This window comes from Deinococcus aerolatus (assembly GCF_014647055.1).
In the GTDB taxonomy this organism is placed as follows: Bacteria; Deinococcota; Deinococci; order Deinococcales; family Deinococcaceae; genus Deinococcus; species Deinococcus aerolatus.
The window spans coordinates 1-57,671 of record NZ_BMOL01000007.1 but is presented as its reverse complement, the minus strand read 5'-3'; the positions used below and the strand labels follow the sequence as shown (position 1 = coordinate 57,671).

Annotated in this window: 44 protein-coding genes and 1 pseudogene; 19 read left to right on the top strand and 26 right to left on the bottom strand. The window is 66.9% G+C overall.

The window, feature by feature from the left end; all coding sequences use genetic code 11:
• Positions 1–119: 119 nt before the first annotated feature.
• Together IEY31_RS08995 and IEY31_RS08990 are read right to left on the bottom strand one after the other, a co-directional pair.
• Complete coding sequence (locus tag IEY31_RS08995; RefSeq protein WP_188971085.1) at positions 120–1,277, bottom strand: branched-chain amino acid ABC transporter substrate-binding protein; 1,158 nt, start codon at positions 1,275–1,277, stop codon at positions 120–122.
• A 267-nt stretch (positions 1,278–1,544) separates the two neighbouring features.
• Complete coding sequence (locus IEY31_RS08990; RefSeq protein WP_188971083.1) at positions 1,545–2,897, bottom strand: glutamine synthetase family protein; 1,353 nt, start codon at positions 2,895–2,897, stop codon at positions 1,545–1,547.
• A gap of 228 nt (positions 2,898–3,125) precedes the next feature.
• Here IEY31_RS08990 and IEY31_RS08985 point away from each other — a divergent pair, with 228 nt between their 5' ends.
• Both IEY31_RS08985 and IEY31_RS08980 read left to right on the top strand, forming a co-directional pair.
• A complete protein-coding gene (locus tag IEY31_RS08985) occupies positions 3,126–3,422 on the top strand; it encodes a P-loop NTPase family protein (RefSeq protein ID WP_188971081.1) in 297 nt (98 codons plus the stop codon).
• 274 nt (positions 3,423–3,696) lie between these two features.
• Positions 3,697–5,871, top strand: a complete 2,175-nt coding sequence (locus tag IEY31_RS08980; RefSeq protein WP_188971079.1) for a glutamine synthetase III family protein — start codon at positions 3,697–3,699, stop codon at positions 5,869–5,871.
• 96 nt (positions 5,872–5,967) lie between these two features.
• Here the strand turns inward: IEY31_RS08980 and IEY31_RS08975 are convergent, their stop codons facing one another.
• Positions 5,968–7,008, bottom strand: a complete 1,041-nt coding sequence (locus tag IEY31_RS08975; protein ID WP_188971077.1) for an LLM class flavin-dependent oxidoreductase — start codon at positions 7,006–7,008, stop codon at positions 5,968–5,970.
• 216 nt (positions 7,009–7,224) lie between these two features.
• Between IEY31_RS08975 and glcF the strand changes: the two genes are divergently transcribed.
• The 5 genes from glcF (at position 7,225) to cpdB (ending at position 14,022) form a co-directional block, all read left to right on the top strand.
• Positions 7,225–8,502: a glycolate oxidase subunit GlcF gene (glcF, locus tag IEY31_RS08970; protein ID WP_188971075.1), complete on the top strand. Its 1,278-nt coding sequence runs from the start codon at positions 7,225–7,227 to the stop codon at positions 8,500–8,502.
• A 79-nt stretch (positions 8,503–8,581) separates the two neighbouring features.
• A complete protein-coding gene (locus tag IEY31_RS08965; RefSeq protein WP_188971073.1) occupies positions 8,582–10,012 on the top strand; it encodes an FAD-binding oxidoreductase in 1,431 nt (476 codons plus the stop codon).
• A complete protein-coding gene (locus IEY31_RS08960) occupies positions 10,005–10,670 on the top strand; it encodes a DUF5639 domain-containing protein (RefSeq protein WP_188971071.1) in 666 nt (221 codons plus the stop codon). The genes IEY31_RS08965 and IEY31_RS08960 overlap by 8 nt, the downstream gene beginning before the upstream one ends.
• 36 nt (positions 10,671–10,706) lie before the next feature.
• Positions 10,707–11,981 carry an alpha-hydroxy-acid oxidizing protein gene (locus IEY31_RS08955; protein ID WP_188971069.1) on the top strand — a complete coding sequence of 425 codons (1,275 nt, stop codon included), beginning with the start codon at positions 10,707–10,709 and terminating at the stop codon, positions 11,979–11,981.
• Between the two features lie 145 nt (positions 11,982–12,126).
• Positions 12,127–14,022, top strand: coding sequence for a 2',3'-cyclic-nucleotide 2'-phosphodiesterase (gene cpdB, locus IEY31_RS08950; RefSeq protein WP_188971343.1), 1,896 nt, complete (start codon positions 12,127–12,129; stop codon positions 14,020–14,022).
• A 76-nt stretch (positions 14,023–14,098) separates the two neighbouring features.
• Here cpdB and IEY31_RS18925 read toward each other — a convergent pair whose 3' ends face one another.
• The 16 genes from IEY31_RS18925 to IEY31_RS08870 form a co-directional block, all read right to left on the bottom strand.
• The gene (locus IEY31_RS18925) at positions 14,099–19,339 is read right to left on the bottom strand and encodes a beta strand repeat-containing protein (RefSeq protein WP_268238937.1); all 5,241 of its coding nucleotides are present in this window, start codon (positions 19,337–19,339) and stop codon (positions 14,099–14,101) included.
• Positions 19,340–19,990, bottom strand: coding sequence for a hypothetical protein (locus IEY31_RS08940; RefSeq protein ID WP_188971065.1), 651 nt, complete (start codon positions 19,988–19,990; stop codon positions 19,340–19,342).
• Positions 19,991–20,299: 309 nt separating this feature from the next.
• Positions 20,300–21,025, bottom strand: coding sequence for a redox-sensing transcriptional repressor Rex (locus tag IEY31_RS08935; protein WP_188971063.1), 726 nt, complete (start codon positions 21,023–21,025; stop codon positions 20,300–20,302).
• The gene (locus IEY31_RS08930; RefSeq protein ID WP_188971061.1) at positions 21,025–22,128 is read right to left on the bottom strand and encodes an SPOR domain-containing protein; all 1,104 of its coding nucleotides are present in this window, start codon (positions 22,126–22,128) and stop codon (positions 21,025–21,027) included. Before IEY31_RS08930 ends, IEY31_RS08935 begins: the two co-directional genes overlap by 1 nt.
• Positions 22,129–22,530: 402 nt before the next feature.
• Positions 22,531–24,153, bottom strand: coding sequence for a tetratricopeptide repeat protein (locus IEY31_RS08925; protein ID WP_229723443.1), 1,623 nt, complete (start codon positions 24,151–24,153; stop codon positions 22,531–22,533).
• 163 nt (positions 24,154–24,316) lie between these two features.
• On the bottom strand, positions 24,317–25,357 hold the full coding sequence (rlmN, locus tag IEY31_RS08920; protein ID WP_188971057.1) for a 23S rRNA (adenine(2503)-C(2))-methyltransferase RlmN: 1,041 nt from the start codon (positions 25,355–25,357) through the stop codon (positions 24,317–24,319).
• A 49-nt stretch (positions 25,358–25,406) separates the two neighbouring features.
• Positions 25,407–26,222: a PhzF family phenazine biosynthesis protein gene (locus tag IEY31_RS08915; protein ID WP_229723442.1), complete on the bottom strand. Its 816-nt coding sequence runs from the start codon at positions 26,220–26,222 to the stop codon at positions 25,407–25,409.
• A 22-nt stretch (positions 26,223–26,244) separates the two neighbouring features.
• Positions 26,245–27,432, bottom strand: coding sequence for a homocitrate synthase (lysS, locus tag IEY31_RS08910; protein WP_188971055.1), 1,188 nt, complete (start codon positions 27,430–27,432; stop codon positions 26,245–26,247).
• Between the two features lie 267 nt (positions 27,433–27,699).
• A complete protein-coding gene (gene argC, locus IEY31_RS08905) occupies positions 27,700–28,773 on the bottom strand; it encodes an N-acetyl-gamma-glutamyl-phosphate reductase (protein WP_188971053.1) in 1,074 nt (357 codons plus the stop codon).
• Between the two features lie 136 nt (positions 28,774–28,909).
• Positions 28,910–31,222 carry a protein translocase subunit SecD gene (secD, locus tag IEY31_RS08900; RefSeq protein ID WP_188971339.1) on the bottom strand — a complete coding sequence of 771 codons (2,313 nt, stop codon included), beginning with the start codon at positions 31,220–31,222 and terminating at the stop codon, positions 28,910–28,912.
• Between the two features lie 126 nt (positions 31,223–31,348).
• Positions 31,349–31,711, bottom strand: a complete 363-nt coding sequence (locus tag IEY31_RS08895) for a hypothetical protein (protein WP_229723441.1) — start codon at positions 31,709–31,711, stop codon at positions 31,349–31,351.
• 303 nt (positions 31,712–32,014) lie between these two features.
• Positions 32,015–33,883 carry a translation initiation factor IF-2 gene (gene infB / locus IEY31_RS08890; protein WP_188971051.1) on the bottom strand — a complete coding sequence of 623 codons (1,869 nt, stop codon included), beginning with the start codon at positions 33,881–33,883 and terminating at the stop codon, positions 32,015–32,017.
• Positions 33,876–34,199: a YlxR family protein gene (locus IEY31_RS08885; RefSeq protein WP_188971049.1), complete on the bottom strand. Its 324-nt coding sequence runs from the start codon at positions 34,197–34,199 to the stop codon at positions 33,876–33,878. Before IEY31_RS08885 ends, infB begins: the two co-directional genes overlap by 8 nt.
• A 3-nt stretch (positions 34,200–34,202) precedes the next feature.
• Complete coding sequence (gene nusA / locus IEY31_RS08880) at positions 34,203–35,390, bottom strand: transcription termination factor NusA (RefSeq protein ID WP_039684483.1); 1,188 nt, start codon at positions 35,388–35,390, stop codon at positions 34,203–34,205.
• Positions 35,391–35,427: 37 nt separating this feature from the next.
• A complete protein-coding gene (gene rimP / locus IEY31_RS08875) occupies positions 35,428–35,943 on the bottom strand; it encodes a ribosome maturation factor RimP (protein WP_188971047.1) in 516 nt (171 codons plus the stop codon).
• 191 nt (positions 35,944–36,134) lie between these two features.
• Positions 36,135–36,749 carry a septum site-determining protein MinC gene (locus tag IEY31_RS08870; RefSeq protein WP_188971046.1) on the bottom strand — a complete coding sequence of 205 codons (615 nt, stop codon included), beginning with the start codon at positions 36,747–36,749 and terminating at the stop codon, positions 36,135–36,137.
• 90 nt (positions 36,750–36,839) lie between these two features.
• Between IEY31_RS08870 and IEY31_RS08865 the strand changes: the two genes are divergently transcribed.
• The 4 genes from IEY31_RS08865 (at position 36,840) to IEY31_RS08850 (ending at position 40,613) form a co-directional block, all read left to right on the top strand.
• A complete protein-coding gene (locus tag IEY31_RS08865; protein WP_188971045.1) occupies positions 36,840–37,625 on the top strand; it encodes an ABC transporter ATP-binding protein in 786 nt (261 codons plus the stop codon).
• Positions 37,622–39,208: a hypothetical protein gene (locus tag IEY31_RS08860; protein WP_188971044.1), complete on the top strand. Its 1,587-nt coding sequence runs from the start codon at positions 37,622–37,624 to the stop codon at positions 39,206–39,208. Before IEY31_RS08865 ends, IEY31_RS08860 begins: the two co-directional genes overlap by 4 nt.
• A gap of 72 nt (positions 39,209–39,280) precedes the next feature.
• Positions 39,281–40,150, top strand: coding sequence for an HpcH/HpaI aldolase/citrate lyase family protein (locus IEY31_RS08855; RefSeq protein WP_188971043.1), 870 nt, complete (start codon positions 39,281–39,283; stop codon positions 40,148–40,150).
• Positions 40,143–40,613 (top strand): MaoC family dehydratase, encoded by a 471-nt coding sequence (locus IEY31_RS08850; protein ID WP_188971042.1) that lies wholly within the window; start codon positions 40,143–40,145, stop codon positions 40,611–40,613. The genes IEY31_RS08855 and IEY31_RS08850 overlap by 8 nt, the downstream gene beginning before the upstream one ends.
• 80 nt (positions 40,614–40,693) lie before the next feature.
• Here the strand turns inward: IEY31_RS08850 and IEY31_RS08845 are convergent, their stop codons facing one another.
• On the bottom strand, positions 40,694–41,668 hold the full coding sequence (locus IEY31_RS08845; protein ID WP_188971335.1) for an aldo/keto reductase: 975 nt from the start codon (positions 41,666–41,668) through the stop codon (positions 40,694–40,696).
• 129 nt (positions 41,669–41,797) lie between these two features.
• Between IEY31_RS08845 and IEY31_RS08840 the strand changes: the two genes are divergently transcribed.
• Complete coding sequence (locus IEY31_RS08840; protein WP_188971040.1) at positions 41,798–43,207, top strand: MDR family MFS transporter; 1,410 nt, start codon at positions 41,798–41,800, stop codon at positions 43,205–43,207.
• Between the two features lie 366 nt (positions 43,208–43,573).
• Positions 43,574–44,491: an Ig-like domain-containing protein gene (locus tag IEY31_RS08835; RefSeq protein ID WP_188971038.1), complete on the top strand. Its 918-nt coding sequence runs from the start codon at positions 43,574–43,576 to the stop codon at positions 44,489–44,491.
• A gap of 82 nt (positions 44,492–44,573) precedes the next feature.
• Here IEY31_RS08835 and abc-f read toward each other — a convergent pair whose 3' ends face one another.
• On the bottom strand, positions 44,574–46,490 hold the full coding sequence (abc-f, locus tag IEY31_RS08830) for a ribosomal protection-like ABC-F family protein (protein ID WP_188971036.1): 1,917 nt from the start codon (positions 46,488–46,490) through the stop codon (positions 44,574–44,576).
• 63 nt (positions 46,491–46,553) lie between these two features.
• Between abc-f and IEY31_RS08825 the strand changes: the two genes are divergently transcribed.
• The gene (locus IEY31_RS08825; RefSeq protein WP_188971034.1) at positions 46,554–48,155 is read left to right on the top strand and encodes a FecR family protein; all 1,602 of its coding nucleotides are present in this window, start codon (positions 46,554–46,556) and stop codon (positions 48,153–48,155) included.
• Positions 48,139–49,635: a CHASE2 domain-containing protein gene (locus IEY31_RS08820; RefSeq protein WP_188971032.1), complete on the top strand. Its 1,497-nt coding sequence runs from the start codon at positions 48,139–48,141 to the stop codon at positions 49,633–49,635. The genes IEY31_RS08825 and IEY31_RS08820 overlap by 17 nt, the downstream gene beginning before the upstream one ends.
• Positions 49,636–49,661: 26 nt before the next feature.
• On the opposite strand, the gene IEY31_RS08815 is transcribed toward IEY31_RS08820, so the two are convergent.
• The 5 genes from IEY31_RS08815 to IEY31_RS08795 all read right to left on the bottom strand — a co-directional run bounded on the left by IEY31_RS08815 (position 49,662) and on the right by IEY31_RS08795 (position 54,118).
• Positions 49,662–50,648 carry an N-acetyltransferase gene (locus tag IEY31_RS08815; RefSeq protein WP_229723440.1) on the bottom strand — a complete coding sequence of 329 codons (987 nt, stop codon included), beginning with the start codon at positions 50,646–50,648 and terminating at the stop codon, positions 49,662–49,664.
• 111 nt (positions 50,649–50,759) lie between these two features.
• The gene (locus IEY31_RS08810) at positions 50,760–52,295 is read right to left on the bottom strand and encodes a B12-binding domain-containing radical SAM protein (RefSeq protein ID WP_188971030.1); all 1,536 of its coding nucleotides are present in this window, start codon (positions 52,293–52,295) and stop codon (positions 50,760–50,762) included.
• A gap of 179 nt (positions 52,296–52,474) precedes the next feature.
• Positions 52,475–53,173 carry an endonuclease III domain-containing protein gene (locus tag IEY31_RS08805; RefSeq protein WP_188971332.1) on the bottom strand — a complete coding sequence of 233 codons (699 nt, stop codon included), beginning with the start codon at positions 53,171–53,173 and terminating at the stop codon, positions 52,475–52,477.
• Positions 53,174–53,247: 74 nt separating this feature from the next.
• Positions 53,248–53,427: a hypothetical protein gene (locus tag IEY31_RS08800; protein WP_188971028.1), complete on the bottom strand. Its 180-nt coding sequence runs from the start codon at positions 53,425–53,427 to the stop codon at positions 53,248–53,250.
• A 184-nt stretch (positions 53,428–53,611) separates the two neighbouring features.
• Entirely contained in the window at positions 53,612–54,118 is a 507-nt protein-coding gene (locus IEY31_RS08795) for a transcription initiation factor IIE subunit alpha family protein (RefSeq protein ID WP_188971026.1), read from the bottom strand.
• A gap of 485 nt (positions 54,119–54,603) precedes the next feature.
• Here IEY31_RS08795 and IEY31_RS08790 point away from each other — a divergent pair, with 485 nt between their 5' ends.
• The 4 genes and pseudogenes from IEY31_RS08790 (at position 54,604) to IEY31_RS08775 (ending at position 57,577) form a co-directional block, all read left to right on the top strand.
• Positions 54,604–54,966, top strand: a complete 363-nt coding sequence (locus IEY31_RS08790) for a hypothetical protein (RefSeq protein ID WP_188971024.1) — start codon at positions 54,604–54,606, stop codon at positions 54,964–54,966.
• A 4-nt stretch (positions 54,967–54,970) separates the two neighbouring features.
• Positions 54,971–55,168, top strand: a pseudogene (locus IEY31_RS08785) (helix-turn-helix transcriptional regulator); the annotation flags it as partial.
• 407 nt (positions 55,169–55,575) lie between these two features.
• A complete protein-coding gene (locus IEY31_RS08780; RefSeq protein ID WP_188971331.1) occupies positions 55,576–56,310 on the top strand; it encodes an ABC transporter ATP-binding protein in 735 nt (244 codons plus the stop codon).
• 31 nt (positions 56,311–56,341) lie between these two features.
• Entirely contained in the window at positions 56,342–57,577 is a 1,236-nt protein-coding gene (locus IEY31_RS08775; RefSeq protein WP_188971330.1) for an ABC transporter permease, read from the top strand.
• Positions 57,578–57,671: the final 94 nt, after the last annotated feature.

Genomic DNA, 57,671 nt, shown 5'->3' with positions numbered 1-57,671 from the left:
CTCTTGGAATGCGGCGCGGATGACAGGTGGAATCACTTCCAAACCGTCTCCGTGCCCCGGAGTTCTCAAAAAAGGGGCCAGGCACGTGGCCCGGCCCCAAGGTCAATCAAAGGCGAGATTCAGTTCTTGGGGGGCTTGACCGGCAGGCTGGTTTCCAGCACGGCCTTGCCGTCCTTGATGTTCATCACGTACAGGGTGGCGGCCTTGCGGTCACCGACGCTGTTGAAGCTGACTTCACCCGACAGCAGGCCCTTGTAGGTGCCCTTGCGAATGGTGTCCTGCACCATCTTGCGGGTCGGAGCCTTGTTGCCATTGGCGCGGATGGCTTCCAGCAGGCCCTTGAGGGTCACGGTGGCGGCGTCATAGCCGAAGGCCCCAAAGCCCTGGGCAGGGTTGTTGAAGGTCTTCTGGAAGCTGGCCGCGAAGGTCTTGGCGGCAGGCAGGGCTTCCAGCGGGGCAGCCACGGTGGTGTAGTAGATGTTGTTGGCGCCGGCCTTGCCCACGATGGTCGGCAGCTCGCTGCTGTCGAGGCCGTCGCCGCCGACGACAGGGGTGGTGATGCCCGCGCCGCGCAGCTGCTTGATGAACACGCCGATCTGGTTGTAGATGCCGCCGAAGTAGATGGCGTCGGGGCGGGTCAGCTTGATCTTGGCCACGATGCTGGAAAAGTCACTCTTTTCCTCGGTGCCCTCGCTGCCGGAGATGGTCACGCCCTTGGCCTTGAGGGCCTTCTCGACCTCGGCGGCCAGCCCTTCACCGTAGGCGGTCTTGTCGTTCAGGACGTAGACCTTCTTGGCCTTCAGGTTGTCCATGATGAAGTTGGCGCCGGCCGGACCCTGCGAATCATCGCGGGCCACGATGCGGTTCATGTTGGCCAGTCCGCGGTCGGTGACCTGGTTGGCGGTGTTGGCCGGGCTGATCATCACCAGGTTGCTGGGTGCCAGGGCCGCGCTGGCGGGAATGGCCACGCCGCTGTTCAGGGTGCCCACCACAGCCAGGATCTGGTTGTCGGCGGCGATCTTGCGGGCGGCGGCGGTGCCGGTGGCCGGATCGGCCTGGTCGTCGTAGGGAACAAGCTGCAGGTTGAAGCCCAGCTTCTTGAACTGCGGGGCGTACTCGTTGACGGCCAGCTGCGCGCCGTTGCGAATCTGGGTGCCCAGGTTGCTCTGGCCGCCGGACAGCGGGCTGATGGTGGCAATCTTGATGGTGGTCTGGGCGCTGGCGGTGCCGAGGGCCAACGCGGCGAGTACAGAAAGGCTCAGTGCAGTCTTCTTCATAATTCCTCCGGATATAGGTGCGCCGCAGGCCCTTGGGCATGCATTGCGTGTGGTTGCGATAGCGAGATTCTAGAGATGACTTAAGGTGAAGTCAATGCGCCCCTCATCAGACCTTTGGAACTCCGACGTTCAGACTGCGGCATTGCCGAAGAATAGTTGCCGAGAAGTGTCACTTTGGCGCAATATAAATACAGCAAGAAGGCGCTGTGATGTTCTTCATCCGGGGTCTTAATACAGCGAGGGGTATGTGATGGCAGGACTCCGGAGCTACACCAGGTCCAGGTACCGTTCCAGTTCCCAGGCATGCACGGCGGCGCTGTACTCGCGCCACTCGGCGCGCTTGGCCGCCACGAAGTGGTCCATGACGTGTTCGCCCAGGGCGCGGCGCAGCACCTCGTCCTTGCCCAGTTCGTCGAGGGCCTCGCGCAGGTCGGTGGGCAGTTCCTTGACGCGGTGGTGGCGCTTCTCGCGCACGGTCATCCTGAAGATGTTGCGGGCAATGGCGGGTGGCGGCTCCAGGCCCCGCTCGATGCCGTCCAGGCCGGCGGCCAGCATGACCGCCAGCGCCAGATATGGATTGCAACTGGGGTCCGGCATCCGCAGTTCGGCGCGGGTGGAGTTTCCGCGCTTGGCCGGAATGCGGACCAGTGCCGAGCGGTTGCTGGTGCTCCAGGCGATGTTCACCGGGGCCTCAAAGCCCGGCACCAGCCGTTTGTAGCTGTTGACCAGAGGATTGGTGATGGCGGTCATGCCCTCGGCGTGGTCCAGCAGCCCGGCGATGAAATTCTCGGCGGTCCTGGACAGGCCGTATTCGCCGCTCTCGTCGGCAAAGGTGTTCTGACCGTTCCTGAACAGGCTCAGGTGACAGTGCATGCCGCTGCCGCTGACGCCCGCCAGCGGCTTGGGCAGAAAGCTGGCCAGCAGGCCGTACTCCAGCGCCACCCGCTTGACCACGAATTTGAAGGTGGCGATGCGGTCCGCCGTCTCCAGCGCTGGGGCGTAGCGAAAGTCGATCTCGTGCTGGCCGGGGGCCACCTCATGGTGGGAGGCCTCGATCTCGAAGCCCATCTCGACCAGCTTGTTGGCAATCTCGCGCCGGATGCGCTCGCCCTTGTCGATGGGGGCCAGATCAAAGTAGCCGGCCCGGTCATGCGTGACGGTGCTGCCCAGGCCCGCCGGGGTGCGCTCGAACAGGAAGAACTCCGGCTCGGTGCCGACGAACATCTCGTAGCCCAGGCCATGCGCCCGCTCGATCTGGCGTTGCAGCACCCGCCTGGGGTCGCCCTCGAACGGCGTGCCGTCGGGCAGGGTCACGTCGCAGATCAGCCGGGCCACCGCGCCGCGCTCGCCCTCTTCCCGCGAGAACGGCGGGTAGATCAGGAAGGTGCCCAGGTCCGGGCGCAGCAACATGTCGGATTCCTCGACGCGGGTAAAGCCCTCCACGGCGCTGCCGTCAAAGGTCACGTCGCCGCTCAGCGCCTTCTCGAACTGCGAGGGCGGCACCTCCACGTTCTTGGTGGTGCCCAGGATGTCGGTGAATTGCAGGCGCAGAAACTTGATCTGGGCGTCTTGCAGGCGCGAGAGGATCTCGGCCCGCTCGGCTGCGGGGGAAGGGGTCATGTGCGGGTTACCTCCGGGAACGTTCTGAGCCCAGGGTAGCGTCCGGTGGCGCAGGCAAGCGGACACGGCACAGCCGCCCCAGAGGTAAGACGGGATGAAGCTCTGCCGTGCAGGGGTTCTCACATGAATGTCAGGGAGCCTGAAGACCACCGGAGGTTCACAGATGACCCGGCGGCACTTCATCGAGGTATACGGCGCACACGACAACAACCTCAAAGTCGTGTCGTTGTGCATTTCCAAGGGCAGATCACGGTGTTTACCGGCATGGCGGGGTCCGGCAAGTCCTCGCTGGTCTTCGACACCAGCACCGCCGAGGTGCCGCGGCGGCTGGACGAGACTCACGGCTTTCAGGGATTCCTGCCGCATGACGGTCAGCCGGACGTGGACCGCATCGAGCACCTGAACGCGCCGATCAGCATTGACCAGAATCGGATGGGCGGCGGCGCGTGCGGCGAGATGCTGTCTGAGGGGACGCCGCAGGGGCTGAAGGCCTGCGCCCGCAGCCTGACCGGCCAGCCCCTCTAACGGGCAGGAGGAGCCGGAGCGCCGCTGGTGTGCAATCTGTATCCCCACTTCTTAACAGATCGCACCCTTCACCTGAACAGATTGCTCAATCCGCCGTCGCCGTGTCCTATCATGGGGAATTTCCCGGCCACTTGTTCAGAGAAGTGCGTTGACCGCTCCCGACCGGCCCCCTATACTTACCCCCGATGACAGACCAGCGGCGGACGGCTCCGGGGCCAGCAGGCGATCAGCCCCGGCGTCCGCCTATGTGTGGTGTTCTCCAGGGGGAGCGACTATGACTCAGACCGGCAACAACCAGGATTTCGATGTCAACTCGGCGGCCCGCAACTGGCGCGTGGAGGCCACCGCGCAGCCCACGCCCAGCCAGCTGATCACCGAGAAGTTTGCCAGTGACGTGCTGACGGTGGACCAGCTCAAGACACGCATGAGCAAGAGCGCGTTCAAGAGCCTGCAGGCCACCGCCGAGCGCGGCGAGACGCTGGACCCCACCATCGCCGACACGGTGGCGCTGGCCATGAAGACCTGGGCCATGGAAATGGGCGCCACCCACTACACCCACTGGTTTCAGCCGCTGACCGGCGGCACCGCCGAGAAGCACGACTCGTTCCTGAACCCGGCCGGGGACGGCGTGGCAATCATGTCTTTCTCGGGCAAGGAGCTGATCCAGGCCGAACCGGATGCGTCGAGCTTTCCGTCCGGGGGCCTGCGGGCCACCTTCGAGGCGCGCGGCTACACCGCCTGGGACCCCTCGTCGCCGGCCTTTGTGGTCCGGCACGCCAACGGCGCGACGCTGTGCATTCCCAGCGTGTTCGCGTCGTGGCGGGGCGAGGCGCTGGACCTCAAGATTCCGCTGCTGCGTTCCATCGAGGCGCTGAACAAGGCGGTCACGCCGGCCCTCAAGCTGTTCGGCGCGTCCGAGGGCACCCGCGTGACCAGCAGCCTGGGTGCGGAGCAGGAATACTTCCTGATCGCTGAGGAGTACTACTACCGCCGTCCCGATCTGGTGATGACCGGACGTACCCTGTTCGGGGCCAAGCCCCCACGCGGGCAGGAACTGGAGGACCACTACTTCGGCGCAATTCCGGACCGCATCCTGAGCTTCATGACCGACGCCGAGATGCAGCTGTACGCGCTGGGTATTCCGGTCAAGACCCGCCACAACGAGGTGGCCCCCGGTCAGTTCGAGGTGGCCCCGATCTTCGAGAACAGCAACATCGCCGCCGATCACCAGCAGCTGATGATGCAGGTGCTGCGGACCACCGCCCGCAAGTACGGCCTGGTCTGCCTGATGCACGAGAAACCCTTTGCCGGGGTCAACGGCAGCGGCAAGCACTGCAACTGGAGCATGGCCACCGACGCGGGCGAGAACCTGCTGGACCCCGGCGACACCCCCGACGAGAACATGCAGTTCCTGTTCTTTACGTCTGCCGTCCTCAAGGCCGTGGACGAGCACCAGGACCTGCTGCGTGCCTGCGTGGCCAGCGCCAGCAACGATCACCGCCTGGGGGCCGCCGAGGCTCCGCCCGCGATCATCAGCATCTTTCTGGGCAGTGAGCTGAGCGATATTTACGAGCGCCTTGCCAGCGGGCAGGGCGGACGCGGCAAATCGGCAGGGCTGATGGGGCTGGGCAGCCGCGTATTGCCGGAAATCCCGGTGCATGCCGGAGACCGCAACCGCACCAGTCCGTTTGCCTTTACCGGCAACAAGTTCGAGTTCCGTGCGGTGGGCAGTTCCCAGAGCATCTCCTTTCCCATCACCGTCATGAACACCATCGTGGCCGATTCGGTGGGCCAGCTGATCACGGACCTGCAGGCCCGGGTGGACGGCGGCCAGGAACTGGACACGGCGCTGGCCGAGCTGGTGCGCGACACCTACAAAAAACACCAGCGCATCGTCTTTGACGGCGATGGCTACAGCGACGAGTGGCACCAGGAGGCCGAACATCAGCGCGGCCTGCTGAACCTGCGGACTGCCCTAGACGCGGTGGAACATCTGCACAGCCCCAAGAACGTCGAGCTGTTCGGCCGGCTGGAAATCCTGAATGACCGCGAATTGGCGGCCCGACAGGAGATCATGTTCGACATCTATTTCAAGACCGTCAACATCGAGGGCGAGACCACCGAGTACATGGCGCAGCGCCAGATTCTGCCGGCGGCCCTGAGCTACCTGGCGGCGCTGAAGGACGTTCCCGAAGGCAGCCGCGCCGCCGCCGGAGTGAGGCGGGAGGTGGGCGAACTGACCGACAGCCTGTACGACGCCCTGCAGGTCCTGCGCGAGCAGAACGAGGCCCAGGGCGGCGAGGAAGTCCACCAGAAGGCCTACCACATGCGCGACGCGGTGCTGCCTGCCATGCGGGAGGTCCGGACCGTGGCCGACCGACTGGAGAACCTGATCGATTTCAAGCTGTGGCCATTGCCAACGTACCGGCAGATGCTGTTCGTGAAGTAGAACCTCTCAAAGCTGTGGCCTCCGTCCTCTCTGAGACGGGGGTTTTTGCGTCCGGCCCGCCGGGTCAGCCGGGCGACGTTCCTGCAGAAGTTCCGGTCAGAAGGCCGCTACTGCCGCCCCCTCGCGCACTGCCTCCATCACCAGGGTGTAGGAGCGTCGGCGCGCCGCCGGGTCGTGCGTCATGGTGGTCAGGATCAGTTCGTCGGCCCCCACGTCGTGGGCCAGACGCTGCAGGCGGGCCGCCACCGTTGCCGGATCGCCCACGATGGCGCGGGCACGCGACGCCTCGGCCACCGCCTGTTCCTGCGGGGTGTAGGGGTAGTCGCGGGCCTCCTGCACGCTGGGAAACGAGGCCACCTCGCCGCGGGTCAGGCGCAGGAACATCAGGCCCAGCGGCAGGCTCAGTTCCTCGGCCTCGGCGCGGGTGGGGGCGCAAATCACGTTGGCGGCGACGATCACCTGGGGCCTGGGGAACTGCGCCGAGGGTTCGAAGGCGGAGCGGTAAGCCTGGGCCGCCGCTGCCGCCCCCGCCGTGTCGGGGTTGATGTGCCACGCGAAGGCCAGCCCCGCGCCAATGCGGGCGGCCACATGTGCGCCGTAGCCGCTGCTGGACAGCAGCCACAGCGGCGGAAACAGCCCCACGCCTGCCGGAGCCGCCACCGTTCCGGCGAAGGGATGCCCCGCCGGGAACTCGCCGGTGCCGAAGGCGATCAGTTCCGCGAGTTGCCGCTCGAAGGGCTCTTCCATCGGGCCAGCCGCGCCTCTCAAGGCCCGCGCCGTTCGTCCGTCGGTGCCCGGCGCGCGGCCCAGGCCCAGGTCCACCCGGCCCGGGGCCAGCGCCGAGAGCAGGCGGTAGCCCTCGGCCACGGCCAGCGGCGCGTGGTTGGGCAGCATCACGCCGCCGGATCCCAGCCGGATGCGCCGCGTGACCTGCGAGGCCGCCGCCAGCACCGCCAGCGGCACGCTGGACGCCACCGCGCCCATGTTGTGGTGTTCGGCCACCCAGTAGCGCTGGTAGCCCAGGTCCTCGGCGTGTTGCGCCAGCCGCAGGGATTCGCGCAGGGCCGCCGTGGCGTCCGAGCCGGAGGGAATCGGTACCAGATCCAGAACCGAGAGGGGCAGGGGAGAGGAGGTCATGGCCCGAGTGTGCGCCCCTTTCCCGCGTCCTGACGCTGGGCCGCATCACGAAGGGGCCTTAACCTTCATTTGACGACTGTCGGTGGGCACCTTGAGCCGACGCCCGGTAATTGAGGCCCGGCTGTCTTCCACTGCCCCCACCTCTAGCCCAATCCATTCCCGCGTGACCTTCGCCCCGGCCACCGGCGTCTATCCTGTCGGCGTGAAGGTCAACCCGTGAACAACGACATTCCTGTGCAGGCCCTGGGGCCGCAGGGCGAGGTGATGGCGCATGCCGTCGACGCCTGCGTGCACTGCGGCTTCTGCCTGCCCGCCTGCCCCACCTACGCGCTGCTGGGCGACGAGATGGACAGCCCGCGTGGCCGCATCGTGCTGATGAAGGAGGTGCTGGAAGGCGGCCTGGATCTGCTGGACGCCGCGCCGCACCTGGACCGTTGCCTGGGCTGTCAGGCCTGCGTGACCGCCTGTCCCAGCGGCGTGCCCTACGGCGAGCTGATCACCAGTTTTCGTGGCTGGAGCGAGCCGCAGCGGCGGCGCAGCCCACTGGACCGGGCCAAGCGTTACGCCATTCTCAAGGCCTTGCCCGCGCCTAGGCTGTTCAGCGTGGCCGCCCGCGTCGGGCAGTACGCCAAGCCGCTGGCCCCGGCGCTGCCCGCCGCGCTGCGTGGCCCCCTCGACCTGCTGCCCGAACACGTCCCCGCGATGCAGCCCAGCCCGCCGCTCACGCCCGCACGGGGGCAGCGCCGGGGCCGGGTGGCGTTCCTGACCGGATGCGCTCAGCAGGCCCTTGCGCCCAACTTCAACGCCGCCACACTGCGCGTGCTGGCCCGCAACGGCATCGAGGTGGTGGTGCCGGAAGGCCAGGGCTGCTGCGGGGCTGCCGCGCTGCACACCGGGGCGCGGGACGAGGCGCTGCGGCTGGTGCGCGCCAATCTGGACGCCTTCAATCCCGACGACTACGACGCCATCCTGTCCAATGCGGCGGGCTGCGGCGCGGGCCTCAAGGAATACCCGGTGATCCTGCACGGCCTGCACGATGAGGCACGGGCGAAGGCCTTCGCGGCCAAAGTGCAGGACATCAGCGAGTATCTGGCGGGACTGGCGCGGGAGGGTGGGCTGGAACCGTTCATGCCCGCCTCGCGTCCCCTCAAGGTTGCCTACCACGACGCCTGCCATCTGGCCCACGCGCAGGGGGTCCGCGCCGCGCCGCGCGAACTGCTGCGAATGATTCCCGGCGTGAGCATCGTGGAAATTCCGGAGGGTGACCTGTGCTGCGGCTCGGCCGGCACCTACAACCTGGAACAGCCCGAACTGGCCGGGCAACTGGGCGCACGCAAGGCTGGGCATATCCTGTCCACCACGCCGGACCTGATCGCCAGCGGCAACATCGGTTGCCACACCCAGATTCAGAGCCATGTGCGCCGTCAGGGCAGCCCGGTGCCGGTGATGCACACGGTGGAAGTGCTGGACCGGGCGTACCGGGGCGAGTTGTGACCGTGGGTCAAACCGTTCAACCGTCGGGCAGTCATATGACAGGTGTGATCTCCGCAGCCAGGCCCGCTGGAGGCCAGCCATGACCACCGAGAAACTCGCCCTCACCACCACCTCGCCGGCCCGCAAGCCCCGGTCCGGGGGTGGGGGCGACAACGCGCTGGCCGCCGAACTCACGCGCCTGCTGGGGCCGAGGAAGGTGCTGTCCAGTCTGGCCGAGCGGCTGAGCTACCGGTTCGACGCGATTCAGTTCGGGGTCACGCCCTTAGCCGTTGTATTGCCCGAAAGCACCGAAGATGTGATCGCCACCGTCAAGGCGGCGCGGCGGGCAGGCGTGAGCATCGTCGGACGCGGGGCGGCCAGCGGCCTCAGCGGAGGCGCGGCCCCCATGCAGCCGGGCGTGGTGGTCTCGTTTACCCGCATGTCGAAACTGGAGATCTTCCCCGAGCGGCGCGAGGCCGTCGCCCAGCCGGGCGTGATCACCCTGGCCGTGACTGATGCGGCCAGACCCCACGGCCTGATCTACCCGCCGGACCCGGCCAGCCTTCGCACCAGCACCATCGGCGGCAACCTGGGCGAGAACGCGGGCGGCCCGCTGTGTTTCAAGTACGGCGTGACTGGCGATTACGTGACCGCGCTGGACTTTGTTGATGCCGAGGGTGAGTTGCACACCCTGACGCGCGACGCCTACGATCTGGCGGGTCTGCTGATCGGCTCGGAGGGCACGCTGGGTCTGATCACTTCTGCCACGCTGCGTTTGACACCGCCGCCAAAGTTCACCCGCACATTGATGGCCCATTTTGCCGAGGTGGGACAGGCCGCTGAGGCCGTGAGTGCGGCCATTGCCGCCGGGGCCGTGCCGGGCAAGCTGGAGTTCATGGATCAGGCGTGCACCAATGCGGTGGAGGATTACCTGCACCTCGGCCTGCCGCGAGACGCCGGGGCCGTTCTGCTGGTGGACACCGACGGCGACGATCTGGACACCGTCGAGGAGGAACGCGCGCTGGTGGAGGCTGCCTGTCTGGAGGCCGGGGGCGTGGTGCGCCGCGCCGAGGGTGAGGCCGAGGCCGCAGCTCTCTGGCAGGCTCGCCGCAGCGTCTCGCCCGCGCTGGGCCGCATCCGCCCGCAGCGCATGAACGAGGACATCGTGGTGCCGCGCAGTGTACTGCCGGAAGTGGTGCGCCAGATTCGCGCGTTGGGCGACGCCTCGGGCCTCAAGCTGGTGCAGTTCGGCCACATCGGGGACGGCAACCTGCACCCCAACATCCTGTTCGATCCGCGCACCGAGTCCACCGAGGCCGTGCATACACTGGCCCACGAGATCGCCCTGGTGGCCATCCGGCACGGCGGCGTCCTGAGCGGCGAACACGGCATCGGCACCATGAAACGCGACTTCATGCGCGACGCGGTAGATCCCGAGACGATGACGGCCCTGTGGAACGTCAAACGCGCCCTGGACCCGTCGGGTGCCCTGAATCCCGGCAAGATTCTGCCGGAGGAACCCCATGCCTGAGCCCAGAATAGAAGTTTCCCCCGGCGATCAGACCCTGACCGTCTCCGGCGACGTTGGACTGCTGGAGGTCTACGCTGCGCTGCCCCCTGGCCTGTACCCGCCGTTTCCTCCGGTGGCGTTGCCCGGCGGCGTGGGCGGTCTGGTGTCGCGCGGTGGCTTCGGGCAGACTTTCTTCTTTGGGGCAGAGGTGCTGGGCGTGACCTTCCGCGCGCCGTCGGGGCGGGTGGTGCGGGCCGGGGGCCGGACCGTCAAGAACGTGCAGGGCTATGACCTGACCCGCCCCTTCGTGGGCAGTTTCGGCGCGCTGGGCGAGGCGCTGGAGGTCACGCTGCGCCTGCGCCCCGGCCTGAGCGTCCGCCACGTTTCGGCCCCCGGCTCGCTGGATGGGTTGCCCGAGCTGTCGGCCCGCTTCGCCTGGGAGATGGACGGACAGCTTCACCTGATGCACTTCGGGCATGGGCGGCAGGTGGACCGCGCACTGGCGGCGCTGCCCGGGGCAGTGGAGGTCCACGGGCCGCTCGATCTGACTGCCGCATTTCCGGGCGGCATGGGCGTGGGCGCCGGCGGACGCGTGCGGGACCGCCGATTTGGCTGGGTGGACGGCGGGACCGTGCCGCCCATGCCGCCGCTGTTCGCGCGGGTGGCGGCGAGTCTGTAGGCGGCGGGAGGCCCGACTGGCCCTACACTTCTGGACATGTCCTCTTCCAAAGCCGCTGGTCCCGGCCCTGGCCGCAGCCGTCAGACGCAGATTTTCGTGGACGGGCTGGGCGGCACGCGCCCGCTGGTGCCGGTGGCGCCCGAACGGTTGCAGGAGGCCGCGCGGCGCAAGCTGGACGGGGCGGCCTTCGCATATCTGGCGGGTGGCGCGGGCGCGGAGCGCACCATGCGGGCCAATCTGGAGGCGTTTTCGGCCGTCAAATTGCTGCCCCGCCGCCTGCGCGGCTCGGCGGCGCGTGACCTGAGTGTGGATCTGTTCGGTCACACGTCCCCCGCCCCCGTGTTGCTGGCCCCGCTGGGGGTGCTGGAACTGGCCCACCCCGAGGCCGACTTGGCGGTGGGCCGCGCGGCTGCCGCCCTGGGCGTGCCGTTCATCTTCTCCTCGCAGGCGTCCGAGCCGATGGAGCGGGTGGCGGCCGCGATGGACGCGGTGCAGGCGGGGGCGCCGCGCTGGTTTCAGCTGTACTGGGGCACCGACGAGCAGGTCACGCGCTCCTTTGTCCGCCGGGCCGAGGCCATCGGCGCTCAGGCCATTGTCCTGACGCTCGACACCACGCTGCTGGGCTGGCGGCCGCGTGATCTGGACCTGGGCCACTTACCCTTTCTGCGTGGGCAGGGACTGGCGCAGTACCTGACGGACGAGCATTTCCGCGCCGGACTTGCGGGTGTGACGTTGCCTGCCGCCTCGCCCAGACCCTCGCCCGCGCTGCTGCGGACGGCCGCCAGTCTGGCCGCGCACGGCCGCAAGTTCGGGCTCTCGCTGCCGCAGATGCGGGCGGCAGCGGCGCACTTCACGGCCAGCTACACCCGCCCCGACTTGCAGTGGGATGACCTCTCGCGCCTGCGCGAGTGGACCAGCCTGCCCATTGTCCTCAAGGGCATCCTGCATCCCGACGACGCCCGGGAGGCGGCGCGACGCGGCATGGACGGTTTGATCGTCAGCAACCATGGGGGCCGCCAGATTGACGGCGAGGTGGGCAGCCTGACCATGCTGCCGCGCGTGGTGGAGGCGGCGGGAGACCTGCCCGTGCTGCTCGACAGCGGCGTGCGGACCGGCGCCGACGTGGCCAAGGCGCTGACGCTGGGGGCGCGGGCGGTGCTGCTGGGCCGCCCCTATGCCTACGGGCTGGCCCTGGCCGCAGAGGCGGGCGTGACAGAGGTGCTGCGTAACATCGTGGCCGAGTTTGACCTGACGCTGGGGCTGCTCGGAGCCCACTCGGCGCGGGACCTGGGGCCGGACCATCTGGCCTGAAGGCCGCAGGTCCACGCCCCAGCAACGGTTCGGCCCCCCGAGCCCCTGCGATTGGCCTCTACCGGCGCTGATCTTTGTCACCGACACGCCACGGCCCATCGGCGGTATTCTGAACGGCGTGAACAAACACAATTCTCTGACACTGATGGCGGCGCTGTTGCTGGGCGGCCTGGGCACGGCCGGCGCACAGACGGTCAATCTGCGTATCCTGGAGACCACCGATCTGCACACCAACGCGCTGGGCTACGACTACTATCAGGACAAGCCCACCGGCGAGTACGGTTTCGAGTACACCGCCACCCTGATCAAGCAGGCCCGCGAGGAAAAGCGCAACACGGTGCTGTACGACAACGGCGACCTGATTCAGGGCACGCCGCTGGGCGACTACGTGGCCAAGGTCAAACCCCTGGAGGCGGGGCAGGTTCACCCGATGCACGCCGCGATGGGGCTGCTGAAGTACGACGCGGCGAACCTGGGTAACCATGAGTTTAACTACGGCCTGCCGTTCATCAATCAGGTTGTGGGGGCCGCGCCCATGCCGGTGGTCAGCGCCAACGTCTATCTGGAAGACGGGGACGGCAATCCCGCCAACGACAAGAACGCCTTCACGCCCTACGTGATCCAGCGCAAGCTGATGTACGACACCTATGGCCGGCCGTACTACATCAACGTGGGCATGATCGGCCTGCTGCCCCCGCAGATCATGCAGTGGGACAAGGCCAATCTGGCAGGCAAGGTCACCACCCGCGACATCGTGGAAACTGCCCGCAAATTCGTGCCCGAGATGAAGGCGCGCGGCGCGGACGTGATCGTGGCGGTGGCCCACAGCGGCATCACTGCCGACTACCAGCCGGGCCAGGAGAACGTGGCCACCGAGCTGACCAAGGTGGACGGCATTGACGTGGTCCTCAGCGGCCACAGCCATCAGGTGTTTCCGGGGCCAATCTACAAGGACATTCCCGGCGCGAACATCGAGAACGGCACCATCAACGGCAAACCTGTGGTCATGGCCGGCTTCTGGGGCAGTGACCTGGGGATCGTGGACCTGACGCTGGAACGCCGCGGCAACAACTGGAACGTTGTGAGCGGCAAGGCCGCCGTGCGGCCCATCTGGGACAAGGCCGCCAAGAAGAATCTGGTCACGCCGGACCCCGCCATCGCGGCGGCGGTCAAGGCCGCCCACGAGGGCACGCTGGCCTACGTGCGCGGCAAGGTGGCTGACCTGGTGACGCCCATCAATTCCTACTGGGCACTGGTGCAGGACGATCCCAGCGTGCAGCTGGTGAGCAACGCCCAGGTCGCCTACGTCAAGGCCGCGCTGGCCGGAACCCCGTACAAGGACCTGCCGGTGCTGAGCGCCGCCGCACCCTTCAAGGCCGGTGGACGCAACGGGGCCAGCTACTACACCGACATTCCCGCCGGAACCCTGGCGATCAAGAACGTGGCGGACCTGTACGTGTACCCCAACACCGTGCAGGCGGTGGAGGTCACGGGGGCGCAGCTTCAGGAATGGCTGGAACGCAGCGCCGGGCAATTCAACCAGATTGACCCCAAGAAGACCGAGCCGCAGCCCCTGGTCAACGATTCCTTCCCCACCTACAACTTCGATGTGATCGACGGCGTGACCTATGAGATCGATGTGTCCCAGCCCAGCCGCTACGACAAGGACGCCAAGCTGGCCAACCCCGACGCCCACCGCATCAAGAACCTGATGTACGCGGGCAAGCCCATCGATCCCAACCAGAAGTTCGTGGTGGCCACCAACAACTACCGCGCCAGCGGTGGCGGCAAGTTCCCCGGTCTGGACGGCAAGAACATCGTGCTGGAATCGCCCGATGAGACCCGTCAGGCGCTGATCGCCTACTTCACCCAGCAGAAGACGATCAATCCCACCGCCGACGGCAACTGGAAGCTGACGCCCATTCCGGGTGCAACGCTGCTGTACGTCAGCAGCCCCAACGCCCAGAAATTCGCCCCGGCCGGCGCGACGTTGCTCAAGACGCGCGATGATGGTTTTGCGGAGTACACGATTAAGTTCTGAGCGGGTAGAACAGGAGAGCCCCTGCCGGAGTGGCGGGGGCTCTTTGTGTTGAAAGCTCTGCGAATCTGTCGTCAGTTCAGGGCTTAGAAATCTTCACTACGGAAATAACTTCCCCGCTGACCGAGGTAACGATTCCGGTGGTCATGTCCTCAATCAGCCAGACAATCTGGTACGTTCCTGGATCCCCGAACGACACGGTCATGTCCTTGGAGGTAGTGACGCCGCTCTCGAACGTCACGGTCTTCTGGATGTTGTCCTGGTACAGGACGGCGGCAACACGGCTGCTGTTGGTCATCCCCGAGATTCTCCAGGTGCCGGTCGTGTAGTTCAGCTCACCTGGGGTGGTGCTGGGGGGGTTGGGGAGCTTGGTAGTGGAAGCGACGTAAGTAGGACGGGAAGCCTGACTAGCCGCACGGTTCACGGTGACTGGGATGCACTGAATGTTTCGGTTGCCCTCGGTGTCCTGAACGGTCACGCGTAGGTCATAGCGCTCATTGGGATTGTTGTTGGGAATGTATGCCGATCCGTCGATGTCGAGGTTGCGGAGCACCACGTCGCCGTTGGTGATGGGCGAGGCATAGCCGTAGTTCAGCATCAGGACATCTACGGGCGAGCGGCCGGCAACAGGCACGCTGGCGTCGCACTGTGTGGTGCCGTTGAGCGTCAGGGGCTGGGTGCCGTCGAACGGTCCCACAATTCGGGCTTCCACGACGCTTACGCCGGTATTGTCACTCACACTGATCAGGACGCCGGAGCTGCTGTCAAGCTGACTAGGCTTCTGAAGATCAGTGATGGCTGGGAAGCGAATGCTGGCGGCTGGGGGCAGCAGGCTGGCGGTGTTGTGGGTAAAGCGGCTGGTAGTTTCCAACGCCCTGGTGATGTTGACGCCCGAAGGGTCAACCTGGACATTGGCCCGGACACGAATCGAGTAAATGTCGGCAGGCAGGGCGGCGATATCAAAACTGGTGTTGCAAGTCAGCGATTCGGCACTGCCGGTGCAGATGGACGGATTGTTGGTACTCAGGGTCTGACTGCGCACGCTGACGCCGCGGTAGTCGAGAACGTCCACCACAATGTTCGAGCCGGTGACGCTGTAATCCGCGCTTCGCTTGGTCAGGGTGATCTGAACCGGCACGGTTGGCGTGGTGATGATTGCGCCGTCACTGGGTGTGGCCACCTTGAGATCTGGGCTGGTCAGGTTCTGAACCCCTCCTTCAAACACGTCACTGTTGCCGATCAAGCCGCTCTTGGCGATGGCAATCACCTGGAGCTTAAGCAATCCGTTCGCAAATCTGGTGGTATCGACGCTGAAGGTTGCACGTGCCTGCGTGGTGACATAGGTGCTGTTGTCGATGACTCCCTTGGCATCAGTGACCTGCAAAATCATGCGGTCGACCTGGCTGCTGGTGTGAAAGTTGCCCGAGACATTGACGCTGATGTTGCCCGAGAATGGAGCGCTCCCGATCACTTCCAATACAGGTTTCGGGGCCTGCTCTACAGGAGCCGCGGTCACCGAATACTGGAAAGTGCGCTTAATTATGCTGGAAGCATTGCCTGCCGCGTCCCAGGCCGTGTACTCGACCTCATACGTGCCCGATTGGGTGGGGGTGTACACGGCGCTGTAGGTGGGGCCATTCTGTCGTCCGAGCGTCGTGAGGGGCTGCCCCTTCACACCTACCTTCGCTTCCACATAGGCGACGCCACTAAGGTTGTCCGAAGCGCTGGCGCTCAAGGTAATCGGTGCGGAGGCGAACTCCTGATTGTCAGTGGGGCTGGTCGGCACCACCGCTGGCCCTGTCATATCCACAGTGAATGAGATCGCCTTGGTGCTGGTGTTGCCCAAGTTGTCTTTGGCTACCGCCATGATCGTATGCTGGCCTTCTCCAACTGGACCGGTGATGTCAATTCCGTTCTCGTTGAACGTCACCGCTCCAGTGAAGCCCGAAGCGTTATCGCTTGCAGATGCGGAGGGTGCTACTTCCTTGTTGCTCAGGCTGCCGTTAAGAGGAGTGTTCCAGGTGATAACTGGTCCCGTCTTGTCGACAAACACGCTGGTTTTGGTGCTCCCAACGGTGCCAAGCGAGTCAGTAAAGCGGACGCCAACATCGTGCAGGCCCTCGTTCAACGTATCGAAGTCGAAGTTGAAAGTCGGTTTGCTTGGAGTTGTGGTGTTGGTGGCACGCGTTTGACCATCGAGTAACAGGTCGGCCTGGACCATGTTGGGTGCAGTGGTTGTGGCTTCGGCTGCGATATCCAAAGGCCCGCGGACGTACAGGCGGTTAGGAGTGAGAAGCAAAGCACCCTTAGGATTGGCGTCGGGCAGCTTAATAGTAGGTTCGGAGGCCAGGGTAATGCTACTAGCGGTCTGTACTTGCACTTTTTCAATCGTAGTCTCAGCATTATTCCCAGCACGATCAGTGGCAATAGCGACGATCTTGTAAGGGGTGCCGTTGGTCTTGCGGGGGTACCAGGTCACGGTGCCGCTGCCGTTGCTTGTGCCAATCAGTTCATGGGTGCCGTCATCGGCGTAGACCTCGATTTTGGCGATGCCCGTGCCGCTGTCCTGCCCAACCACACCAATGGAAATCGGCGTGGTGGTGAACTTCTGACCGGCGGTGGGGCTGGTGATCTGGACGATGGGGGCGGTGCCGTCATAGGTGAAGGTAGAGGTGGCGCTGCCGGTGTTGCCTGCCTTGTCGGTGGCGCGGACGGTCAGGGTATGGACGCCGTCGGTCTTGGGCAGGGTGGAGGTGTCGCCGAAGGCGCCACCATCGACGCTGTAGGTGAGCGCCACGACGTCGTCGGGGGTGGTGTCGGTGGAGGTGGCCTTGACGGCGAGGTCGCTGGCGGTGCCCAGCAGGGCGCCGTTTTGCGGGTTGGTGATGGTCACCGTGGGCGCGCTGTTGTTGACCTGGATCTTGATTTCCTTGTTGTTAATCAGGCCAATGCCGTTGGTGGCCTGGATGGTTAGAGAGTACTCACCGTCATTGAGGGTTCTGGTGTCCAGGGCCAGCGCGTAGCGAACACTTCCATCCGGCTGTTGACTGAGACTGGCAGGGGCATTCAAGCGCGTCCCTCCGTTGAACAGTGCCACCTGACTGATCCCAGTTTCCGGGTCCTTGACGAGCCCATCAATAATGACGCTGCCTCGTGAGTTCCCATTGGTGGGTGCAGGCTGGATGGTGGGCGACGCGGCGAGGAACTCAGGCCCACTTGTGTCGGCAATAGCCAGCTTCATCTCCACAGTGACTGGCGTTCCAGCAATGCTGCGGTTTCCAGCCTTGTCGGTGGCGATGACGGTCAGCTTATAGATGCCGGTGGAGGGAGCCCAGGTCACCGACCCGCCGGCTCCATTAACAGTGCCGATGCTGGTGCTCCCGGCGAAGACTTCCAGACTCGCCACGCCGCTGCCAGCATCGTTTCCGCTGACGTTCACGGTGACAGGATTGCTGGTCAGGGTGCTGCCGCTCGTGGGACTAATGATCTGCGCGGTGGGGGCTGTGGCGTCGCTGGTCACCGTGATGGTACTGGTGGTGGTATTCCCCGCGTCGTCCTTTGCGGTGGCGGTGATGGTATGAGCGCCGTCATTCTTAAATTCGACCGTGGTCCCAGTAATGGCATCGCCGTCAACGGTGTAGGTCACCTTCCCTTCGTTGGTGGTGGCGTTAAGCGTGACCTTACCCCTCGTCACGGCTCCGCTGGCAGGGCTGATCCAGCTGATGATCGGGGCGGTGTTGTCGACAGTAAGGGTAGCGCCCGCTTCACTGCTCAGACCGGCGTTGTCAAAGGCCACCGCGCGTAAGGCATGGGTGCCGTCGCTCAGCCTGGTGGTATCGAGACTGAAGGTGTATTTGCCGCCCACACCCGCTGTTTTCGATTCAATCAGGGTGCCGCCGTCGTACAGGTCCACCTTGGCTACGCCGCTGGCGTCAACCCCAATATCACTGGCCAAGACAACGATGGTGGTGATTGCGCGTTGGGGTCCGGTCGGAATTGGGCTAAAGGAGACGGTGGGGGGCGTGGCGTCATTGCTGGTCAACTGGACCTTAATTTCGCTCACCGTGGTGCTGCTGGTGCGCCCGGTCTTGTCGGTGGCCGTGGCGCGCAGGGTGTAGGTGCCGTTCATGGGAGCCCAAGTCACGTCGCCGCTGGCCGAAGTGATCACGCCCACCTGAACAAAATCTTTCCCGTTGGCCGAGGCCTCCACCAGAATGCGGTCCAGCCCGCTGACGGCGTCGGTCCCGGTCACGCTGATCTTGATGGGATTCTGAGTAAAGCCCTGACCCTGTTGCGGGCTGGTGATCTGCACCGTGGGATTGCTGGCGTCCACCGTGATGACTTTCGCCGGACTGGAGAAGCTGCGGCCACCGTCGGTGACTGTGGCGGTGACGCTCTGCTTGCTGCCATCGGCGCAGTCGTCCCCAAGGGTCCAGATGTTGCCCACGATGGTGCCGCAGGTGGCCGTGTACGCGATCTGGCTGCTCAGGTCCTGCCCGTTGCGCGTGGCGGTGGCGCGAAGCGTGATGGTCCCGCCGCCCTGGACATAGTCACTGGCCGGGCTGAGCCAGGTGAATGTGGGCGCCGTGATGGTGCTGCTGTTTGCGGCGGCGTTGAAGGTCACGGAGATGGTGCGGCTCGTGACGAAGCCCACGCTGTCTTCAGCCTCGACAGTGAAGGCCACGACACCTGCCGTGCGGTCCTTGTTGCCGGACGCTTTGGTCACGTCGACCGTGGTGCTGGTGCCGCTGACCGACTTGAGCAGTGTGCCGCCCTCCAGAATCCGGATGGTCACGGGGCCTGCCGTGTTCTGGGTATCGCCACGGGTGTCCTGGGCGGACACACTGAGCAGGGCTGCGTCGCCGACCGTCAGGGTGGCGGTGCTGACGGCGGCCTGTCCGTTCAGGGTGATGGTGTCCAGGCTGGGCGCCGCAGCGTCGACCAGGAAGGGAGCCTTGATGGTGGTCACGGCGCCAACGTTGTCGGTGGCCTCAACGGTCACCTCGTGCGCTCCGCCGGACAGGTCCGGAAGCTGCACGGTCATGGCTGCCGAGGCTGCGAGCTCGGTCTGGCTTCCGTTGTCGAGGGAATAAACCACTTTCTTGATGCTGCCGCCCATATCCGGGTCCGAGACGCCCACTTCAAGGCGGCCCCGGCTGGGAAGGTAGGTGCTGGAGGTGATGGCCCGGCCACTGGCCTTGATGCTGACGGCGGGGGCGGTATTGCCTGAAGGAGCGGTACCTGGAGTGCTTCCACCACCGCAGGCCACGAGGATTCCGGTCAGAAGCAGTAGTAAGGGGTTGCGGCGGGCGGTGGACATTTAGCGGACCTCTTCGGTGATGGTGGCGACGAACACACGGACCTGTGCCTGGGGAATGTTGACGGTGCGGGTGCCTCCAAGGCTGTCCCGGCCGGTCAGGGTGACGTTCATGCGGACCTCGGCGCAACCACCTGGGCCTGCGGAGACAGCGCTGGAGCCGCCAATACAGCTGTTGGCGGCGGCAATGGCCGCCTGTTCGCTGAGCAGGTACAGATTTGTTCCCGTTTTCTCAAAGGCCACCGGCACCGCTGTCTTTTCAGTAAACGTGCAGTCCGCCGCGCCTGCTGGGCACGCGTACCCTTCCGGAACCTTGAGGTTCACCGAGGTATTGAAAACGCTGGCGGTTCCGGCAAATGGTGCACCGGAGGAATCCGTGTACAGCACTTTTGCGGCCGTAATGGTCAGGCCCAGGCTCGCAGCCTGAACCTGAATTCCCAGGTTGCCCTGCGCGGGCTGATAGGCTTTGATTTCGCTGCCGAGATAAGCGCCGCGTGTGCCGTCCGAATTCTTGGAGTACACATTGACCACGTCGGCGCCGACCTCGGTGCCGGTCAGGGCCGCCGTCATGCCGAAACTCTGGCCGATGCTCACACCGGTTTGACCACATGCTCCGAGAATGAGGGGAGGGATGAGTAGAGCCAGTTTCTTCATGCGGGGTCCTCCGGGACAGGTGGATCTTTCAAGGTGGGGTTGGGGGATGAATTGCCAGCCGTGTCGTTCTGGCCAGCAAATTGAAGTTCCCGTGGATTACATCACCCCATTCATCACCAATTTCTTGCTAAGACAATCCGCCGATAGAGCGTGCCGCCTGTGGTCTGGGGCCATGACCTGCTGGGGCACACCAAAAGGCACCGCACCCCTGGCCTGTTCCAGGCTCGGTGCGGCGGTGCGGGTGGGATCAGCTGGACGTACCGGAGAGCGAAGGGCGACCGCCTGACGCCTGCGCGGGCTGAAATCGTCCTATGCGGGGTCCTCCGGGACGGGTGAATCTTTCAGGTGGGGATTGAGGGTGTAGAAGGCCAGCCGTTTCATGCCGGCAAGGAAATCGACGTTCTCGACGATGACGCCACGCCAATCATCACCACTGTCTTGCAGAACGTTCCCGTCGGCGGAGCGGCTCTCGCTGCGGCCTTCCAGCGGTCTGGGGCCGATCACCACCGGGGCAAAGTTCAGGATGCCGCGCACCCCGGCGGTCACCATGGCCTGCGCGGCGTCCTGTGCCCGTTCGGGCGGCACGGCCAGAAACCCCATGTCCACCTTGTTCTCCCGGACGAAATCTTTAAGTTCTGCGATGTGACGTACGGTCAGGTCCCGGACCCGCCGCCCGACGAGTTCGGGACTCACGTCGAACAGGCCCACGTACTGGAACTGATAGTCGCTGGCCCCTGGATAGTTGGCAATGGCCTGCCCCAGACGCCCCACCCCGACGATCACCACGTTCCAGGTCTGGTTCAGGCCCAGCACGCGCATCAGTTCACGCTTGAGGATCGCCACGGAATAGCCCAGGCCGCGCGTGCCGAAGCGCCCGAAGTAGGCCAGGTCCTTGCGCACCTGAAAGGCGCTGACCCCGGCCCGTTCGGCCAGATCGGTGCTGCTGGTCCGGACGATCTCCCGCGTCTCCAATTCCTCCAGGATGCGCAGGTACGTGACCAGGCGGCTGATGGCGGCGGTGGGGACCTCGGACATCAGCGGACCCGGAAGTGGTCCAGATTGTTGTCGTCCAGCCGCTGCTCGGTGCGGGTCAGGGCGTCACCGGTGTAGGGGCCAACCGCCACCGTGACCTTGCGGCCCTCGGGGGCATTGACGGTGGGCACGTAGCCCAGATCGCGCAACTGATCAACGAGTTTCTGCGCGCTTTCCACACGGTCGAAGGCCCCCACCTGAAGGTAGATAGGCCCGCTGGGCGCGGCTGGTGCGGCGCTCGTGGCCGGGGCTGGTGTGGCCGCTGCGGGGGAAGAAGCGTTGCCACTACCCTCTGTGTTACTGGACCCGCCGGTGGCCGAGGCGCGCGGTGGGTACAGCAGTGCGCCGGGGTAGGCCCGCTGAATGTCAGCCAGGGCCTGCCGGGCGCTGGCCTCATCGGCAAAGGGGCCAACCTGCGCCACCACCTGACTGCCCAGGTCAATCGGATACACCGTATACCCCAGCGTGCTGACCGGGGCGGTGCGGCTCTGGGCGGTGCCCACGCTGCCAAACGTCCCCAGGCTGATGCGGTAGTCGCTGCGCAGCGGCATGCGGCTCTCGCTGGTGGCGACGGCGCCGCCGCTGCGGGGCGTGACCGTGGTGGCGGCAGGCGTTTCAGTGGGGGTGGCCAGCGTCTCGGAAATCTGGGCCTGCGGGGTTTCCTCAGCAGGCGTCTGGGTTGCCGCCGTCGCGGGCGCGGTGGGTTCGGTGTCGGTGCTGGTGGCCGTGTCCGGGGTCGTCTGCGGCGTGGTGGCAGACGTGTCGGTGGGCGCGGCCGGAATGATCGGGGCCTCGGTCACCGTGTCAGGTGACGCGGTGGCCGTGTCGGTGGACCCTGTATCGGTACCGGTGTCGGCGGGCGGCGCAGGGTCTTCCACGGGGGGCGTGATGACGGTGGCCTCGGCAGGTCCGGTGTCCGTCGCCGCGTCGGTCGTCCCAGGCGCGGCCGGAATGGCCGAGGTGGACGGTGCGGTGGTGGTGGCCGTGGTGGTGGTGGCCGTCTTGCGCTGCCCCAGCAGCAGCGCGGCGAATCCGGCCAGCAGCAGCAGGACCAGAACCCCGATCAGAATGTCGGGCCAGCGGCGGGCGGCGGCGGGTTTGCTCATGGGGTTCTCCCGGCCGTGACCGCCGGCCTGCACAGTTCGGAGCAGTGGTCAAGGTGTGGCGTGGTGTTTCTATCCCGTGGTGGGAGACCGTGTTCTGTCGTGTTTGCCCGCATACAACCCCCTTTGAACTCCCTGGTGCCGGTCAGGCGCATGAGACGCCCCGCACCGATGCCAGCGGCTGTTTCTCCGTTGCCGTGCCTCAGCTTACAAAAAATGGATGTGGACAGGGCGTTTTGCCGCCCTGGAACGCGAGTCTGGTCTGGACAGCTCTTCACCACCGCCTGCGGAGACCGGCGGGGCAACAACAGGAAAGTGGCGAGGCGGAAAGGACCGTTTGTCCTTTCTGCCTCGCCGTGGATGGTGCCTGTGTGGTGGGGGCCGCCGTCTACTGCCGGTGCCTTCCTACTTCAGTGCGTCTCTGGCCTTGCTGCTCCCCAGGTCAGCGGCTGTCCGGAGCGAGACGCGGGCCTGGGCGTCCTGGCGCTGTGAGCGCTGGGCCAGCCCCAGCATGTACCACGCGTCGGCGGCCGCAGGGTTCTCGGTGACCAGACCGCGCAGGACGGCCTCGGCCTCCGGGTAGCGGGCGCTGGCCAGCAGGGCAGAGGCCAGATTCAGCCGCGCCGTGGGCGTGGGGTTCAGGCGTACGCTGTCCGCCAGGGCGTTGGCCGCCGCCGGATAGTCTTTCCGGGCGTAGTGGCTCAGGCCCAGCCACAGCGCAGTGTCGGCGTCGGGGCGGCGCCGGTGGCTTTCCTTGAGGGCCACCACCGCGTCCACCAGCCGGCTCTGACGGTACGCGGCAATGCCGCGCACGTACAGCGCCCGCGCCGAGGTGGCCGTGTCCGGCTTGAGCTTCAGGACCAGCGCCGTATCGGCCTCGGCTTCCTGGAAGCGGCCCAGCGTGAGGCGCACGCCGGCCAGCGCGGTGCGGTAGACAGCGCTGTCGGGGGCCAGCCGCACCGCGCTCAGGTAGGCGGTCAGGGCACCGGACCGGTCATCGCGCAAGGCGCGCAACTCGCCCTCGCGTGCGAAGGCCGCCGCGTTGTACTTGTCCGCTTTGGTGGCCGCGCTGGCCGCCAGCAGGGCCGCGCGCGTGTCGCCTCCGGTCAGCAGGAGATCGGCCTTGCGCAGCAGCAGGGCTGAACGCTCGCTGGCCTTCCTGACCCGCCCCACGGCGGCGTCCAGTTCCCGTACGGCGCGGTCGGGCAACCCCTGGGCCACGTAGATGTCGGCCAGCAGCAGGGCGGCGTCCATACGGGTGCCGTCGGCCTGCAACACCGCGTACAGGCCGGGCAGCGCCTCGGCCCCCTGACCCGCCAGGGTCCGCGCCTGGGCCAGTCGGTAGGCCGCGTCCAGATCGCCAGGGGCCAGCGCCGTGATGCTGGTCAGGGTGGCGCTCAGTGCGGCGAAGTCGGCCATGCGGATCTGCTCGGCGGCCAGGGCCTCCAGAATCTGGCGCTGGGTGGCGGCGGGGGCCTTGTCCGCCATCAGCGTGGCGGCCTGTCCGTACAGTTGCAGCGCCCCTGCGTGGTCCCCGGCCCGGCCCGCGATCACACCCAGGTTGTACGGTCCCTCGTAACGGTCCGGCGCCAGCACCATGAACTGTTTCAGCTCGAAGGCTGCATCCTTGTCATTGCCCAGCGCCAGCAGGGCCAGGGCCAGCCCGAAATGGGGTTCGGGGTTGCCGTAGTTCTGCGCCACCAGCGCCTCAAAGCCGCTGCGGGCCTGGGCGTACTGCTTGGCCGTGTAGGCGGCCTGGGCTTTTGACAGGCCCAGCTGCTGGGCGGGGGTCAGGGGCGTGACCGGCATGGCGGGTGTGGCCGAGGCGGGCGTGACCGGCGTGGCAGCGCTCTGGGAGGTGGGGTTCTGGGCGGAGGCGTTCTGGGCCACGGGCAGCGCCGGAAGCCTGGGAACAGCCGACGACGAATTCAACGTATTCTGAATGCCGACGGACGTGACGGTCTCGAGCATGGTCTGGGCCGAACTGGCGCCTGCCAGCCCCAGCAGGCTGGGCAGCAGTCCCGTCAATGCAGCCCGTCTGGAACGACTGGAACGTGTTTTTTGCTTCACCTGGGAGCCTCCTGAGGTCATGAAAACGCCCTCAGCGTAGCACCCGCCTTTTTCCATAACTCTTACGGCAACAGGGGGTGAGGGGGCACCCGGAGGCGGCCCGCCCCGGCCGCGTGACGGACTACAGGGCCGCGCTGAGTCCGCTCACCGCGCCGGGCCGCTTCAGGGCCAGCTGCCCGCAGGCCGCGCCCGCATCCTTGCCGCGCGAACGCCGCACACTGACGTCCACGCCGCGCGCTTCCAGCGTGTCGTAAAACGCCTGGATATCGGCCTCCGAGGTGCTCTGAAAGCCCGAGCCTTCCCAGGGGTTCATGGGAATCAGGTTGACGTGGCTGACCAGTCCGCGCAGCAGGTCAGCCAGCAATTCAGCCTGCCACACGGCGTCATTGACCCCACGCAGCATGGTGTACTCGAAGGTGATGCGCCGCCCGGTCACGCCCTGGTACTCGCGCGCCGCCGCCATGATCTCGCTGATCGAGTTGGCCGCCCCGGTGGGAATGATGCGCTGGCGGGTTTCCTCGTCGGGGGCGTGCAGGCTGATGGCCAGCTTGAGGCCCAGATCATCCTCGGCGGCCAGCCGGGTGATTCCCTTGGCAATGCCCACCGTGGACAGCGTGATGCGGCGTTTGCTCATGCCCAGCGCCTGCGGGTGCAGCAGAATGCGCGCCGCCGCCATGGTGTGGTCGTAGTTCAGCATCGCCTCGCCCATGCCCATGAACACCAGGTTGCGCAGTTCGCGCGGGGCCAGGCCCTCGCCCCCGGCCACCGCCAGCACCTGCCCTACGATCTCGCCGGGCGTCAGGTTGCGCCCGAAGCCCATGGCGCCAGTCGCGCAGAACGAGCACTTGGCCGGGCAGCCCACCATGGTGGACACGCACACCGTCTTGCGGTCCAGGTACGGCATGTACACTGCTTCCATCTGCCGGCCGTCGTGCAGCGTGAACAGATATTTGACGCTGCCGTCCGCGCTGCGGACCGTCTCGATCTCGCGGAAGGGGTTGAGGTGAAACTGCCCGGCAAGTTCGGCGCGAAGTTCGGCAGGCAGATTGGTCATGTTCTCGAAAGCGCCCACCCCCTGCACGTAGACCCATTCCAGCAACTGCGTCCGCCGGAAGCCCTCTAGGGGGTAGGCGTCGGGGTGAAGGTCGAGAAGGAGCTGCATCGGGGTAGTCTAGGGGTTCAGCGTGCTGCGCAACGTGACGCTGGGCTGTTCAGGCTAAGGGCATGGCGGCCCCGCCCACCCAGACCTCGGTGCCCCCATTCCCCTCGGTTCCTCCGGCCACCTCCGCAAATTGCACGCTCAACCGCGCCGGTTGTCCCGGCATTCGCTGGGCGGCCCGCAGCAGGTTGGTGTCGCGTGGCAGGCGGCCCGACGCTCCCAGGACGCCCACCGTGCAGGCCAGCATGTTGCTGCTGGCGGCGTCCTCCAGAAAGCCCCTGAGCGGCCCGAAGGCCCGGAGGCTCAGATCGGCCCGGCCCGCCCCGCCCCTTGAGAACAGAATCAGACCGGTCGTTCCTGTCGCCCGGTTTACGTTTGAAATCGCCTGTGCATCCGGCATGAAGGCGTCCAGCGCCGCCAGATCGGCCACCTCGGCCACCAGGGTGGGCCGGCCCAGACCCGCCACCCAGACCTGCCCGGCACCCAGGCCGATGGGTGAGAGGTCTGCCCTCTGTTCTGCGACGTCCGGCACGCCCTGGCGCAGCAGCCACTCGCCCCCGCACAGCTGGGCCGGCAGGCTCTCGCCGCCCATGTGGACCTCGGCCACGTCCAGCAGGTCGCCTTGCAGGTGCGTGAGGGCCGCCACCGCCGCGCTGTCGGAACTGCCCTTCTCGCGGTCCGGCGTGAAGACCCGTAGCGCCACGCCCGCCCCACTGGCTGCCTGCACGAACACACTCAGGGGGGTGCCGGCTGCCGCCGCCCTGGCTTGCAGATTGCCCTGCGTCTCTGGAAATACGGCGACAGCCTTGCCGCCCGCGCCCCGCTCGGAAAGCACGCGGTAATGCACTGGGACGTTGAGGTGGGTCACGGCCTTATTGTGCCCGCTCTGCTCAGGCACTGACCCACTCGCGCAGCAGGGCTTCCAGGTGCGCGTCGTCCAGATCACCCTGCTCGGCCAGCGCTTTGATGTGATCAGTCACGCGGCGCAGGGCGTCCTCGCCGTAGTGCAGGCCCAGTTCACGGGCCTTGTAGGCAATCGCGTGCTTGCCCGTGACCTTGCTGGCGGCCTGAATGCGGCGGCCCACGCCGAAGGCGCCGGGGGGAATGGCCTCGTAGGCCCCGGGATTCAGGTAGATGGCCTTGAGGTGCATCCCGGCCTTGTGGTTGTAGGCGAATTCGCCGGTCAGGTAGTTGTTCCAGGGAATTGGCAGGCCCACCATGCGGGCGATCATGTTGTCCAGTTCGGGCAGCAGTTCCAGGTTGTACTTATCCACCAGCCCCTGCGGATCGAAGGTGAACATGCGGGCCAGAAAGCCCCCCAACGGCGTGATGCCGTTACGCTCGCCGATGCCCAGAATCGTGGTGTCGATGTGCGTGGCGCCCGCCTCGACGGCCTCGTAGGCGTTGCTCACCGCGCAGCCGGTGTCGTTGTGACCATGAAACTCGATGCCGCACCCCTCGCGGATCACGTTTCGGACCTCGCGCACCAGGGCGTACACCTGCCGGGGCGTCGCCACACCCACCGTGTCGGCCAGCCCGACGCGGTCGACGCCCAGATCAGACACGGCGCGGTACACCGCCATCAGGTCCGTTTCCTCGCTACGGAAGGTGTCCTCGGCGGAGAAGCGCAGTTCCAGCTGCGGGTGGTGGGTCTTGAGCCAGCCGATCACCGTCTGGGCCGACTCGATGATCTGGCCGATGTTCTTGCCGTGGGAGAACTCGCGCAGGAAGCTGGAGGTGCCGAACAGCAGGTCTAGGCCGTCCACCCCGGTGTCCACCGCACGCTGCACGTCTTCCATGTGGCAGCGCACGTGCGTCAGCAATTTGGCGTTCAGGTTCAGCCCGGCCAGCCTGCGGATGTCGCACGCCGTCTGGGCGCTGACCATCGGCGTGGTCAGCTCGATGTACTCGGCCCCGAAGGCATCCAGGGCGCGTGCCACCTCCACCTTGTCATCGCTTTTAAAGTTGCCGCGCGCAAACTGCTCGCCCTCCCGCAGGGTGGAGTCGATGATTGCCCAGGAACGGGCGGGAATGGGCGGGGTGGTGGACTGGGCGGGCTGGGGGATTTGCTGGGTCATGAAGTCCTCTGCCCGCCATTCTGCCTGTCGCCTTATTGAATGTCAAGAAAATTCGTCTATTACTTTTCATATGAAATATCTGGCGCCCTGTGCGCTATGTGTGTCGGCTGGCTGAGGGTCATCAGGCCGAGACATGAAGAGGTGCTCACTACGGGTGGGCGGTCGGCGTTCTTCTGTCCAGCGCACGTCCGTATGCGGAAACCGTTGTTCAGTGCAACAAATGGGGAGAAGCCCCGCTGCAAAGGGCCTCTCCTGCTGCCTGCTGGCCTATGCCGGGTGCAGGCCCGCGAACTCCAGCCCGGTGGTCTCGGCCCAGCCCTGCGCGATGTTCAATGACTGAATGGCGTGGCCCGCCGTGCCCTTGACCAGATTGTCGATAGCGCTCATCAGCACCACGCGCCCGGTGTCCTGGTCCATCTCGAACCCGATGTCGCAGTAGTTGGTGCCGTCCAGCAGCATGGGATCGGGGTAACGGTGAACGCCCCTGGCCACCTTGACGATGCGGATGAACGGCTCTGCGGCGTAGACCTCGCGGTACGCGCTCCAGACGTCGCGGTCACTGTAGCCGTCGGGAATCCAGGCCTGAACGGTGGTCAGGATGCCGCGGACCCTGGGCGTGCTGATGGCGGTCAGGTGCAGCGGAAAGTGGCCTGGCAGTTCCTGCTGCGCCTCGGCGGTGTGGCGGTGGCCCACCGGCTTGTACACCCGCAGGCTGCCCGCCCGCTCCGGGTGGTGCGACGAGTCAGTGGCACTTGCGCCCGCCGCGCTGCTGCCCACCAGTCCAGTGGCAATGATGTCCCTGGGCAGCAGCACCCCCAGCTTCAGGAGGGGGTACAGCGCCAGGATCACGCTGGTGGCAAAGCAGCCCGCGCAGGCGATGCGGGTGGCGCCGACAAGGTCTTCGCGGTGCAGTTCGGGGTTGCCGTAGACCCACTCCGCCAGTTTCTCGGGTGCGGGGTGCGCCTCGCCGTAGACCTTCGCGTACACTTCCGGGTCTTTCAGGCGAAAGTCGGCGGACAGGTCGATCAGGATGCGCCCCTTGCCCTCGAACTCGGCCAGCCGTTTGGCCGCCGAGTTGTGCGGCAGGGCCAGCACGATCACGTCCGCTTCCTCCAACTCGGCCAGCTTGCGGAATTTAAGACTGGTGCGTCCGCGCAGGTTGGGGTGGACCAGGCTGACCGGCGTCCCGGCGCTGCGTTCGCTGGTGACCTGTGTGACGTTCAGGTGCGGATGCCCCAGCGCCAGCCGGAGAAATTCCCCGCCTGCGTACCCGCTTCCGCCCACGATGGCGACGGTCAGCCGTTCTGAATCTGGCCGTTGTTCCGAAAATTGCGCGCTCATACGCGCTCCACTCTGCCCGAAAATGCGGGCGACGGGGCGGGGGTGGCTAGGGGAGACCCGGCGGGACGCGGTTCGCCCGTCACAAAAAAGCCCCGCCGCCTCCACAGCGGAGGGGCGGGGCCGACAGCGGGAGCGCTCAGGCCTTGATGGCCTTGCCCTCGCTGTGACGCTTCTTGTTCCATTCCTCGACGTACACCACCAGCGGCGCCACGATGTAGATGCTGCTGTAGGTGCCGATGAGGATGCCCACCAGAAGCGCCAGGCTGAAGTCGCGCAGCACCGGGCCGCCGAAGATCAGCAGGCTGATCAGGGGCAGCATGGTGCTGACCGAGGTCATGATGGTGCGCGAGAGCGTCTGGTTGATGCTGGTGTTCACGATCTGGCGGAAGCTCTGGCCGCGTATCTCGCGGATGTTCTCGCGGATGCGGTCCGAGACGATGATCGAGTCGTTGAGCGAGTAGCCGATCAGCGTCAGCAGCGCGGCCACGCTGGCGATGCCGAACTCCAGCCCCAGCAGCGAGTACAGGCCCATCACGATGGCCACGTCATGCAGCACGGCCACAATGCTGCCCAGGCCCATGATGAAGTCGAAGCGGAAGCCCACGTACACCAGAATCAGGCCCAGGCCCAGCAGCACCGCGTAGATGGTCTTCTGGGTCAGCTCCTTGCCGACGGCGGGACCGACGGTCTCGGTGGCCTGCACCTCGCCGCCGGGCAGTTTGCTCAGGGCCGCGCCCAGCGTCTGCGCCTCGGCGGAGGTCAGTTCCGGCACCTTGATGCTGTACTGCGCCCCCTGCTGCGCGGGGTTAATGTCACGCTGGATGGCGGCGTTCTGCGCGTTGACCTTCTCCAGGCCTGCGCCGGCCGCCGCCACACGCACCTGCTCGGTGTTGGTGGTGGCATCGGTCCGCAGGGTCAGGGTGGTGCCGGAAGTGAAGTCCACCCCGTAGTTCAGGCCCTTGGTGGCCAGCACGCCGCCGCCGATCACGGCCAGCAGCAGGCTGGCGCTGGTGATGTACGGCGCGGCCTTGATGAAGTCGATGCGGGTGTTCTTGATCCACTGCGGCGCAGTGACATTCGGATGGCGCTGGGCGATCCACTTGATGAACCACTTGGCAAACACGAGATTGGAGAACGTCGCGGCCACCACGCCGATCATCAGGGTGACGGCAAAGCCCTTGACCGGTCCGGTGGAGTAGTTGTACAGCGCGATGGCAGACAGCAGGTGCGAGGCGTTGACGTCCAGAATCGCGGCGGTGGAGTGCTTGTACCCGGCGTCGATGGCATTCTTGATGCCCTTGCCCCGGAACAGCTCCTCCTTGATGCGCTCGAAGGAGATCACGTTGCCGTCCACGGCGGCCCCGATGGTCAGCACCAGACCCGCGATGCCCGGCAGCGTCAGGGTGGCCCCGAAGCCTGCCAGCATCCCCAGAATCAGGATGCTGGAAAACAGCAGACCCAGCGCGCCCACCAGCCCGAACCACAGGCCGTAATACGCGAACAGCATCACGAACACCAGCGCAATGCCCACCACGGCGGCAATCGCGCCGCTGCGAATGGCGTCCGCCCCCAGTGTCGGCCCGATGGCGCGTTCAGCCTCGGTCTTGATCTTGATGGGCAGCGCCCCGGACTTCAGCACCAGCGCAAGCTGATTGGCCTCTTCGGGCGTGAAGGAACCGCTGATCTGGATGTCGCGGAACAGGCGCTGGTTGATGGTCGCCACGCTCTGGATCTGGTCGTCCAGAACCACGGCCATCAGCTTGTTCACGTTCTTGCCGGTGAAGTCGCCAAAGGTCTGTGCGCCCTTGTCGGTGGTCTGAAAATTCACCACCCACTGTCCGGTCTGCGGGTTCGTGCCGGAGGTGGCGTTTTCCACCACTTCCCCGGTGGCCTCCACCGGGCCGAGCTGCGCCAGCGTGTAGCCGCCGGAGCCGGGTTTCTCGGCCCTGAGTGCCGGATCAGGCTGCTCGCCGTTCTTGACGATTCTGAATTCCAGCTTGGCCGTCTGCTGAATGATCTCGCGGGCGCGTTGCTGCACGGCAGGCGTCGCGCCGGGAATCTCCACCACGACGCGCTTGCCGCCGGCCACCGTCACGGTGGGTTCGGCCACGCCCAGGGCGTTGACGCGGTTCTCGATCACGGTTTTGACGCGGTCCAGCTCGTCCTTGGTGGCGGTGCCGGATTCGGGGGCCAACTCGATCCGCAGGCCGCCCTTGAGGTCCAGGCCCAAGGTGATGAACTGGAACTTGTCGTTCCAGATGCTGCCCAGGTTGTTGGGGTGCTCCCAGGGCCGCCAGATGTAGGCCAGGCTGGCAAGCAGGGTGAGCAGCAGCAGCACGCCGGTCCAGGGATTGGACCGGGCAGCGCTGGGGGTGGGCTTGCGCTGGGGGGGCGGCGGACGGCGGTCGTTGCCCCCCTTGTTCTTGTTGCGGTTGTTGCCGTAGGTCACGGTGAAGCTCCTGTCGGGGGGAACGCTGGCCTGCGGCCACATTCCGGCCCTCTCTGTGCAAAAAGACGTGCAGAAGAGAGGAAGAAAAGATTCGGGGCTGGGTGGTGCTTCTGGACGGCTCTTGCCCTAGCCGCCGTCCGTCTGGCGCCGTCCCAGCACATTCAGGTCACTGAGGGGAGCGGGCTGCTGCCAGCTCCAGCGCACGGCCAGACTGCCGGCCGGCTCCCGGATCACCCCGACCGCTTCGGCGGGGGGCGGCGGCGTCAGCACCGTCACGCCCGGTCCCGGCTGCGGCGCGGCGCGGACCTCGGGCAGGGCGGGGGCCACGTTGCTGGCGCTCAGGCGCTGGCCCACCTCCGGCGGACGCACCGGGGTTCCCAGCGCCACCGCCAGCACCGACAGCAGCGTCAGTACACCCGGCCAGGCGCGCAGCCGGGAAAGCCAGGGCCGCGTCAGCCAGGTGGGGGCAGGGGTGGGAGAGGGGTGCAAAGCGCCACAGCATACCAAGCCTGGACTGACGGGGAGACAACCGCCTACACCTTCTGCGCCGTTCTCGCCATTTCTTCGCGGCCTATGGCGAGGTCGGGCGCAGGGCCGGAAGCCGTTTCTGACACGTGAGACGCAAGGAAGCTGGCTCAAGATCGCTGGCACCCGGAACCCCTGGCACAACGGAGCACGCACGGCCTCCATCGCACAATCGACCCGCTAGATCACCGCTGGGACGTATAAGAAAGAGGGCCGCCCCCCTTCAGGAACGGCCCCTTCGTTTAACAATGCTTTGATGGCCCAGGCTTAGGCCTGTTCGACTTCCACCATCTCGCTGGCCTCGATGATGTCGCCGATTTCCGCGCCGTCCCAGTCCAGGTTGATCCCGCACTCGTAGCCGGTCTGCACCTCGCGCACGTCGTCCTTGAGGCGCTTGAGGCCCACCAGCGTGCCCTCGTAGACGGTCTCCTTGCCGCGCGTGACCTTCGCTTTCGCGTTGCGCTTAAGGCTGCCGTCGGTGACGTAGGACCCGGCAATGTTGCCGAAGCGCGGGTGCTTGATCACCATGCGGACCTCGGCGCGGCCCAGGTACTTCTCCTCGAACACGGGCTCGATGTTGCCCTTCATCAGACGGTCGACCTCGTCGATCAGTTCGTAGATGATGCGGAAGGACTTGATGTCCACGCCCTTGTTCTCGGCGATCTTGTTGACGCTGCCGGGGGCCGTGACGCTGAAGCACAGGATGGTGGCCTCGGCGGTGCCGGCCAGCAGCACGTCGCCCTCGGTGGGCGCGCCGATGCCGGCCAGCATCACGTTGATCTTGATGTCCTCGGACTCCTTGCGGGCCAGGATGCCCTGAATGGCCTCCACGCTGCCCTGGGTGTCGGCACGCAGAATCAGGTTGACGGTCCGCACGGTGCTCAGCGGCCCCATCATCTCCTCCAGGGTCAACTTGCGCTGCACCTGGGCGTTCTCGGTGTCGCGGCGGTCGCTTGCGCGGGTGGCAATCAGGTCACGCGCGGCGTGTTCGTTCTTGGCGCTGCTGACCTTCTCGCCGCTGGTGGGCACCTCGCTGAAGCCCAGGATCTGCACCGGGGTGCTGGGGCCGGCCTCCTTGATGCGCCCGCCCGCGCTGTCGGTCATGGCCTTGATCTTGCCGTAGTTCTCGCCCACCACCAGGAAATCGCCCACGTGCAGCGTGCCTTCCTGCACCATCACGGTGGCCAGCACGCCGGACTGCTTGTCCACACGGCCCTCGATCACCACGCCCGCGAACGTGCCCTTGGGGTCGGCGCGCAGGTCCTCAAGTTCGGCGTTCAGGCTGATGTACTCCAGCAGGTCCTCGACGCCCTCGCCGGTCTTGGCGCTGACCGGCACCACGATCAGGTCGCCGCCGTATTCCTCGGGCACGAGGTTGAGCTGTGTGAGGTCAGTCTTGACCTTGTCGGGGTTGGCCTGCGGCAGGTCCATCTTGTTGATGGCGATGATCATCGGCACCTTGGCCGCCTGCGCGTGCGCGATGGCCTCGCGGGTCTGGGGCATCAGCGAGTCGTCGGCAGCGATCACGATGATGGCGATGTCGGCGACGTTGGCCCCGCGTGCGCGGATGGTCGTGAACGCCTCGTGACCGGGCGTGTCAATAAACACGATCCTGCCCTTGGAGGTCTGCGCCTCAAAGGCCCCCACATGCTGCGTGATGCCGCCCGCTTCCTTGGCGGCCACCTTGGTCTTGCGGATGTAGTCCAGCAACGAGGTCTTACCGTGGTCGACGTGGCCCATGATGGTCACGACCGGGGCGCGGTGCGGAATCTCTGCCTTGGACGCGTCGGAAACGACGTCGTCACGGCCCTGGGTGGCCGTGGCGGAGGCCGGGGCTTGGGCCTGGGCGGCGGGTTGTGCGGCAGCGGGCGCAGCGGGCTGAGACGCCTGCGGGGCTGCATCGCCCTTCGCCGTGTCCGGGGCGTCGGCAGGCGCGGCAGCCGGGGCCTGGGTGACCTCGTCTCCGCTGCCTGTTCCTTCCTCGGCCACAATCTGCTTGATCAGTTCTACCGTGTCTTCCTCAATGGTACTGCTGACGCTCTTGTACGAGACGCCCAGACCGTCGAGGATTTCCAGCATCCTGGCGTTTTCCAGATTCAGCTCTTTGGCCAGCGTGTAAATTCGAACTTTAGACATGACTCACCTCCGGTGAGACCCGCGCAGACGGCGCGGAAGATTGCTGTTGTGGTGCTGCGTGTTGCGTTTGAAGTTGCGCTGCGATTTCGGCGGCCTGGGCACGAAAGGCCCGCCGCAGCCGCTTTTCCTGCCAGCATTCGGGCGTGTCGGCGCAGACATACGCGCCCCGTCCTACCCTGTGTCCGGCCCGCAGGTCCCACCTGCCGCCCACCCGCGTGACCCGCAGGAATTCAGCCTGGGGGCGCTTGCGGCGGCAGGCCACGCAGCTGCGCTCGGGCACATGCGCGGGGTGCGGGGTGGGCAGGGCGGCGTGCAAACCTTACTGCTCCCCGATGTCTTCCGGGCTGGCGGTCGCCACCGACTTGCTGTCCTTGAACAGCGCGTCGAAGGCGGACTGCGCGACGTCAGCCTCGCGGCCTTCCTGCTCATCCTGCAGTGCCTGCTGCATGGCGGCGTCGAGGTCGCTGATGGCGGCAGTCTCGCGCAGGTCGATCTTGAAGCCGGTCAGCTTAGCCGCCAGCCGCACGTTCTGCCCGCCCTTGCCGATGGCCAGGGACAGCTGGTCCGGCGTGACCGTGACGGTGGCTTCCTGACGGTCCGGCAGCACCTCGATCAATCCCACCTTGGCTGGGGACAGCGCGTTGCGGATGAAGTCGCGCAGGTTGGCGTCCCACAGGATCACGTCCACGCGCTCGCGGCCCAGCTCGCCGGTCACGGCCTGGATGCGGTTGCCCCGGTGGCCGATGCACGCGCCGATGGGATCCACGTTGGAGTTGTGGCTAAAGACCGCCACCTTGCTGCGCTGGCCAGCCTCGCGCGAGATCGCCTTGATCTCCACGATGCCGTTGGCGACTTCGGGGATCTCCTGGCGCAGCAGGTAGTCCAGCAGTCGCTCGTCGGCGCGGCTCGCCAGAATCGTCGGCCCCTTGGGGGTCTTGCGGACCTCCTTGAGGTAGATCTTGACGCGGTTGCCGGGGGTCAGCTTCTCGCCGGGAATCTGCTCGCGGGGGGGCAAAATCGCCTCGCCCGCGCCCAGCTCCACGAACCAGTTGCCCTTGTTGTCGCTGCGGACCACCTGCGCGGTCAGCACCTGGCCCTCGCGGTCCTTGTACTCGTTGAAGACCACGTTGCGCTCGGTCTCGCGCATCTTCTGGGTCAGGGTCTGCTTGGCGGCCTGCAGGGCAATGCGGGAGAACTTCTCGCGGTCCACCGGGAACTCCATCTCCATGCCCAGTTCCACGCCGGGGTCCAGCTCCAGCGCGTCGGCCAGCGAGATCTGCAGGTGCTCGTCCTCGATCACTTCCACGACCTCGCGCACCACCAGCACTTCCAGCTCGCCGCTGACCGGGTCCAGGTGGACCTCGATGCGCTTGTCCGGCTCCACGTTGCGTGTGTAGGCCTGCGCCAGCGACTCCTCGAAGGCCTGGATCAGCGCCAGTTCGTTGATGTTGCGGGCCTGCGCCACTTCACGCAGCGCGTCGGCAAAATTGAATTCGGGTTGGGTCATCTCACTCTTCCTTTGTTGTTGTGGAGGCGGCCGGGCCTCAGCGGTGGCGGTCCGGGAACTCGGCCAGGTTGGCGGTGAAGGTGCCGGCGCGCAGCGTCACGTCGTCGCCGTCCACGTCGAAGGTCACGTTCTCGCCGTCCACAGCCCTGATCGGCGCGGTGAACGCCTGACCGTCGCCGCGCACCCGCGCCTTGAGGCCCACCATGCGCTCGAAGTGCCGGGCGCGCAGCAGCGGGCGCTTGGCCCCCGGCGACTCGAATTCCAGGCGGTACTCGCCTGCAATCGGGTCGACCCGGTCGAACTCGGCCTCGGCAGCGCGGCTGGCCCCGGTCAGGTCTGCCATGGTGACGGGCTGTTCGTCCAGGCGGTCGATCCGCACCAGCACGATGGGCTCGCCGCCGGCATTCTGAAGCTGAACTTCCAGCACCTCGAAGCCCAGCGGCTGAACCCCTTGCTGCGCGATGGCCTGCAGCCGGGCGATCTGACTGTCCGGCTTAACCGCTGAATTGTTGGCCGTCTGGCCGTCTGAGTTGTCGGTTGCGTTGTTATTCATATTGTCGGGGCCTCCCGTGCGGGCTGCCCACCTGACCACCCCCTCCACGAAAAGAGGTGGGCTGTCCTGCACCCACCCCCCAGTTCGAGGAATTTCAAGGCCCAGTATAGCCGATGGGCCGATTTGGGCGGCGAGAGGCGTCACAAAGTCGTGGTGGAGGGCGGGTTTCCCGTGTCTGTGGCGTGGTCCCGCTACTTCTGGGCGTCGATCACGATGACCCCGTCTTGCAACTTTGCCAGTTCGGCCACCGGCTCGCCGCCGCGCACCCGCATGTTGCTCAGGCTGCTGCCCTCGGGGGCGCGGGCCACGGCGTCGCCGATGCGGATCTGGGGGCTGGCGATGGGCCGCGCCCACACGATGGCGTCGCTGTAGCCGCCCTGCCCGGCGTGGGCGAGGCCGCGCAGCGCCCCGATCACGATCACGTCGCCGCCCGCAATCACCTCGGCGCTGGGGTTCACGTCGCCCAGCACAATCACGCTGCCCCGGTACTCGTTGCGCGAGCCGGCACGGATGGTATGCGGCACGATCACCGTGCGGGCGCTGTCGATCGGGTGGGCCTCGGGCGCGGCCTGGGCAGGGGAGGCCACCGTGACGCGCGGCGCCCGGATGCGGCCCGGCTGGCCCCCCGCCTCGCGGATCAGGTGCAGCGCCCGCTCCAGCGCGCCCATGTCGGCGTCGCCGCTGACCTCGATGGTCACGCTGCTGCCCGACAGGTTGGGCATAACCAGTCCCCGCGACACACTTTCGGCAGTGTCGCCCGGTTCCAACAGCAGATTCAGACCGCCCAGCGTGCCCCGTAACTTCATGACCCTCAATCTAGCGTCCAAGCTGGCGTCACGGCCGCCGCAGGTTCGGGACGCGGCAACCTCTCACCCCCCGCTCCCGTATAAGGGGGCATGTCCGCGCCCACCCCCGCCGAAACCGAGACCGCCGCCCTCGAGCTGCGGGACCTGCACAAATGGTTTGCAGGCCGGGCAGCCGTCTCGGGCCTGAGTCTGCGGGTGCGTCCCGGCGAGCTGTACGCGCTGCTCGGCCCCAACGGGGCGGGGAAAACCACCACCATCCGCATGATCGCGGGCCTGACGCGGCCCGATGGCGGCGCGGCGCTGATCTACGGCCACAGTGTTCAGCACGACGCCCAGGCCGCGAAGCAGCTTCTGGCCTACCTGCCCGACGATCCGCTGCTGTACGGCAAGCTCAGCGCGCCGGAGTACCTGGAATTCGTGGCTGGCCTGTGGGGCATGGACGCCGCGCAGGCCGCGCCCGAGGCCGAACGTCTGCTGAAGTGGCTGAACCTGTGGGACCACCGTCAGGAGCGGGTGGAGGGCTTCTCGCGCGGCATGAAGCAGAAACTGGCGCTGGCCGGGGCGCTGATCCACCGCCCACGCCTGATGCTGCTGGACGAGCCCCTGACCGGGCTGGACGCCGCAGCCTCGCGGCAGGTCAAGGACGCGCTGCGCCAGTACGTCGACGGCGGCGGCGCGGTGGTGCTGACCACCCACATCCTGGAAATCGCCGAACGCATGGCCGAACGCATCGGCATCATCGCGGGCGGACAGCTGATTGCCGAGGGCACGCCTGCGCAGCTGCTGGCCCGCACCGGCACCGGCACGCTGGAAGACGCTTTCCTGTTGCTAACTGGCCTGGACGCCCCGCAGGCCGAGGTGGTGGCGGGGCTGTGAGAACCGGGGCCGTCAATTCGCCTGCCTCCCGCCCCAGAGGCCCCAGACCCGGCAGCCTGCCGTGGCTGCTGGCCCGGCAACTGCGGTGGCAGTGGCAGGCGCTGACCGGCGGCCAGCGCGCCGGGCTGTTCGTCGCACTGGCCGTGGTGGTGCTGGCGGTGGTGGGCGGTTACTTCGCGCTGCGCACTGCGCTGGCAGACCGGGCCCTGAACGCGCCGCTGCCGGACGCGGCGCTGGGGCCGGTGCTGCTGGCCCTGGCCTTCTTCCTGACGCTGATGCTGTCGGCGGCGGTGAGGGCGGCCCTGACGACGCTGTTCACGCGGGGTGACCTGGACCTGCTGCTGCAATCTCCGCTGCCGCCGCGCGTGGTGCTGGCCTCGCGGGCGCTGGGGGTCGCCCTGTCAGCGGCGCTGCCGGCGGGTCTGCTGGTGGTGCCGCTGACGCTGGCGCTGCTGGTGCTGGGCGTGTGGCGCGGTGGGCTGGGGCTGGCGCTGTGGTGGCTGTGCGCCTCGCTGCTGGCCGCCAGCATGGGCCTGTGGCTGACGCTGGGGCTGGTGCGCTGGCTGGGCGTGCGGCGCACCCGCACGGTGTCGGCGGTGCTGGGGGCGCTGTTCGGGGCGGGCATCTTTCTGGGAACGCAGTGGGCCAACCTCAGCGGGCAGCGGGGTGGGGGCCGGGCGTCCAGTGCCGCCTTTGAGGCGTTGACCCGCTTTGCGCCGGGGCAGGCCGGCTGGCCGGACCGGGAGGCGTGGCTGTGGCTGCCCGCCCGCGCCGCGTGGCTGGAGCCGCTGCCCGCGCTGCTGCTGCTGGCGCTGTCGCTGGCGGTCTTTGCCGTGACCGTCCACGCGCTGACCCGGCAGTTTGTGGGCGGCGCGCAGGAGATCGCCGCGCCGGAGGGCCGGGGCCGTGCCGCTCGCCCGGCACAGGTGGGGGGACTGCGCTTTGCCTCGGGGTCCCGCGCCACGCTGCTCAAGGAATGGCGGCTGATCGGCCGCGATCCGGAGCTGCTGTCGCGCACGCTGCTGCAGCTGGTCTACCTGCTGCCGCTGCTGTTCTCGGTGACGCGGGGGGATGGGGGGCTGCGTGCGGCCGGCGGAACGGGCGTCGTGCTGCTGACCGCCAGCCTCACGGCGGCCCTGGCGCACCTGACTTTCAACGCCGAGGACGCCCCGGACCTGCTGGTCAGCGCCCCGCGCCGTCCGGCGGCCCTGCGCCGCGACAAGTGGCTGGCTGCCGTCATTCCCACCGTGCTGCTGGGGCTGGTGGCGCTGGCGGTGCTGGGGCTGCGGGGAGCGCTGGGCACCTCCCATACGCTGTTTCTGGTGCCGCTGCTGCTGCTGGGCACCGGCGGCACGGCCCTGATGGTGCTGTGGCAGCCCCTGCCGGTGCGCCGCGCCGACGCCTTCAGGCGCAGCCAGCGTGCCCCCTTCCTGAACACGGTGCTGACGCTGGTCTTTCAGGGCGGCCTCTCGGCCACCGCCTACGCAGCCAGCGGCGGTGCGCTGTGGGGACTGGGCAGCCTGACGCTGGCCGTGATCGCGCTGGGTGTGGCCTACGCCCTGCGGCGCAGCGACGTGCAGTGAGGCCCTCCGCCGCTGCGGCGGCTATGCTGGCCCCATGCCCTCCCACCCCACGTTCCCCTGGCGGCGGCGCTGATGCCTGCGCCTACCCTGCGGCCCCGTTCCATGCTGTTCGCGCCCGGCAACCGCGCCGATCTGATTGCCAAGCTGCCGCGCAGCGCCCCCGACGCGGTGGTGATTGACCTGGAAGACGCCATTCCCGGCACAGCGGAAGCCAAGGCCGCCGCCCGGCCGGTTGCCCGCGACGCCGCCCGTGACCTGATCGCCGCCGCGCCGCATCTGGCGGTATTCCTGCGTGTCAACGCCCCGCACTCGCCGTATTTTGCCGACGATCTGGCGGTCCTGACCCCCGAACTGGCAGGTGTGGTGGTGCCCAAACTGGAATCGGCGGCAGATGTCCACCGCGTTGTCGAGGCATTCAGGGCGCACAACCTCACCCTGCCCATCCTGGCCGGGCTGGAAACCGGGGCGGGGGTGTGGAACGCGCTGGAGATCCTGCGCGAGGAGGCAGTGACGCTGGCGTACTTCGGCGCGGAGGACTACACGACGGACCTGGGGGGACGGCGCACGGCGGGCAACCAGGAGGTGCTGTACGCCCGCTCACGGGTGGCGCTGGCGGCGCGGCTGGCTGGCGTACCGGCGCTGGATATCGTGGTCACGGCCCTGAACGACGAGGCTGCCTTCCGTGCCGACGCTGAGCAGGGCCGCGCCCTGGGCTACGCGGGTAAACTGTGCATCCACCCGGCGCAGGTGGCGCTGGCCCACGATCTCTTCGGCGCCACGCCTGCCGAAGCGGCCCGCGCCCGCGCCCTGCTGGACGCCGCGCACACGGCTGCCGCACGCGGCCACGGGGCCTTCAGCTTCGAGGGCCAGATGGTGGACGAACCCATGCTGACTGCTGCCCGCGCTGTGCTGGCGCAACTTTCGGAGGCCGAACATGAATGAAGACCTGAACCGCCCCCAGGGCCGGTATTTCGAGGAACTGACCCCCGGCACCGTGATCCGCCACCGCGTCACCCGCACGCTGACCGAGGCCGACAACGTGCTGTTCACCACCCTGACCATGAACCCTCAGCCGCTGCATCTGGACCACGAGTACGCTGCGCAGACCGAGTTCGGGCAGCCGCTGGTGAACAGCCTGCTGACCCTCAGTCTGCTGGTGGGCCTGAGCGTGCATGAGCTGACGCTGGGGACGCTGGTGGCAAACCTGGGGCTGACCGACGTGGTGTTCCCGAAGCCCGTATTTCACGGCGACACCATCCACGCCGAATCCGAGGTGCTGGAGGCGCGGGACAGCCGGTCGCGTCCGCAGCAGGGGCTGGTCACTGTGGAGCACCGCGCCATCAACCAGCGCGGCGAGGTGGTGGCGCAGTGCAAACGCACCATGCTGCTGCAGCGTCGAGGCTAGCCGGGAGAGGAGGCTGAGGGCGGAGTGGGCGGGGCCGTCTCCTGGTCCACCTCGGCCTCAGCAGCCTCCAGCCGGGAACGTTACTCGGCCGCCTCGTACCAGTTGCGGTCCCAGCGGTGGGCGTACAGGCGGGCGACGTCCTCTGCGGGCAGCGCCTGGCCGTTGGCAATCGCCACATTGCGCTCCACGTTGCGGACGCTGCGCATGCCCACGATCACGGTGCTGACGGCGCGGTGGCTCAGCACGAAGCGTAGCGAGGTCTCGGCCAGTTGCGAACTGTTGATGCCCAGATCGCTCTCAATGGCCCGCAAACGCGGCTGCAGTTCCGCCTTGCGGTTGCCGCCGAAGTAACGGTTGCGCCAGTCTCCCTCGGGAAATTCCGTGCCGGCGGTGATATTGCCGGTCAGACTGCCCTCGTCCAGCGCCACGCGCACGATCACGCCCACCCCGTTGGCGAGGCAGGCGTCCAGCAGCCGGTCCTGCGGCGACTGGTCAAAGACGTTGTAGATCACCTGCACGGTTTCCACCACGCCCGCCTCCACCGCTTTCACGGCATTGTCCGGCTGGTGGTCGTTGATGCTGATGCCGAAGTGGCCGATCTTGCCGTCGCGCTTGAGCTGCGTGACCGCGTCCTGCCAGTCGCCCTGCCCCAGCCACGCGTCGTTCCAGACGTGAAACTGCTGCACGTCGATGCGGGGCAGGCCCAGCCGCTCCAGGCTGGCCTCGGTCATGGCGATGACGTGTTCGGCGGGAAACGCCTCGCTCGCCGGGACGCCGGGTTGTGCGGGCCACTGTCCGTTCTTGGGGCTGATCTTGGTGGCCACTACTGTGCCGGGATAGTCGCGGGCTGCCTGTCCCACCAGCCGCTCGCTGTGGCCGTCGCCGTAGCCCATGGCCGTGTCGATGAAGTTGCCGCCCAGTTCCAGGTAGCGGCGCAGCGCCTGCAGACTCTCGTCGTCCTGCGCGCCCTTCCACATGTCCGCGCCGATGCCCCACGCCCCGTAACCGATCTCGCTGACGCCCAGGCCGGTGGCCCCCAGATTCCGCATATGCATGGTCATGGGATTCAGGGTAGACCCACGCCGGGAGAGGTGAGGCTTGTATTGGGCTTCTGATAAGGGCGCAGGCGGTCCAGGTACGGCGGACTACCCTCTGGCAGAACACGCAGGAGTAGCCTCTGGCGCGTGACCCCGCCCACCACGACTGCTCCCGCTTCACCGAATCAGGCCGCGCTGGATCAGGCCCGCAAGCTGGCCACCGTGGGCCTGATCCTGGGCGTCTTCCTGAATGCGCTGGAATCCAGCGTGGTGGCCAGCGCCATGCCCAGCGTGATTCAGGACCTCAACGGGCAGGCGTTCTACGCGCTGCCCTTTGCCGCCTACCTGTTGACCAGCACCGTCTCCAGTCCGCTGTGGGGCCGGGGTTCGGACATTGTGGGCCGCAAGAAGCTGTACCTGACGGGGATGGCACTTTTTCTACTGGGCAGCGTGCTGTGCGGCGCGGCGCAGAATATGGGCTGGCTGATTGGCGCGCGCGCGTTGCAGGGACTGGGTGCGGGGGCGCTGCTGTCCATCGCGCTGACCATCATCGGCGAGCTGTACACCCTGGAACAGCGTGGGCGGGTGCAGGCGCTGTTCAGTGGGGTCTGGGGCATCAGCGGTCTGGTGGGGCCGCTGCTGGGCGGCTGGCTCACCGAAACGTGGTCGTGGCGCTGGACCTTCTTCGTGTCGTTGCCTTTCGGGGTGGCCGCCTTTTTCATGGTGTCGCGCTACCTGCGGCAGTCGGGCGTGCGGCGCCAGACGCAGCTGGACTGGGGGGGCGCGGCGCTGTTCACGGCGGGCAGCGCCCTGCTGATCTGGGGCCTGGAGCTGAAAAACTGGGGGGCGGCTGCCGCCGGCGTGCTGATCTTGGCCGGGGCGCTGTGGGTGGAAAGCCGCCACGCTTCGCCGCTGCTGCCCATGTCGGCGCTGCGTGACCAGATTCCGCGCGTGGCCTTTGTTGCCAATCTTCTGGCGGGCGCGGCCTACTTCGGCGTGATCGCCTATCTGCCGCTGTACGCCCAGGGCGTGACCGGCCGGGGCGCAACCGCAGCAGGCGCTATTCTGACTCCGGCGCTGGTGGGCTGGACACTGGCCAGCATCCTGGCCGCGCAACTGATGCGGCGCATTCCACTGGCCCGCATCTCGCAACTGGGATTCGCGGTGCTGGTGGTGGTCTTCGCCGCGCTGACCTTCACGGTCCACGCGCCGCTGTGGGTCACCTCCGCGCTGGGCTTTGTGGTCGGCTCCGGCATGGGCTTTTCCATGCTGACGCTGCTGCTCTCGGCACAGGGCGCGGCGGACAAGGGCGAGCTGGGGGCCGTCACCAGTGGTGTCCTGTTCGCCCGCCAGATGGGCGGGGCGCTGGGCGTGACCGTCATGGCCCTGCTGATCGGCGAGGCGGCCATCGCCAGCGGCGGCACGGCACTGGCCGAGGGCCTGCGGTCGGCATATTTCCTGGCACTGGGGCTGGTAGCAGTGGCGCTGGTGTTCACCCTGACGCTGAAGGTCACGCCCCTTGCCTTAGAAGGGGAGGCGCAGTCAACCGTGCCGTAAATGAAATTGGCGCTGGGCCTACCGTCCATTCACGTTTCAGTAACGCTCCCTACAGAAGATGGGGACAAGCATGAACCCGTGGTTGGCTGAGTCCATCTGCCTGAACACCCAGTCCAGAGGAGCGTTAACCGACTGTTTGTTTTACAGGGTGAGATTACACACCATTGGTATCATGCAGGTCCCGCTGCGAGGCTGCAAAGCGTGGCAGGGGGATTGTCGACGGTGGGGTTGCAGTCCGTAATGTGCAAGGCGCACTTCCGATCACAGCCCGAAACAATGCGTGTTAGGCTGCAGATTGCAATCCCAGGCCCTTCGTCCTCTCGACACTTTCAATCAAAGGTAAGGTAACGCATGTCTACATTCTCCATGTTCCGCCGTCCCGCCACCATTGCCCTGGCCCTGACCTCCTCGATCGCCATCATGGCCTGCAACCCGGCTCCCACACCCCAGCCTGCGGCCACCGTGACCGGCGTGACTGTTACTGCTACGCCCGCCACCATCAAAGTTAATGAGACCACCACGGTAAAAGCGGTGGCCACTGGCACCAACAGCCCTGCCCAGACTTTTACCTTCAAGAGCAGCAACGATGCCGTAGCTACTGTGACTGCCGCCGGCTTGGTGACTGGTAAGTCCGTGGGCACGGCTGACATCACTGCCACCTCGACCGTGAACACCACCAAGTTCGCAGTGATCACGATTAAGGTCGAGGCTGCTGACACTACCCCCGGCCTGACCACCGCCAAGGTCAACTTCCAGACAGCTGCTGCGACGACCCCTGTAGGTTACACGGCCAACACGGGCGCGGCCTACACGGCGGCCAGCATGACCGGCTGGGTGACGGAAGCAAGCGCGGGTACGGCGACTCCTGTGCCGCTCGACCTGACCAACAACGCCCGCAACCGCGTTGTCGACGGCACCAACGTCGTTGCTGGTGGGGACGCCCGCCAATACACCCAGATCCAGATGCAGTGCGGATCCCCCACGACTGGCAATACCTGCAATGCCCCAGCCACCAATGATCCCGGCGCGTTCGAGTACAAGGTGGTCAACGGCAAGTACAACGTGACTGTCAGTGTCGGTGACGCCGACAAGCGCAACCTGAACAGCTCGCACACCATCAACGTCGAAGGCACGAACGCGATCAGCAAATTCGTTCCGACACTTGCTGGACAGTTTAAGTCCGCCACTGTCATGGTGACGGTTGCAGATGGCAAGCTCACCATTGACGCCAAGGGCGGCCAGAATACCAAGTTGAATTACGTGGATATCGTTCCCGCAAACTAAAATTTCTCTTCAGCCCCGTAGCTGGGTTAAAAGCAAACGCCCCCCGGTATGGGGGGTGTTTTGTTACGTCTGGTCTAAGTAATCAACCTTCCTTCTCCTCAACCTCCGCGCCCTTCTCGCCCCACTCTTCCATCTTGCGTTCCAACGCCACTTCCAGGTCGTGGGCCGCACGGCCAAGCGCGGTGAAGTCGGCGTCGGGGGAAGCGCTATTCAGGGCCGCCTGGGCCGCTTCCAATTCGGTTTCCAGGCGGGCAATGTCAGCCTCGATAGCCTCCACTTCCCGTTTCAGGTGCCACAGCCCCTTGCCCTTTGGAGCGGCGGTTCTGGGAGCGGCCTTGGCCTCGGCCTGCGCCGCTTCCCGCTCTTCCTCGGCCTCCCGTTCGGCCAGACTGCGGTGCTTGGCGCGGTAGTCCTCCCAGCCGGGGTACTCGTAGAAGTGGCCGTCCTCGATCAGCCAGATGCGGTCCGCCAGCCCCTCGATAAAGGCGCGGTCGTGGCTGACCATCAGCAGCGTGCCGTCAAAGTCCTCCAGGGCGATTTCCAGGGCCTCGACCATCTCCATGTCCAGGTGATTGGTCGGCTCGTCCATCACCAGCAGGTTGCGGTCCTCCTGCGCCAGCTTCAGCAGCGCCAGTCGCGCCCGCTCGCCGCCGGACAGGATGCGGGCGGGTTTGTCGTGCTGATCGAAGGGAAACATGAAGGTGCCCAGCAGGTCATGGGCCTGGGGGTCTTTCTGGACGTACTCGCGGGCCACGTCGTAGAGGGTCTGGTCGGGCGAGACGCCGCGCAGCGCCTGATCGTAGTAGCCCACGCCCACTCGCGCCCCGGTCAGCACCCGCGCGCGCGGGTCGTCGCTGGGCTCCAGGCCCAGCAGCGCCCGCAGCAGCGTGGTCTTGCCTGCCCCGTTGCGCCCGATGATGGCGACGCGCTCGCCCCGGCGCACCTGCACGTTCACGTCCTCGTACAGCAACCGGGTTTCTCCGCCCTCGACCGGAATGCGGCGGGTCAGGTGCCGGGCGTCCAGCACGATGTCGCCGCTGCCCGGCGCGTGAAAGGTGATACGGGCGCTGCGCTGCTCTGGGGGCGGGGCGGCGGTGGCGCGGGCCTGCATGCGGTCCACGCGTTTTTGCATGGCTGCCGCGCGCCGGGCCAGTTTGCTCATGCCCAGGCCCCAGATCTTCATGCGGTCGGCGCTGCTCTGCAAGGACGCGATCTGTCGGGCGTCCTGTACGGCGCGGGCGGCCTGCTGCTCCAGTTCGGCGTCCAGCGCGGCGCGGAAGGTGCTGTAGTTGCCGGGATAGGTCCGCAGCGTGCCGCCGCGCAGGTGGGCGGTCTCATTGGTCACGCGGTCCAGGAAGGTGCGGTCGTGGCTGATCACCAGCACCGCGCCGGGGTAGCGGCTCAGGAAATTCTCCAGCCACTCCACCATCACGATGTCCAGGTGGTTGGTGGGCTCGTCAAGCAGCAGTACGTCCGGGTTTTCCACCAGCAGCGCCGCGAGGCCCAGGCGGGTGCGCTCGCCGCCGCTGAGGCTCTCGGCCAGCGTGCCCTCACGGCCCCGGAACCCGAAGGCCAGCGTCACGGCGTCCTTGCGGCTGCGGCGCTCGAAGCCTCCGCGCCGGACGTAATGCTCCAGAATCTCCTCGTGGCGCAGCACGCTCTCGGGCGTTCCAGCTCCCATGGCACGGGCGGCCTCGTCCAGCTCGGCTTCCAGAGCATCCAGATCATGAAACGCGGCGTTCAGTACGCTGTCTACCGTTGCGCCCCTGTCGAACACCGGGTCCTGCTGCAACGAGCGCACCCGCACGCCCGGCGCGCGGCGCACACTGCCCCCATCCGGCTGGATCTGCCCGGTCAGCAGACGCAGCAGGGTGGTTTTGCCCGCCCCGTTCCTCCCCACCAGACCGATGCGGTCACCGCCCCTAACAGCAAAAGTGACCTCGGAGAGCACGGTCGCGGGACCGTAATCTTTGATGGCGTCCTGGACAGCAACAAGCACGCCCTTTAGTATACCTTGAGACGCCCTTTTGTCAGGCTTTTCTCGTAAACTGGAAAATCAGTTATGGTGCCCGCCCTTTTCTCCCGCCCCACGCCCCAGCGCCGCGTCTCCCTGACGCTGTTGACTCTGGGCAGTCTGGCCGGCGCTCAGGCCCCCGCGGAAGCTGGGGTGACCGCGTCGCCCACCCTGCAGCAGGCGCAGGGCCGGGTGGAGCTTCTGGGGCCGGGCGGCATATGGCGGGCCTCCACCACCCCCACCGAGGTCACCACCCGGCTGCGCACCGGCACCGGCCGGGCCGTGGTGCAGCCGGGCCGTCAGGGCCAGGTGGTGATCGGCAGCACGTCCGAGTTGCGGCGCTACCGCGACGAGGCGGACCTGCTGTCCGGGCGGTTCTTCCTTATGGGGCCGGTGGCGGTGCATGTTGTGGGGCACCATGTGGTGATGGGCGGCGCGGGGCAGTTCCGGGTTGACCTCAGCGCCCCCGAGAAGCGCGTGGCGGTCATCGCGGGACGCCTGCGGATCTCGCTGCGGGGCCGGACCATTGACGTGGCGGCGGGGCAGCAGATCGCTCTGGGCAGCGGCGTGATCACGGTCTTCCGCGAGGATGACGCGTGGTACGCCGCCCAGTACAAAGGGATGGGTGAGGCAACCGTGGAGGCCACGCGCGGGTCGGTGACGGTGCGGGAGCAGGAAGCCGCACGCGTGGCGGTGGTCGGTGACGATCTGCAACCCGGCGCGGCGCTGAACACCGGGGCCGACGCCTGGGCCGAGATAGGGTTCGCGGGCGGCGGATACCTGCGCCTGAACGCCCAGAGTGAACTGAGCGTGGTGAGCATTGAGCGCACCAGCCAGGGCCGGGAGGTGCAGCTGCGGCTGGTGCGCGGCACCGCCTGGAATGTGGTGGAAAGAGGACAGGGCGGTTACCGCATCGACACGCCGGTGGTCAGCACGGCGGTCCGGGGCACCGTCTTCCGGGTGGATGCCGGCGGCCTGGTCAAGGTGTTTGACGGCCAGGTGGCGCTGCCGGGCCGGCCGGATCAGACCCTGGGGCAGGGACGGCAGCTCGGCGCGGGTGGGCAGGTGGCCGCCCTGCAACCCGACGCCGTGGACCGGTTCAACATCGCGCAGGATGCGGCGCGGGCGCAGCGCCTGACCTTGCAGCTGGACCTGCCGGGCCGCAGCCTGCAGGAGCTGGCCCTGGCCGCCCGCAGCCTTCCGGACGCGCAGGTCACCCTGACGGTGGCCGGACAGACCGTGTCGCTGGCCGGTGAGAACGGCACCTTCCGGCTGGAGCGCCTGCAGGAGACCCTGCCCGAGGGCGGATATGTCGTGAGCGTCCGGGCGCAGCGCTACGGGCAGACGCTGGAGCGCCGCCAGACCGTGACAGTGGACCGCACCCCCCCGAGGGTCGAGGATCTGACGGTCCGGCGTGAGGGCCGCGTCCTGACGCTAGCCGGCGCGGTGGTGGACGCCGGTTCCCCGCGTGTTCTCCTGAGCGTCGAGGTGGGGGGACAGAGCTTCACCCGCTCTGTGGACACCCAGTCTATGGACACTGGTGTGGATGGACGGTTTTCCTGGGCCGTGCCGCTGGCGGAGGCCGGGGCGGCGGTCACGCTGACCCTGCAGGACGAGGCAGACAACCGGAGCCATGTCCGGCTTCCGTGAACTGACCCCCGGCCATCCCGGTGCCTCCCGCCCCATGCGGCGGTTCACTGCGCCGCTGGCGGCTGTGCTGGCAGCGCTGCTGGCCTGGGGGCAGATGGAGAACACCCTGCTGTGGGATGCCCTGAACCGCGCCTTTCCCAGCCCCCCGGACGGGCGGGTGCTGGTGGTGGGCATCGACGACGCCACACTCAGGGACTACGGCCGTATCGGCAGCTGGCCGCGCGAACTGTACCGTCAGGCCCTGGACACCCTGGACGAGGCCGGGGCGGCTGCCGTCGGCATCGACGTGCTGCTGGGCGATCCGGAGTACAACGATGCCGGGCTGGCCGCCGTGTTCAGCCGCCCTGGAGTGGTGCTGGCGACGGCCCCCGGCGAACCCGCTGCCGTCCGGCCTGGCTGGCTGGCCCCCATCGGCGTCAGCGCCCTGAACCTGAGCCGGGACGGCATTGTGCGCTCGTTTCAGGCGGCCTACCCTGAGCCGTCCGCGCCCGGTGGGCTGGCCCCCAGCCTCGCGCGGCAGCTGGCGGTGGCGGCGGGCCGCCCGGTTCCGCTGGACCCGCAGCCACGCATCCTGCGCTACAGCGCCCCGGACCCCCAGCGCCTGCCGGTGGTTCCCTTCCGCGAAGTGGTGAACGGCACCATCCGCTACGGCGACTTTCAGAACCGCGTGGTGCTGCTGGGCCTGACCGCCAGCGGCGCCGGAACAGCCGTGCGCGACGTCAGCGGGCAGCTGGTTTCCGGTGTGGAGATGCAGGCGCGGGCCGTGTCCACCCTGCTGAGCCCGCCGTTTGCCTCGCTGCCGCTGTGGGCCGTCATGCTGGCCGGGGCGCTGATTGCCGTGGTGTCGGTGCTGGCCGGCGGCCTGTGGGGCTTTGGTCTGGCGCTGCTGGCACTGGCACTGGCAGTGCCGTACTGGCTGCTCAACATCCTTTTGCCGGGAGTCACACTGTCGCTGTGCGCCATCCTGGGCAGCGCGCTGGTGATGCTGGAACGCTGGCAGGCGGTCCGCAGCACGGACCTGCACGATCCGCTGACCGGTTTTGGCAACCGGCTGGCGTTCACCCGCGCCATCGAGCAGCGCTGGCAGGGCCGCCACAAACGGCCCCTGGGCCTGTTGCTGGTGGACCTCAGCGGATTCCGCAAGGTGAACGCGGCGTACGGTCAGGCCGCCGGGGACGAGCTGCTGCGCGAGCTGGCCGGCCGCATCATGCAGCACAAACGGCAGCGTGACCTGATCTTCCGCTGGGGTCCGGACGAATTCGCCGTGCTGCTCGACAACACACCCCCGGTGGAACTGATGGACCTGACCCGCCGGTTGCAGCTGTCGCTGGACGGCATGACCTTCCGCGGTTCCCCCTTGCATGCCAGTGTCGGCGGGGCCAGCACCAATCCGGAAATTGCCACGCCCACCGACCTGATCGAGGCTGCCAGCCGCAGCCGCTACCGCATCAAGTACCAGCGCGAGCAGTGGCGCGAGTAGGCAGTAGGGGTCTGTAAGGGCCGCCGCTAGACGTCGCGCCGCAACGTCACCCGCGCGCCCTCACGGACGAAGCCCAGGCGTGTATTGACCGCCAGCATGGCCCGGTTGACGCTGTGGTTACCGGTGCGCGAATGCGTGAAGCCTCGTCCCAGGGCGGCGCGGGCAGCGGCCAGTTTCAGGGCCAGCGCGACGCCGTGGCCGCGCCACTCTGGCAGAACGCCGGTCAGGCCGTTGTGGAGGGTGCCGGGCCGTGTGGCGATGGGCAGGTACAGTTCGCTCAGGCCCACCCACCCGCCGCCGGGGGCCACGGCGATGAACACGCCTTCCGGCAACATCTTGTGCCCCGCGCGGCGCTGCCAGACCTCGAAGGGCCATAGGCTCACCGGCGTGGTGCTGGGCACATCAGCCAGAAGGGCGGCCACCAGCCTGTAGAAGCGGCGCTGCCCCGCGTCGTCAAAGTCTCCAAGGGCCGAGAGCGGTTGAATTGTCACGCCAGCGTCTGCCACCCGCTCCTGCGTCCCCGAGAACCGGGCGAAGTCCAGCGTCCGCAGATCAAGGGTGCTGTTCCACATCCGGTCATGTTCGGCATACTCGCGCTGCCGCAGAAAGTCGTGTTCCCACCAGTCTTCATGGACCTGGGCCAGCAGTGTGCGGGCACCGTGGGCCAGGGCGTGGCCCTCGGCCAGCCTCAGCAGGGTTTCGGCCAGCTCCCCGCCCGCCTCCTGGGGCCGGGTGCGAATCATCACTTCCAGCCAGCCGGGATGCCCGTCCATGCGCGGCACACCGGTCTCGGCCAGACCCACGATCTCGTCGCCGCGCAGGGCCAGCAGGCGTCGGTGCGGTTCGCCGGGGGTCCGGCCCGCTTCCAGCCGTTCCAGATCCACCACGGATCTGGGCGCGTCCGGGTGGGCAACACTCAGAAAATCGGCCAGCAGCGGGAAGTCCGCGGGGCTGCCCTCGCGAGGTTGGAAGTCTGGGAAATCGGGCAGTGGAGAAGGGGCGGTGGAGTTCATGCGCGAGTACAGCACAGCATAAATGGCGGGCGCATGGGCCAATCAGCGGATGCGCCCGGAAGCAAAAAGCCCCCTCCGCAGGGGAGGGGGGCTGGATGCGGGGGAGGGGCCTTAGATCGCCAGTCCATCGGCGTGCGCGCTGACGCCCCGCGCCGCGTACTGGCCCGGCGGCAGCGAGATGGACGAGGCGTCGTTGTCGCCGTACTCATCTACCCAGCCGATCTCGTCCAGCGCCTTCTTCCACGCGCCGATGCTCTCGTTGCGGTACAGCGAGTACGCCGCCATGCCGATCTCGGGGCCGCCGCGCGCAATCACGCTTTCTACCCAGGCCCACTTGGCCGACACGTTGCGGAGTTCGGCAGTGCGGCGCAGCTCCTTCTGAATGCGCTTGAGCCGCGCCTCAATGACCGCCACGCCCCCGAAGGGGTCGGCAAAGTGCGGCGTGTGCCGCTTGGGCACGAACGGCGAGATCCCCAGCGCAATGCGGTTGATGCCCGCTAGTTCCTTGGTGAACGCGATCAGTTCGCTGATGTCGTCGTCGTTCTCCGGCCCCAGCCCGATCATCATGTAGACCTTGAGGCCCGAGAAGCCCAGATCCCGGCTGATCTGCGCGGTCTTGAGCAGGTCCTCGGTGGTGATGCCCTTCTTGAGCCAGCGCCGCAGGCGCTCGCTGGGCGCGTCGGACGCCACGGTGAAGGTCCGCAGGCCCCCCGCCTTCAGGATCTCGGCCAGCTCAGTGTCCACCGTGTCGGCGCGGATGCTGGACACGCCCAGCTTGACGCCGCGTTCGGTCAGCGTGCGCCCCACGAACTTGGTGTGAGGAAAGTCCGAGAGGGCCGCACCCACCAGCCCCACCTTCTGCGCCCAGTCGGGAATCACGTCCAGCAGTTCCTGGCCGCCGTTGTTGCGGTTGGGGCCGTACATGGTGCGTGCCAGACAGAAGGTGCAGGGGCGCGGGCAGCCGCGCTGCGCTTCTACCAGGAACATGTTGCTCAGCTCGCTGTGCGGGGTCACGATCTGGCTGTAGGCGGGCAGCAGCTCCTTGGGCGCGGTGGCCCAGGTCGGCTCGTGCGTGTGCCGAGCGGGCAGGAAGATGCCCGGCATGCCGTCGATCAGATCGTAGAAATCCTCACGGGAGGAGGCCTCGCGCAGCGCGTCGGACACCACCGGAATAATCTGCTCGCCGTCGCCGATCACGATCACGTCGGCAAAGGGGGACAGCGGATACGGGTTGCTACTGGTCAGCGGCCCGCCGATCATCACGATGGCGTCGGTGTCGTCGCGCCCCTCGCGCAGGGGATGAATCCCAGCCACGTCCAGCAGGCGGATGATGTTGGTCAGGTCCAGCTCGAACGACACGCTCATGGCGAACAGTTCGCAGTCCCCCGCCTCACGCCCGGTTTCCACGGTGGGCAAAGGTTGGCCCAGCCGCTCGAAGGCGTCCACGTCGTCGGGCAGGAAGGCGCGTTCGCAGGCCACCCCGTCCTCATTGTTGAACATGCGGTAGATGACCTGATACCCCAGCGAGGCCATGCCCACGCTGTAGCGGTTGGGGAAGGCCAGCGTGACACGCACCGGGGCGTGTTTGAACATCGTGCCCGTTTCATCGTCCAGCAAGGGCTTTATGGTATTGCGCCAGTAACTCAAAACTCCTCCGGGGTGTGCGCGCGGCGGCCCCGGAGATGGCTTGATCTCAGCACAGAGGCGGGCGCGTCACAGCCGCCCAATATAGCGCGTCTGGGGGCAGCGAATGGGTGATTGGGTGGGGTGTAGCGGTGGACGGACGCGCCAGGAGGGTAATCTCCCAGAGACAGCCGGCTAGGGCCTTAGCCCGGCTGCTTTGCCGCCCTGCCCCTGGCCTTCACCGTTTCGCTGAAACTCGGCACCCGGTCGCCAAAGAGGGCGAAGGCGTCGCAGCGCTCGCGCAGGATACACGCGCCGCATTTGGGGCGACTCCAGGTGCAGACCTGCTGGCCGTGCCTGAGCAGGTTCAGGTGCAGCTCGTACAGGAAAGAAGGGTCCTCGGGCAGCACTTTCAGCAGTGCCCGGTGGGCCGCCGCCTCGCCCATCAGCGGAATCGCACCGACGCGGGTCGTGATGCGGTGGACGTGGGTATCCACTGGAAACACCGGATGGGCGTAGTTGAACAGCAGCACCAGGCTGGCCGTTTTGACGCCCACGCCGGGCAAGTCGGTCAGCCACTTCAGGGCATCTTTGCTGGGAAGGTCGCGCAGGAATTCCAGGTTATAGCCGCCCGGCGAGTCACGAATCCGGCGCAGGGTCTCCTGAATGCGTGGGGCCTTGCTCTCCGGGTAGTTGCTGCGGCGGATCGCGTGGGCCACCACATCGGTAGGCGCGGCGATGATGGCGTCCCAGTCACCGATCTCGCACAGCTCGTCGTAGGCGGCGGCCTCGTCCTGCCAGGTCGTGCGCTGAGACAGGATGGTGCTGATCAGCTCGTGCATTGGCTCGCGGCGGGGATCAAGATGCCGGTCCCCGTACCCGGCGTGCAAGCTGCTCTTCATCCACCGCAGCAGTTCAGCCCGCTCCTCATCCGGGCGGGCTGCATTCAGCGGAGCTTCGGCACTCACCGTGCCGCCTAACTGCCGGGGGTGCTGTCGTCTTCTACGGCGCCGCGCCCGCCCTCGGCGGGACCATCCTTGTCCGCAGGATCAGTGTTGGGGGCCTTGCCCCGGTCCGCCTCGGGAATAGGATGGCTCTGGCCCTCGGCGGGAGACTGGTTGGCGGGGTCGTAGCCCGGCTTGAGGTCGTCGCTCATGCCCCCCAGCCTGCATGTCCGGTTCCGGCCCTGAGCGCGAAAGGACTAAAGGGGGCTTTAGGCAGAGGGACGGCGTGGACGCTGAAAAAACCGGACCTCCCCGTGAAGGGAAGTCCGGCGGCGCTGCGACGTGTTCAGGTCAGCTGCGCTTGGTCCAAGTAAGCTTGGTTCAGGGGTGCTCAGTTCAGGCGACTTGCTTTTTCTTGCCGGTCGCGGCGGGAGCGGTCTGCTCTGCGCCCAGCGCCTGCACTTCCTTCATGCGGAAGATAACTAGGCTGCCCACGAAGGTGCAGGTGACCATGCCGTGCGCGTTCAGCAGGCTCAGGGCGCTCATCACGTCCTCGCGGGTCATGCGTAGCTGCTCACTCATGTACAGGGCGCTGTCAGCGCGGCCTTCCAGGTAGTCGCGGACCTTCTTGGCGTCGCTGGTCAGCGGGGTGGCGGGCACATCGGCCAGACCGGGATCAGCCAGGCCGTATACGGCGCGGGTGCCGGTACCGGGCAGGCGGCGCACGCGCCCCTGGTCCAGCAGGCTTGCCAGCGCGGCGCGCAGGTGTGACAGGGCCAGACCGGTGGTCTTGGCCAGCTCCGTCTCAACCCATTCGGGCTTGCTGTCCAGGGCACTCAGCACCAGCTTTTCATTGGCGCGGCGGGTTTCCTGCAGATCTTCAAGGGTGGGGGGATTAAACATTCAATGTCCTCCGAATAGGAATTTCAGGAGCGGCGCAACAACTATTCCCAGAGCACCGTGACAAATTCCAAGAGAAGCGATGTGGCGCGTGGATCGCCAAAAAAAATTGCATTAATACGGCTGCCGATGACAGCTGCGCTCAGCGGCGCAACTCTCCTATTGTCACATACTTTCTCTCATTTTTGATGAGGGTACAGAAAGTTGACCTTGAGGAAGCGGGCCAGAGTGCCTCCTCCCAAAGTCAACCTGGCTTGACATTCTAGTCAAGGAAACCGTACTCTCGAGTCAAGGAGATTTGACATGACCTGCACCCATTCGTTGTCCGCACCAACCCATGGCCTGAATCCGATGTCACTATTGACCACTAAGCCCAGACTCAGCGGAAGCCACACCCTTCAGGGAGACCTGAGATGACGCCCATGTCAGCCCGTAGCGCCTCTGCTGGGGGCAGCCGCAGCCAGAAAGTGCAGCGTGTCGCAGGGACCATGGCACTGACTGGTGGCGCGCTCGCGGTATTGGCCGCCGGACTGGTAGCCATGGGCCAGAGTGGGGATGGGGAATTCTTCAGCTTTGTCAAGGGCATGGGCTTCGGAATCCTCTCGACGTTGCCGCTGTTTTTCGCGGTACTGACTGTTCGGGCCGTGTTGCTGATGGACGAGTACATGCGCGCCCTGCAGATGCAGGCCACCAGCATCGCTTTCCTGGTCACGATGGTGGTGGCTGGTGCACTGATCGCCCTGGAAGCGGCCTTTAAATTCCAGACCCCCACCTTCGTTTATTACGCCGTGGGCATGTTGAGCTGGGCGGTGGCCTCGGCGGTGCTGGCCCTGCGTCACCGGGAGCCATAGGGCGGTGGACAACCACATTCGCCGGCTGCGCACCGCTCGGCAGTGGACCCAGGCCGATCTGGCCGCCGAGCTGGACGTCAGCCGCCAGACCGTCAATGCGCTGGAAACCGGCAAGTACGATCCCAGCCTGCCGCTGGCCTTCCGGATCGCGCGGCTGTTCGGGGGGACCATCGAGGAAATTTTCATCGATCCGGAGCGGCCCGGCCAGCCGCTGTCTGCCGCGTTGCTGCCGGAACCGGGCTTCGACTACCAGACCCGCTTTGCCACCGCCCTGAACGAGCTGGGCATCCTGCGCGAGATGGGAGAGGTCGGCTGGGAGCTGACCGGGGTGGGGCTGGGCACGCTGTCGTTCCGCCGCGCCGCAGGGGAACAGGACACCCGTCCCCGCTGGCTGTACCAGCGCCTGGGCGGCCTGCTGAGCGGCGAGCAGCGCGACGAGCTGCAGCAGCAGGGCTGGACGCTGGTCGACACCTGGCTGGGCGGCGTCTTCCACTACTTCAAGCGGCCCCTGTCATGAGGGCTGAACCCTGATCCCCGGCTTCCGCCCCAACCCCTTTCACCCTGTGCCTGTCCCACTTTCCCAGGAGAACCATGTCCCAATCCAGAACCATGCTCGATATTCAGAATGTCACCAAGACCTACGGCAAATTCAAGGCCCTCAGTGGTGTGTCGCTCAGTGCCCCTGAGGGCGAGGTCTTCGGCCTGCTGGGTCCCAACGGCGCAGGGAAGACCACGCTGCTGCGGATTCTGGCCACCCTGCTGCAACCGACGTCCGGCACGGCATCGGTGGACGGGCACGACGTGCTGCGTCAGCCCGAGGAGGTGCGCCGCCGGGTGGGCGTGGTCAACGGCGGCATGGGCCTGCCCGCCCGCCTGACTGGCCGCGAGGTGCTGCGGTCCTTTGCGGGGCTGTACGGCATGACCCGTGCCCAGACTGAGGCCCGCATTGCCGAACTGGACGCGGGCCTGGAACTGGGCCGCACCCTGGACGTGCGCGCCGGGGACTACAGCACCGGCATGAAGCAGAAGGTGGTGATCGCCCGTGCCGTGATTCAGGACCCGCCGGTGTTGATCCTCGATGAGGCGGCCAGTGGCCTGGACATCTTTGCCCGCCGCACGCTGCTGGATTTCGTGCTGGCGACCCGCGCGCCGGGGCGGCTGACCCTGTACTCCACCCACGTCATGTCCGAGGCCGAGGAGGTGTGTGACCGGGTGGCGATCCTGCACGAGGGCCGGCTGCTGACGGTGGGGCGCATCCCCGACATCCTGGCCCGGACCGGGGAGGCCAGCCTGGAACGCGCCTTCTTCTCGCTGGTGCGCGGGGGTGAGCAGCGTGCGGTCTGAACCCAGAACGTCGGGCGCCGTCCGCCTGGACATGGTCTGGCGCATCGCCGTCCGTGACCTGCTGTCCACCCTGCGGGACCGCCGCACCCTGGCCGCCACCATCCTGATGCCGCTGATCCTGATTCCGGCCCTGTCGCTGGGCCTGCCCGTTCTGCTGGGCAGTTTTATCGGTGGGCAGCAGCAGGAGCGGCAGAAGGTGGGCGTGGTGGGCACCCTGCCCCCGGAACTGCGGGCCGCGCTGGAGCAGGACGAGACGGTGAACGGCCAGACGGTGCGCGCGGGCGTCACCCTGGTTCCCGTGACGGACCCCACACAGGCGGTGCAGTCCGGCGAGGTCGAGGCTGCGGTTCGTGCCCCGGCCCCGCTGCCCACCCGTGCGGGTGAGGGCAGCGGGACCCTGGAGGTCTACGCCAAGCTGAGCAGCCTGCGGGCACAGGCCGGGGCCTACGGCAAGGTGGAACAGGTGGTCGACCGCTACAACCGCACCCTGACCCTGAGCCGTCTGGAGGGCCTGGGCCTGGGCGCAGACACCCTGACGCCTGTGACGATCCAGCCCGTTGACGCCAGCCCTGAGCAGGAGCAGAGCAGCGGGCAGCTGGCCTTTTTGATTCCCTTTCTGATGCTGCAGTTCATCCTGTCGGGCGGTATGGCCACCGCGATTGATGCCACTGCCGGTGAAAAGGAGCGCGGCACGCTGGAAAGCCTGCTGGTCTCGCCGGTGCGCCGCGCCGAGGTCGTGACCGGCAAGCTGCTGGCCACCACCATCACCGCGCTGACCAGCGCGTGCTTCAGCGTGGTGGGCTTCGTGATCAGCGGGCTGGTGGCGGCCCTGTTCCTGAAAGGCGGCAGCGGCCTGGGGGCGGACATCGCCGGGTCCATGGGCGGGCAGCTGACCCTGACCCCCGGAGGCACGCTGGCCATGCTGGGGCTGGCGGCCAGCGCCGCCCTGATCATCAGCGCCGTGCTGATCGCCATCGGCATCTATGCCCGCAGCTTCAAGGAGGCGCAGACGTACATCGCGCCGCTGACGCTGATCATCGTGTTGCCCGCCGTGATGCTGCAGTTCGCCGATTTCCTGACCCTGGGCACCGCCGTCCACGCCGTGCCGCTGTTCGGCTCGATGGTCTCGATCCTGAACATCGTCAAGGGCGCGGCGCAGACCGATCAGATCCTGCTGGCCATCCTCGCGAACCTGATCGGCGCGGCGCTGCTGTCGCTGCTGGCCCTACGTTCGTTCGGGCGAGAGGAAGTGATTTTCAGGAACTGAGCTTTTCCTTACGGTAGTGCCGCCTAGAGGCTGGAGGACAGGCCATCCAAAATTGCGGGAGGGAATCTGCTGGGTTCAGAATCGGGTGTGACGC

Coding starts and splice junctions, on each gene's coding strand:
- IEY31_RS08980 (WP_188971079.1), top strand. CDS start 3,697: ATGACTCAGACCGGCAACAACCAGGATTTCGATGTCAACTCGGCGGCC.
- IEY31_RS08795 (WP_188971026.1), bottom strand. CDS start 54,118: ATGTTTAATCCCCCCACCCTTGAAGATCTGCAGGAAACCCGCCGCGCC.
- rlmN (WP_188971057.1), bottom strand. CDS start 25,357: ATGCAGCTCCTTCTCGACCTTCACCCCGACGCCTACCCCCTAGAGGGC.
- IEY31_RS08845 (WP_188971335.1), bottom strand. CDS start 41,668: ATGCATATGCGGAATCTGGGGGCCACCGGCCTGGGCGTCAGCGAGATC.
- IEY31_RS08960 (WP_188971071.1), top strand. CDS start 10,005: ATGCCTGAGCCCAGAATAGAAGTTTCCCCCGGCGATCAGACCCTGACC.
- rimP (WP_188971047.1), bottom strand. CDS start 35,943: ATGAATAACAACGCAACCGACAACTCAGACGGCCAGACGGCCAACAAT.
- nusA (WP_039684483.1), bottom strand. CDS start 35,390: ATGACCCAACCCGAATTCAATTTTGCCGACGCGCTGCGTGAAGTGGCG.
- lysS (WP_188971055.1), bottom strand. CDS start 27,432: ATGACCCAGCAAATCCCCCAGCCCGCCCAGTCCACCACCCCGCCCATT.
- IEY31_RS08865 (WP_188971045.1), top strand. CDS start 36,840: ATGTCCGCGCCCACCCCCGCCGAAACCGAGACCGCCGCCCTCGAGCTG.
- IEY31_RS08870 (WP_188971046.1), bottom strand. CDS start 36,749: ATGAAGTTACGGGGCACGCTGGGCGGTCTGAATCTGCTGTTGGAACCG.
- IEY31_RS08780 (WP_188971331.1), top strand. CDS start 55,576: ATGCTCGATATTCAGAATGTCACCAAGACCTACGGCAAATTCAAGGCC.
- IEY31_RS08935 (WP_188971063.1), bottom strand. CDS start 21,025: ATGTCCGAGGTCCCCACCGCCGCCATCAGCCGCCTGGTCACGTACCTG.
- IEY31_RS08815 (WP_229723440.1), bottom strand. CDS start 50,648: ATGAACTCCACCGCCCCTTCTCCACTGCCCGATTTCCCAGACTTCCAA.
- IEY31_RS08855 (WP_188971043.1), top strand. CDS start 39,281: ATGCCTGCGCCTACCCTGCGGCCCCGTTCCATGCTGTTCGCGCCCGGC.
- IEY31_RS08930 (WP_188971061.1), bottom strand. CDS start 22,128: ATGAGCAAACCCGCCGCCGCCCGCCGCTGGCCCGACATTCTGATCGGG.
- IEY31_RS08965 (WP_188971073.1), top strand. CDS start 8,582: ATGACCACCGAGAAACTCGCCCTCACCACCACCTCGCCGGCCCGCAAG.
- IEY31_RS08940 (WP_188971065.1), bottom strand. CDS start 19,990: ATGAAGAAACTGGCTCTACTCATCCCTCCCCTCATTCTCGGAGCATGT.
- cpdB (WP_188971343.1), top strand. CDS start 12,127: ATGGCGGCGCTGTTGCTGGGCGGCCTGGGCACGGCCGGCGCACAGACG.
- IEY31_RS08835 (WP_188971038.1), top strand. CDS start 43,574: ATGTTCCGCCGTCCCGCCACCATTGCCCTGGCCCTGACCTCCTCGATC.
- IEY31_RS08825 (WP_188971034.1), top strand. CDS start 46,554: ATGGTGCCCGCCCTTTTCTCCCGCCCCACGCCCCAGCGCCGCGTCTCC.
- IEY31_RS08995 (WP_188971085.1), bottom strand. CDS start 1,277: ATGAAGAAGACTGCACTGAGCCTTTCTGTACTCGCCGCGTTGGCCCTC.
- IEY31_RS18925 (WP_268238937.1), bottom strand. CDS start 19,339: ATGTCCACCGCCCGCCGCAACCCCTTACTACTGCTTCTGACCGGAATC.
- IEY31_RS08800 (WP_188971028.1), bottom strand. CDS start 53,427: ATGAGCGACGACCTCAAGCCGGGCTACGACCCCGCCAACCAGTCTCCC.
- IEY31_RS08805 (WP_188971332.1), bottom strand. CDS start 53,173: ATGAAGAGCAGCTTGCACGCCGGGTACGGGGACCGGCATCTTGATCCC.
- IEY31_RS08955 (WP_188971069.1), top strand. CDS start 10,707: ATGTCCTCTTCCAAAGCCGCTGGTCCCGGCCCTGGCCGCAGCCGTCAG.
- IEY31_RS08990 (WP_188971083.1), bottom strand. CDS start 2,897: ATGACCCCTTCCCCCGCAGCCGAGCGGGCCGAGATCCTCTCGCGCCTG.
- IEY31_RS08775 (WP_188971330.1), top strand. CDS start 56,342: ATGGTCTGGCGCATCGCCGTCCGTGACCTGCTGTCCACCCTGCGGGAC.
- IEY31_RS08975 (WP_188971077.1), bottom strand. CDS start 7,008: ATGACCTCCTCTCCCCTGCCCCTCTCGGTTCTGGATCTGGTACCGATT.
- IEY31_RS08820 (WP_188971032.1), top strand. CDS start 48,139: ATGTCCGGCTTCCGTGAACTGACCCCCGGCCATCCCGGTGCCTCCCGC.
- IEY31_RS08790 (WP_188971024.1), top strand. CDS start 54,604: ATGGCACTGACTGGTGGCGCGCTCGCGGTATTGGCCGCCGGACTGGTA.
- infB (WP_188971051.1), bottom strand. CDS start 33,883: ATGTCTAAAGTTCGAATTTACACGCTGGCCAAAGAGCTGAATCTGGAA.
- IEY31_RS08850 (WP_188971042.1), top strand. CDS start 40,143: ATGAATGAAGACCTGAACCGCCCCCAGGGCCGGTATTTCGAGGAACTG.
- argC (WP_188971053.1), bottom strand. CDS start 28,773: ATGAGCGCGCAATTTTCGGAACAACGGCCAGATTCAGAACGGCTGACC.